The sequence below is a fragment of the Actinacidiphila polyblastidii genome (assembly GCF_036353415.1).
In the GTDB taxonomy this organism is placed as follows: Bacteria; Actinomycetota; Actinomycetes; order Streptomycetales; family Streptomycetaceae; genus Actinacidiphila; species Actinacidiphila polyblastidii.
This window is the reverse complement of sequence record NZ_JAZEWV010000013.1, coordinates 55,111-110,188: the sequence shown is the minus strand read 5'-3', so window position 1 is coordinate 110,188 and position 55,078 is coordinate 55,111. Positions and strand designations below refer to the sequence as shown.

General features: G+C 75.0%; 56 protein-coding genes (2 of these 56 running past the window's edge). 28 read left to right on the top strand and 28 right to left on the bottom strand.

Annotated features, from left to right (window positions below):
* From V2S66_RS18085 to V2S66_RS18065, 5 genes are all read left to right on the top strand, one after another.
* Window positions 1–568 carry the end of an acyl-CoA dehydrogenase family protein gene (locus V2S66_RS18085; protein WP_330796672.1) on the top strand. 611 nt of this gene lie to the left of the window's left edge, so the window shows 568 of its 1,179 coding nt (coding positions 612–1,179); the start codon falls outside the window, past its left edge; the stop codon is at window positions 566–568.
* Between the two features lie 108 nt (window positions 569–676).
* Complete coding sequence (locus V2S66_RS18080) at window positions 677–1,828, top strand: LLM class flavin-dependent oxidoreductase (RefSeq protein WP_330796788.1); 1,152 nt, start codon at window positions 677–679, stop codon at window positions 1,826–1,828.
* Complete coding sequence (locus tag V2S66_RS18075) at window positions 1,825–2,589, top strand: alpha/beta hydrolase (RefSeq protein ID WP_330796671.1); 765 nt, start codon at window positions 1,825–1,827, stop codon at window positions 2,587–2,589. The genes V2S66_RS18080 and V2S66_RS18075 overlap by 4 nt, the downstream gene beginning before the upstream one ends.
* Window positions 2,590–2,782: 193 nt before the next feature.
* A complete protein-coding gene (locus V2S66_RS18070; RefSeq protein WP_330796669.1) occupies window positions 2,783–4,015 on the top strand; it encodes an LLM class flavin-dependent oxidoreductase in 1,233 nt (410 codons plus the stop codon).
* A complete protein-coding gene (locus tag V2S66_RS18065) occupies window positions 4,012–4,563 on the top strand; it encodes a flavin reductase family protein (RefSeq protein ID WP_330796667.1) in 552 nt (183 codons plus the stop codon). Before V2S66_RS18070 ends, V2S66_RS18065 begins: the two co-directional genes overlap by 4 nt.
* A 60-nt stretch (window positions 4,564–4,623) precedes the next feature.
* Here the strand turns inward: V2S66_RS18065 and V2S66_RS18060 are convergent, their stop codons facing one another.
* Entirely contained in the window at window positions 4,624–5,184 is a 561-nt protein-coding gene (locus V2S66_RS18060) for an RICIN domain-containing protein (RefSeq protein WP_330796665.1), read from the bottom strand.
* 251 nt (window positions 5,185–5,435) lie between these two features.
* On the opposite strand from V2S66_RS18060, the gene V2S66_RS18055 reads away from it, so the two are divergent.
* Complete coding sequence (locus V2S66_RS18055; protein WP_330796662.1) at window positions 5,436–5,639, top strand: hypothetical protein; 204 nt, start codon at window positions 5,436–5,438, stop codon at window positions 5,637–5,639.
* 31 nt (window positions 5,640–5,670) lie between these two features.
* Window positions 5,671–6,279, top strand: coding sequence for a flavin reductase family protein (locus tag V2S66_RS18050; RefSeq protein ID WP_330796660.1), 609 nt, complete (start codon window positions 5,671–5,673; stop codon window positions 6,277–6,279).
* Window positions 6,280–6,346: 67 nt separating this feature from the next.
* Here V2S66_RS18050 and V2S66_RS18045 read toward each other — a convergent pair whose 3' ends face one another.
* Together V2S66_RS18045 and V2S66_RS18040 are read right to left on the bottom strand one after the other, a co-directional pair.
* Window positions 6,347–7,129 (bottom strand): TVP38/TMEM64 family protein, encoded by a 783-nt coding sequence (locus V2S66_RS18045; protein WP_330796659.1) that lies wholly within the window; start codon window positions 7,127–7,129, stop codon window positions 6,347–6,349.
* Window positions 7,130–7,235: 106 nt separating this feature from the next.
* The gene (locus V2S66_RS18040) at window positions 7,236–8,456 is read right to left on the bottom strand and encodes an MFS transporter (RefSeq protein ID WP_330796657.1); all 1,221 of its coding nucleotides are present in this window, start codon (window positions 8,454–8,456) and stop codon (window positions 7,236–7,238) included.
* Between the two features lie 270 nt (window positions 8,457–8,726).
* Between V2S66_RS18040 and V2S66_RS18035 the strand changes: the two genes are divergently transcribed.
* Window positions 8,727–9,587: a spermidine synthase gene (locus tag V2S66_RS18035; RefSeq protein ID WP_330796656.1), complete on the top strand. Its 861-nt coding sequence runs from the start codon at window positions 8,727–8,729 to the stop codon at window positions 9,585–9,587.
* Here the strand turns inward: V2S66_RS18035 and V2S66_RS18030 are convergent.
* Entirely contained in the window at window positions 9,527–10,921 is a 1,395-nt protein-coding gene (locus tag V2S66_RS18030; RefSeq protein WP_330796655.1) for an MFS transporter, read from the bottom strand. The two genes, V2S66_RS18035 and V2S66_RS18030, sit on opposite strands and share 61 nt — an antisense overlap.
* A 79-nt stretch (window positions 10,922–11,000) precedes the next feature.
* Complete coding sequence (locus V2S66_RS18025; RefSeq protein ID WP_330796654.1) at window positions 11,001–12,122, bottom strand: hypothetical protein; 1,122 nt, start codon at window positions 12,120–12,122, stop codon at window positions 11,001–11,003.
* Between the two features lie 123 nt (window positions 12,123–12,245).
* Between V2S66_RS18025 and V2S66_RS18020 the strand changes: the two genes are divergently transcribed.
* Window positions 12,246–12,698, top strand: coding sequence for a DUF4442 domain-containing protein (locus V2S66_RS18020; protein WP_330796653.1), 453 nt, complete (start codon window positions 12,246–12,248; stop codon window positions 12,696–12,698).
* Between the two features lie 144 nt (window positions 12,699–12,842).
* Window positions 12,843–13,502, top strand: coding sequence for a DedA family protein (locus V2S66_RS18015; protein WP_330796651.1), 660 nt, complete (start codon window positions 12,843–12,845; stop codon window positions 13,500–13,502).
* Window positions 13,503–13,536: 34 nt separating this feature from the next.
* On the opposite strand, the gene V2S66_RS18010 is transcribed toward V2S66_RS18015, so the two are convergent.
* Window positions 13,537–14,073 (bottom strand): gamma carbonic anhydrase family protein, encoded by a 537-nt coding sequence (locus V2S66_RS18010; RefSeq protein WP_330796787.1) that lies wholly within the window; start codon window positions 14,071–14,073, stop codon window positions 13,537–13,539.
* A 175-nt stretch (window positions 14,074–14,248) separates the two neighbouring features.
* Between V2S66_RS18010 and V2S66_RS18005 the strand changes: the two genes are divergently transcribed.
* Complete coding sequence (locus V2S66_RS18005; RefSeq protein WP_330796648.1) at window positions 14,249–15,019, top strand: acyltransferase; 771 nt, start codon at window positions 14,249–14,251, stop codon at window positions 15,017–15,019.
* Window positions 15,020–15,050: 31 nt separating this feature from the next.
* Entirely contained in the window at window positions 15,051–15,581 is a 531-nt protein-coding gene (locus V2S66_RS18000; protein WP_330796647.1) for a YbaK/EbsC family protein, read from the top strand.
* Window positions 15,582–15,641: 60 nt separating this feature from the next.
* On the opposite strand, the gene V2S66_RS17995 is transcribed toward V2S66_RS18000, so the two are convergent.
* Entirely contained in the window at window positions 15,642–16,049 is a 408-nt protein-coding gene (locus V2S66_RS17995; RefSeq protein ID WP_330796645.1) for a CoA-binding protein, read from the bottom strand.
* Window positions 16,050–16,174: 125 nt separating this feature from the next.
* Here V2S66_RS17995 and V2S66_RS17990 point away from each other — a divergent pair, with 125 nt between their 5' ends.
* The 3 genes from V2S66_RS17990 (at window position 16,175) to V2S66_RS17980 (ending at window position 21,322) form a co-directional block, all read left to right on the top strand.
* Complete coding sequence (locus V2S66_RS17990) at window positions 16,175–16,807, top strand: YigZ family protein (RefSeq protein WP_330796643.1); 633 nt, start codon at window positions 16,175–16,177, stop codon at window positions 16,805–16,807.
* 118 nt (window positions 16,808–16,925) lie between these two features.
* Window positions 16,926–18,092 (top strand): exonuclease SbcCD subunit D, encoded by a 1,167-nt coding sequence (locus V2S66_RS17985; protein ID WP_330796642.1) that lies wholly within the window; start codon window positions 16,926–16,928, stop codon window positions 18,090–18,092.
* Complete coding sequence (locus V2S66_RS17980; protein WP_330796640.1) at window positions 18,089–21,322, top strand: SMC family ATPase; 3,234 nt, start codon at window positions 18,089–18,091, stop codon at window positions 21,320–21,322. Before V2S66_RS17985 ends, V2S66_RS17980 begins: the two co-directional genes overlap by 4 nt.
* A gap of 21 nt (window positions 21,323–21,343) precedes the next feature.
* Here V2S66_RS17980 and V2S66_RS17975 read toward each other — a convergent pair whose 3' ends face one another.
* Window positions 21,344–21,790, bottom strand: coding sequence for an Lrp/AsnC family transcriptional regulator (locus V2S66_RS17975; RefSeq protein ID WP_330796639.1), 447 nt, complete (start codon window positions 21,788–21,790; stop codon window positions 21,344–21,346).
* Between the two features lie 94 nt (window positions 21,791–21,884).
* Here V2S66_RS17975 and V2S66_RS17970 point away from each other — a divergent pair, with 94 nt between their 5' ends.
* Window positions 21,885–22,361 (top strand): rhodanese-like domain-containing protein, encoded by a 477-nt coding sequence (locus V2S66_RS17970; protein ID WP_330796637.1) that lies wholly within the window; start codon window positions 21,885–21,887, stop codon window positions 22,359–22,361.
* 86 nt (window positions 22,362–22,447) lie between these two features.
* Here the strand turns inward: V2S66_RS17970 and V2S66_RS17965 are convergent, their stop codons facing one another.
* From V2S66_RS17965 to V2S66_RS17955, 3 genes are all read right to left on the bottom strand, one after another.
* Window positions 22,448–22,972, bottom strand: a complete 525-nt coding sequence (locus V2S66_RS17965) for a GNAT family N-acetyltransferase (protein WP_330796635.1) — start codon at window positions 22,970–22,972, stop codon at window positions 22,448–22,450.
* A gap of 209 nt (window positions 22,973–23,181) precedes the next feature.
* Complete coding sequence (locus tag V2S66_RS17960) at window positions 23,182–24,870, bottom strand: DUF885 domain-containing protein (protein ID WP_330796633.1); 1,689 nt, start codon at window positions 24,868–24,870, stop codon at window positions 23,182–23,184.
* Between the two features lie 57 nt (window positions 24,871–24,927).
* Window positions 24,928–25,431: an Lrp/AsnC family transcriptional regulator gene (locus V2S66_RS17955; RefSeq protein WP_330796631.1), complete on the bottom strand. Its 504-nt coding sequence runs from the start codon at window positions 25,429–25,431 to the stop codon at window positions 24,928–24,930.
* Window positions 25,432–25,491: 60 nt separating this feature from the next.
* On the opposite strand from V2S66_RS17955, the gene V2S66_RS17950 reads away from it, so the two are divergent.
* Window positions 25,492–26,688, top strand: a complete 1,197-nt coding sequence (locus V2S66_RS17950; RefSeq protein WP_330796630.1) for a trans-sulfuration enzyme family protein — start codon at window positions 25,492–25,494, stop codon at window positions 26,686–26,688.
* 142 nt (window positions 26,689–26,830) lie between these two features.
* Here the strand turns inward: V2S66_RS17950 and V2S66_RS17945 are convergent, their stop codons facing one another.
* On the bottom strand, window positions 26,831–28,315 hold the full coding sequence (locus V2S66_RS17945) for a GNAT family N-acetyltransferase (protein ID WP_413966419.1): 1,485 nt from the start codon (window positions 28,313–28,315) through the stop codon (window positions 26,831–26,833).
* Between the two features lie 241 nt (window positions 28,316–28,556).
* Between V2S66_RS17945 and V2S66_RS17940 the strand changes: the two genes are divergently transcribed.
* Window positions 28,557–29,240 (top strand): helix-turn-helix domain-containing protein, encoded by a 684-nt coding sequence (locus tag V2S66_RS17940; RefSeq protein ID WP_330796626.1) that lies wholly within the window; start codon window positions 28,557–28,559, stop codon window positions 29,238–29,240.
* A gap of 168 nt (window positions 29,241–29,408) precedes the next feature.
* On the top strand, window positions 29,409–29,933 hold the full coding sequence (locus V2S66_RS17935) for an HAD domain-containing protein (RefSeq protein ID WP_330796625.1): 525 nt from the start codon (window positions 29,409–29,411) through the stop codon (window positions 29,931–29,933).
* 74 nt (window positions 29,934–30,007) lie between these two features.
* Here V2S66_RS17935 and pdxR read toward each other — a convergent pair whose 3' ends face one another.
* Window positions 30,008–31,471, bottom strand: a complete 1,464-nt coding sequence (pdxR, locus tag V2S66_RS17930; RefSeq protein WP_330796623.1) for a MocR-like pyridoxine biosynthesis transcription factor PdxR — start codon at window positions 31,469–31,471, stop codon at window positions 30,008–30,010.
* A 47-nt stretch (window positions 31,472–31,518) separates the two neighbouring features.
* Between pdxR and V2S66_RS17925 the strand changes: the two genes are divergently transcribed.
* The 3 genes from V2S66_RS17925 to V2S66_RS17915 all read left to right on the top strand — a co-directional run bounded on the left by V2S66_RS17925 (window position 31,519) and on the right by V2S66_RS17915 (window position 35,717).
* Window positions 31,519–32,565, top strand: coding sequence for a DMT family transporter (locus tag V2S66_RS17925; protein WP_330796621.1), 1,047 nt, complete (start codon window positions 31,519–31,521; stop codon window positions 32,563–32,565).
* A gap of 83 nt (window positions 32,566–32,648) precedes the next feature.
* Window positions 32,649–33,035 carry an effector-associated constant component EACC1 gene (locus V2S66_RS17920; protein ID WP_330796619.1) on the top strand — a complete coding sequence of 129 codons (387 nt, stop codon included), beginning with the start codon at window positions 32,649–32,651 and terminating at the stop codon, window positions 33,033–33,035.
* Window positions 33,036–33,038: 3 nt separating this feature from the next.
* Window positions 33,039–35,717, top strand: a complete 2,679-nt coding sequence (locus tag V2S66_RS17915; RefSeq protein WP_330796618.1) for a caspase, EACC1-associated type — start codon at window positions 33,039–33,041, stop codon at window positions 35,715–35,717.
* Window positions 35,718–36,080: 363 nt separating this feature from the next.
* On the opposite strand, the gene V2S66_RS17910 is transcribed toward V2S66_RS17915, so the two are convergent.
* Together V2S66_RS17910 and V2S66_RS17905 are read right to left on the bottom strand one after the other, a co-directional pair.
* Window positions 36,081–37,541: an NCS2 family permease gene (locus V2S66_RS17910; protein ID WP_330796616.1), complete on the bottom strand. Its 1,461-nt coding sequence runs from the start codon at window positions 37,539–37,541 to the stop codon at window positions 36,081–36,083.
* A gap of 210 nt (window positions 37,542–37,751) precedes the next feature.
* A complete protein-coding gene (locus V2S66_RS17905; protein ID WP_330796614.1) occupies window positions 37,752–38,498 on the bottom strand; it encodes an SDR family oxidoreductase in 747 nt (248 codons plus the stop codon).
* 291 nt (window positions 38,499–38,789) lie between these two features.
* Between V2S66_RS17905 and V2S66_RS17900 the strand changes: the two genes are divergently transcribed.
* Window positions 38,790–39,554, top strand: coding sequence for a GntR family transcriptional regulator (locus tag V2S66_RS17900; RefSeq protein WP_330796612.1), 765 nt, complete (start codon window positions 38,790–38,792; stop codon window positions 39,552–39,554).
* 138 nt (window positions 39,555–39,692) lie between these two features.
* Here the strand turns inward: V2S66_RS17900 and V2S66_RS17895 are convergent, their stop codons facing one another.
* A complete protein-coding gene (locus V2S66_RS17895; protein ID WP_330796610.1) occupies window positions 39,693–40,850 on the bottom strand; it encodes an ROK family protein in 1,158 nt (385 codons plus the stop codon).
* A 162-nt stretch (window positions 40,851–41,012) separates the two neighbouring features.
* Here V2S66_RS17895 and V2S66_RS17890 point away from each other — a divergent pair, with 162 nt between their 5' ends.
* Window positions 41,013–41,459: a hypothetical protein gene (locus V2S66_RS17890; RefSeq protein ID WP_330796608.1), complete on the top strand. Its 447-nt coding sequence runs from the start codon at window positions 41,013–41,015 to the stop codon at window positions 41,457–41,459.
* Here V2S66_RS17890 and V2S66_RS17885 read toward each other — a convergent pair.
* From V2S66_RS17885 to V2S66_RS17860, 6 genes are all read right to left on the bottom strand, one after another.
* Window positions 41,411–41,989, bottom strand: coding sequence for a mismatch-specific DNA-glycosylase (locus tag V2S66_RS17885; protein WP_413966424.1), 579 nt, complete (start codon window positions 41,987–41,989; stop codon window positions 41,411–41,413). The two genes, V2S66_RS17890 and V2S66_RS17885, sit on opposite strands and share 49 nt — an antisense overlap.
* 95 nt (window positions 41,990–42,084) lie before the next feature.
* Window positions 42,085–43,518 carry an adenylosuccinate lyase gene (gene purB, locus V2S66_RS17880; RefSeq protein ID WP_330796607.1) on the bottom strand — a complete coding sequence of 478 codons (1,434 nt, stop codon included), beginning with the start codon at window positions 43,516–43,518 and terminating at the stop codon, window positions 42,085–42,087.
* 11 nt (window positions 43,519–43,529) lie between these two features.
* Window positions 43,530–44,414, bottom strand: a complete 885-nt coding sequence (locus V2S66_RS17875; RefSeq protein WP_330796606.1) for an SGNH/GDSL hydrolase family protein — start codon at window positions 44,412–44,414, stop codon at window positions 43,530–43,532.
* 77 nt (window positions 44,415–44,491) lie between these two features.
* Entirely contained in the window at window positions 44,492–45,532 is a 1,041-nt protein-coding gene (locus V2S66_RS17870; protein ID WP_330796605.1) for a hemolysin family protein, read from the bottom strand.
* Window positions 45,529–46,986 carry a hemolysin family protein gene (locus V2S66_RS17865; RefSeq protein ID WP_330796603.1) on the bottom strand — a complete coding sequence of 486 codons (1,458 nt, stop codon included), beginning with the start codon at window positions 46,984–46,986 and terminating at the stop codon, window positions 45,529–45,531. The genes V2S66_RS17870 and V2S66_RS17865 overlap by 4 nt, the downstream gene beginning before the upstream one ends.
* 160 nt (window positions 46,987–47,146) lie before the next feature.
* The gene (locus V2S66_RS17860; RefSeq protein ID WP_330796601.1) at window positions 47,147–47,581 is read right to left on the bottom strand and encodes a GNAT family N-acetyltransferase; all 435 of its coding nucleotides are present in this window, start codon (window positions 47,579–47,581) and stop codon (window positions 47,147–47,149) included.
* 100 nt (window positions 47,582–47,681) lie between these two features.
* On the opposite strand from V2S66_RS17860, the gene V2S66_RS17855 reads away from it, so the two are divergent.
* Window positions 47,682–47,984, top strand: a complete 303-nt coding sequence (locus tag V2S66_RS17855) for a hypothetical protein (RefSeq protein WP_330796599.1) — start codon at window positions 47,682–47,684, stop codon at window positions 47,982–47,984.
* Window positions 47,981–48,352 (top strand): fic family toxin-antitoxin system, toxin component, encoded by a 372-nt coding sequence (locus tag V2S66_RS17850; RefSeq protein ID WP_330796597.1) that lies wholly within the window; start codon window positions 47,981–47,983, stop codon window positions 48,350–48,352. The genes V2S66_RS17855 and V2S66_RS17850 overlap by 4 nt, the downstream gene beginning before the upstream one ends.
* A gap of 102 nt (window positions 48,353–48,454) precedes the next feature.
* On the opposite strand, the gene bioD is transcribed toward V2S66_RS17850, so the two are convergent.
* The 3 genes from bioD to bioB form a co-directional block, all read right to left on the bottom strand.
* Window positions 48,455–49,174, bottom strand: coding sequence for a dethiobiotin synthase (gene bioD, locus V2S66_RS17845; protein WP_330796595.1), 720 nt, complete (start codon window positions 49,172–49,174; stop codon window positions 48,455–48,457).
* Window positions 49,175–49,292: 118 nt separating this feature from the next.
* Window positions 49,293–50,597, bottom strand: coding sequence for an adenosylmethionine--8-amino-7-oxononanoate transaminase (locus V2S66_RS17840; protein WP_330796593.1), 1,305 nt, complete (start codon window positions 50,595–50,597; stop codon window positions 49,293–49,295).
* Window positions 50,590–51,864, bottom strand: coding sequence for a biotin synthase BioB (gene bioB, locus V2S66_RS17835; protein WP_330796591.1), 1,275 nt, complete (start codon window positions 51,862–51,864; stop codon window positions 50,590–50,592). Before bioB ends, V2S66_RS17840 begins: the two co-directional genes overlap by 8 nt.
* A gap of 159 nt (window positions 51,865–52,023) precedes the next feature.
* Here bioB and V2S66_RS17830 point away from each other — a divergent pair, with 159 nt between their 5' ends.
* The gene (locus V2S66_RS17830) at window positions 52,024–53,211 is read left to right on the top strand and encodes an 8-amino-7-oxononanoate synthase (RefSeq protein WP_330796589.1); all 1,188 of its coding nucleotides are present in this window, start codon (window positions 52,024–52,026) and stop codon (window positions 53,209–53,211) included.
* Window positions 53,212–53,227: 16 nt separating this feature from the next.
* Here the strand turns inward: V2S66_RS17830 and V2S66_RS17825 are convergent, their stop codons facing one another.
* Together V2S66_RS17825 and V2S66_RS17820 are read right to left on the bottom strand one after the other, a co-directional pair.
* On the bottom strand, window positions 53,228–53,467 hold the full coding sequence (locus V2S66_RS17825) for a DUF397 domain-containing protein (protein ID WP_330796587.1): 240 nt from the start codon (window positions 53,465–53,467) through the stop codon (window positions 53,228–53,230).
* A gap of 11 nt (window positions 53,468–53,478) precedes the next feature.
* Entirely contained in the window at window positions 53,479–54,348 is an 870-nt protein-coding gene (locus V2S66_RS17820; RefSeq protein ID WP_330796585.1) for a helix-turn-helix domain-containing protein, read from the bottom strand.
* 295 nt (window positions 54,349–54,643) lie between these two features.
* On the opposite strand from V2S66_RS17820, the gene V2S66_RS17815 reads away from it, so the two are divergent.
* A complete protein-coding gene (locus tag V2S66_RS17815; protein WP_330796584.1) occupies window positions 54,644–55,072 on the top strand; it encodes an ATP-binding protein in 429 nt (142 codons plus the stop codon).
* On the opposite strand, the gene V2S66_RS34535 is transcribed toward V2S66_RS17815, so the two are convergent.
* Window positions 54,970–55,078, bottom strand: partial view of a LysR family transcriptional regulator substrate-binding protein gene (locus tag V2S66_RS34535; RefSeq protein ID WP_413966418.1) — the 3' end only. It continues 440 nt past the right edge of the window; 109 of the gene's 549 nt are visible here — the last part of the coding sequence; the start codon falls outside the window, past its right edge; it ends in the stop codon at window positions 54,970–54,972. The genes V2S66_RS17815 and V2S66_RS34535 overlap by 103 nt on opposite strands.

Sequence of the window (55,078 nt, the reverse complement as noted above, 5' to 3'; positions counted from 1 at the left end):
GCGGGCCAGCCGCAGCGACGACGTGCTGCTGGACGCCGTACGGGTCCCCGCCGACGACGTGATCGGCCTGGCCGAGCCGGGTGCGGGCGGCGGACGGGACACCGCGGGCGGCGCCTGGAACGCGCTCGGCCTCTCCGCGATGTACCTCGGCGTGGCCCGCGCCGCCCAGCACTGGCTGACCGGATTCCTGCACGAGCGCACCCCCACCGCGCTCGGCGCGCCGCTGGCGACGCTGCCGCGCTTCCAGAGCGCCGTCGGCGAGATCGACGTCGCCCTGTCCGGCGCGGAGCGCCTGGTCGCGGCCCTCGCCGAGGCCGCGGACGCCGGCGACCCCACGGGCGCAGAGCAGGCCGGCGGCGCCAAGCTGCTCGCCACCCGCGCCGCGATCGGCGCGGTCGAGCAGGCCGTGGCCCTCGTCGGCAACAACGCCCTGACCCGCGCCAACCCCCTGCAACGGCACCTTCGCGACGTGCTGTGCAGCCGGGTGCACACCCCTCAGGACGACACCGTCCTGCTCACCGCCGGACGGACCGCCCTGGCCCGCCGCACGCTCACGGAAGGCACCTGACCCATGTCCGTCACCCCGCCCGCAGCCGAGCCCACCGCACCGGACGCCGTACTGGACGCCGCCGAGCTGCCCGGCCGGCTCGCGCCCGGCACCGTCGAGTTCATCGGCATGATCGGCACCCGCGACGCCTCGGAGACCCGGCCTGCCACCGGTCCCGTCGTCGACCCCGACTACACCCGGCGCTTCGCCCGCGCCCATGAGGAGGCCGGCTTCGACCGGATCCTGATCGGCTACGGCTCCAGCACACCCGACAGCGCCCAGGTGGCCGCGCACGTCGCCGCCCACACCGAGCGCCTCGGCCTGCTCGTCGCCCACCGTCCCGGCTTCGTCGCCCCCACGCTCGCCGCCCGCACCTTCGCCACGCTGGACCAGTTCTCCGGCGGCCGGGTCGCGGTGCACATCATCACCGGCGGCCACGACGCCGAGCAGCGGCGCGACGGCGACCACCTGCCCAAGGACGAGCGCTACGACCGTACCGACGAGTACCTCGACGTGCTCAAGCGCGCCTGGACCGAGGACCGACCCTTCGGGCTGGACGGCCGCCACTACCGCTTCGAGGACTTCCACGCCGACGTCAAGCCCGCCCAGCAGCCCCGCATCCCGCTCTACTTCGGCGGATCGTCGGCCGCGGCCTACCGGGTCGGCGGCAGGCACGCCGACGTGTTCGCGCTGTGGGGCGAGCCGCTGGCGGAGACCGCCGAGCAGATCGCCGCGGTGCGGGCGGCCGCCGCGGCCGCCGGGCGCACCACCCCGCCCCGGATCAGCGTCTCCTTCCGTCCCGTCCTCGGCGCGACCGAGGACGCGGCCTGGGAGCGCGCCTACGGCATCCTCGACACCATCAAGCAGCGCGGCAACGCCGGTTCGCTGCTCGGCACCCGCCGGGCGATCCTCCCGGTCGGCCCCGACGCCCGCCCGCAGAACGCCGGTTCGCAGCGGCTGCTCGCCGCCGCGGCCAGGGCCGAGCGGCACGACCGCGCGCTGTGGACCGCGCCGGCCGCGGCCACCGGCGCGGCCGGCAACTCGACCGCGCTGGTGGGCACACCCGAGACCGTCGCCCAGGCGCTGCTGGACTACGTCGACATCGGCGTCACCACGCTGCTGATCCGCGGCTACGACCCGCTGGACGACACGGTGGACTACGGCCGGCGCCTGCTCCCTCTGGTCCGCCAGGAGTTGGCCCGCCGCGCCGCCGACCCCGCGCCGAACAACGGCGGTTCCCGCGCGCAGGCCGCGGCGGTCCCCGTCGGCGGCGCCCGATGAGTGCGCCCGCCCAGGCCCGTACGGCCAGTTGGTACCCCGACCCGAGCCTGGTCCGGCGCGGCACCGTGGTCCTGCTGCCCGGCCGCGGCGAACACCCCGGGGTGTACGAGCGGTTCGGCCGCAGACTGGCCGCCGACGCGTACGTGGTGCACGTCCTCGACGTCGCCCCGGACCAGCCCGTCGCGCAGACCGCGGCGCAGGTCGCGCGTACCGCGGAAGGCGCCGCGGGCCCGCTGGTGCTGGCGGGCTCCGACACCGGAGCGCTGCACGCGCTGGCCGTCGCGGCAGGCCAGCAGCAGGTCGACGCGCTGCTCCTGGCGGGGACCGCGCGCACCGACGACGCCTCCGGTTCCGCCGGGTCCCCGGGCGACTGGGCGGCCGAGCTGGCCGCACGCACCGCCTGCCCGGCGCACCGCGGGCGGCTCGACGCCGACCCCGCGTTCGCCCGCGGCAGCCTGGGCGAGCCGGTGCCCGCCGCGCTCGCCGCGGCCGCCGGAGCGGCCGTGCCGCCCGCGGGGTTGCCGGTGCTGGTCGTGCACGGCGCGGCCGACGAGGTCAGCCCGCCTGCCGCGGCCCGGCGGCTGGCCGCCCGGCTGCCCGCCGCCCACCTGGCCACCGTCGCGGAGGGCCGCCACGACGCCCTCAACGACATCGCGCACCGCAGCGTGGCCGCGACGGTGGTGCAGTGGCTGGAACGCCTGCGGGCCGGGGCGCACCTGCCGGTCGTGATCACGGTGGAGGAGGCGCCACCCCGCGAGTGAGCCGGCCCGGAGCGGCCGCCCGGTGAACGGCCCCCGCCGGGGGGCGTCGGGCGCCGGGCGGCCTCGGGAGCGGGCGGCGCGTGAGCCGCCCGCACCCGGACGTTCCCGCCGCACCAGCCCGCGCCCCGGCCCTCGCGACCGCCCGCGCCGGGCCGCCGATGACCTTTCCGCATCTCCAGGAGGAGTACCGCCCATGTCCCTGCAACCGCACTGGTACCTGCCCACCTCCGGTGACGGCCGGGACGTGGTCGGCTGGGCGCACTCGCGGATCGCCACCGCGGCGCCCTGGCCGACCGACCGGGCGCCCACCGTCGACTACCTCGCCGACGTCGCGCGCGCCGCCGAGCGCCTCGGCTTCGCCTCGGTGCTCACTCCCGCGGGCACCTGGTGCGAGGACCCGTGGATCGTCACCGCGGCACTGCTGCGGGAGACCCGGCGGCTGCGCTTCATCGTGGCGCAGCGCCCCGACGCGGTCACCCCCACCCTTGCCGCGCAGATGGCCGCCACCTTCCAACGGGTCTCCGGCGGCCGCCTGATGCTCAACGTCGTCACCGGCTCCGACGACGAGGAGCAGCGACGCTACGGCGACTGGCTCGACCACGACGCGCGGTACGCGCGGACCGCGGAATGGCTCGGCGTGCTGCGCGGCGCCTGGTCGGGCGAGCCCTTCGACCACGACGGGGAGCACTACCGGGTGCGTGGCGCCACCGTCGCCGACGCCCCCGACCCCGTTCCGCCGATCCTGCTCGGCGGGTCCTCCGAGCCCGCCCTGCGCACCGCCGCCGCGCACGCGGACCTGCACCTCAGCTGGGGCGAACCGCCGGCCGGCCTCGCCCCGCGGCTCGCGCGCCTGCGGGAGGCGGCACGCGCCGCAGGCCGACGGCTCGCCTTCGGGGTGCGCCTGCACGTCATCACCCGGGACAGCTCGGAGCAGGCGTGGGCGGAGGCGGCCCGGCTGCTGCGGGGCATGGACCCGCAGGCGATCGCCCTCGCGCAGCGCCGGGCCGCCCGCACCTCCTCCGACGGCCAGCGCCGGATGACGGCGCTGCACGGCGGCCGCACCGACCGCCTGGAGATCGCCCCCAACCTGTGGGCCGGCTTCGGGCTGCTGCGCCGGCACGCCGGCACCGCGCTGGTCGGCAGCCACCACGAGGTCGCCGACCGGCTCGCCGAATACCACGCGCTGGGCGTCGAGCACGTCCTGCTCTCCGGCCAGCCGCATCTGGAGGAAGCGCACTGGTTCGGCGAGGGAGTGCTGCCGCTGCTCCGCGAGCGAGGGCTGCTCGCCGCGCACGACCACCTGCCGGGACGCGAAGAGCCCCTCACCGTGGAGGAGTCGGCCCGCACCACCGCCCACTCGCCCGATCCGGGACCGGACCCGCACGAACCGCACGAGACGCCCGAGCTGCAGAGGACGAGTCGATGACCCTGACGACCACCACCACCCACGCCACCGGCGCCGGCAGCCGGGCCGTCCCCGCCCCCGCTGCCGTGCCCGCCCCCGCGGAGCTGCTCAAGCAGACCCTGCGCCGCCACGCCGCAGGGGTGACCGTGCTGACCGTGCCCGGACCCGCCGGCTTCACCGCGACCTCGTTCACCTCCGTCTCCCTCGAACCCGCCCTGGTCTCCTTCTACCTGTCGGCGACGGCCTCCTCGGCCGAGGCGGTCCGCGCCGCCGCGGTCTTCGCCGTCCACGTCCTCGGCGAGCAGCAGCAGGAGCTGGCCGAGCGGTTCGCCCGCAGCGGCGTCGACCGGTTCGCCGGCACGCACTGGACGCCGGGTCCGCAGGACGTACCGCTGCTGCACGGCGTCCCCGCCTGGCTGACCGCCCGGCCCGTGCTGCGGCAGGAGGTCGGCGACCACCTGCTCGTGGTGGGCGAGGTGACGGGCGCGGGCGGCGACGGACGCCAGGCCCCGCTGCTCCACCATGCCGGCGGCTTCGGCTCCTTCCGCACGCTGCCCGACGCCGGGTAGGCGCGCGCGAGTGTCGTGCCGGGGCCACCGGCTGGACGCGGCCCCGGCACCGATCGGGGGTCAGATGGTGTGGGGCTCCCAGACGGGGAGCCAGACGTCGTTGGGCGCGCCTTGGGCGGTGCAGTCGTACTGGATGAGGTTGTAGCCGACCCCGACGCCGCCGGCGACGTTCAGGCACTTGTCGCTGGACTTCACCACGACCTGGTAGCCGATGCCCTTGGGCACGAACTTCCACAGCTCGTTGTCGGCGCTGCCGCAGGTGTACTGGATGACCTGGGTGCCGTTGGCGCTGCCGCCTCCGCTGACGTTCAGGCACTTGCCGCTGCTGACGGACCTGAGCCGGTAGTAGCCGCCCAGGGCCGAGTCGAACTCCCATCGTTCGTTCCGTGTGCCCGACCAGGGGTACTGGATGATCGGGACGCCGTCGGCCGACGAGGCGCCGCGCACGTTGGCGAGCTGGCCGGGATCGCTCGCGAGCCTGAGGGTGAACTGCTGGGCGACGATGGCCCGGGGCGCCGCCGGTTGTGCGGCCGCCGAGCCGGACGTGCCCGTCAGCGCCGCGGCGCCGACCGCGACCGCCCCGAGGGCCGCCGCCCACCGTTTGCAGATGTTCCTACGCACTTTTCCTCCACTGGTGCTCGACGCCCACTTCCGATGACGACTGTGGGGAGTCGACTGGCTACTAAAAGTAGCCAGATCGTCGGCGCTGTCACAGAGAGCGCGGGAAGCTTCCCTGGTCGTCGGTGCGACCCCGTGCGCTCCCCGAAGGGCGTTTGCCGCGGAGAAGCCGTGCCGCAGGAGGTCTCCGGTGGTGGGCAGGCGGATGGTTTGAGATGTTGTAAGGGTGTTCGTGACACGAGGAGGAGGCGAACATGGCTGACGACGCCATGAGAGAGATGACAGGCCGGATGTCACCCGAGAACCGGAAGTGGGTGGAACAGCTGCCCAGCGACCGCAAGCGCCAGCTCATGCAGAAGTGGCAGAACGAGGGCGGGCGCACCGACCTCGGCAGCGTGGGCACGGAGACCAACGACGCGGACGCGAATGCCGTGGTGGAGGAGTTCCGAAAGGGCTGAGTCCGCCGGCCGCGTGCGGATACTGGTCGGTATGCGCATCGACTTCGACCCTGATCAGTGCCACGTCAACGACTTCTACAAGCTGCTGACCTCGGTCGTCGTGCCCCGGCCGATCGCCTGGATCTCGACGACCGACCGGGACCGCACGTGTGACAACCTCGCCCCGCACAGCTTCTTCACCGTGTCCTGCGTCAGCCCGCCGATCGTGCAGTTCACGTCCGTGGGACGGAAGGACTCGGTGCGCAACGTCGAGGCCACCGGCGAGTTCGTGGTGAACCTGGCCTGCGAGCACCTCTTCGAGCAGGTCAACGCGACGGCCACCGACTTCCCTTACGGGGTCAGCGAGTTCGACGAGGTCGGCATCGCCAGGGAACCGAGCCTGCGGGTCCGGGCGCCGCGGGTCGCCGGGTCTCCGGTGGCGCTGGAGTGCGCACTGCACAGCACCGTGCGGCTGGGGGACTCGACCGTCGTCTTCGGGCGGGTCGTGCACGCCGCGGTCTCCGAGGCGGTGCTGGTCGACGGGCGCCCGGACGTACGCCGGCTGCGTCCGCTGGCGCGGCTGGGCGGGAACGAGTGGTCGACGGTCGGCGAGACCCTGGAGATCCAGCGGATCCCGGTCGAGCGGTGGCGCCACCGCTGACCCGGGCCCCGCCGCTGACCCGCACCCCTGATCGGGGATCGCGCCTGATCCCGATTTCGCCGCTGCCTCAGGACCCGTCGCGGGCCGCGGCGTCGGAGCGGGCCTCGGGCTCGCGCGGGGCCGCGGCCCCGTCGCCGGGGCGGGCGCGCATCCGGCCGCGCGCGACGGCGGCCGCCGCCACCGTCGTCACGCCGAGGAAACCGAGAGCCAGCAGGAACACGGGCGAGGTCGGCGAGGTGGCGTGGCTGCCCGCGACCACGTACGCGGCGGTGTTGGCGGCGCTGCCGACCGCCGTCGCGGTGAGGAAGGGCGTCAGCCGGACCCGGGAGACGGCCGCCGCGTAGTTCGCGGCGGCGAACGGCACTCCGGGGAACAGCCGCAGCGCCAGGGTGCTGCGGAAACCGTGCCGGCTCAACTGCCGGTCGGCGGAGAGCACCAGGCGTCCGCGCAGCAGCGGCCGCAGCGCGTCGCGGCCGAGCGCGCGGCCGAGGAGGAACGCCAGGCCCGCGCCCAGCACGGTGCCGCCTATCGCGGCGGGCAGCCCCGACTGGATGCCGTACAGGGCGCCCGCGGCGGCGTTGAGCAGGGGGCGCGGCACGAAGGCGACGGTGGCGACCCCGTAGGCGACCGCGAAGATCAGCACGGCGGTCGGGCCGGAGGTCTGCGGCGGCCATCCGCGGGTCAGCAGCCGCTGCGGCTCCCACGCCACGGCCAGCGCGATGCCCGCAGCCAGCACGGCCACCAGGACGGCGAACCGCGCCCACGGCGACACCAGCAGCCGGAGCAGCCGCCGCGGGCGGCGTGGCTGCCCGCCCGCGGAACCGTTCGATGAGCCCGTACGCACCAGCATCCAGGGAGCCTAACGGACTTCGGCCCGCGGACCACCGCCCGCGCGGACCGCCCACAGCGCCCGCAGCACCCGCCGCACCGCACCGTCGGTCGCGTCGGGCCTGCCGCTACTCCGCCGCGACCCCGCCGACCGGCTCCGGCCGCAGCGAGGCCCGGCCGGCGACGATCTGCGAGGAGGCGGTCGGTGTGCGCTGGTCCAGGACGCCCGCGGTGATCGCGATGCCGAGTCCCGCGACCGCGAGCACCGCGCCGACGAGCGCGGGCGAGGTCCAGCCCCAGCCGGCCGAGATGGCGACGCCGCCGAGCCACGCCCCGCCCGCGTTCGCCAGGTTGAAGGCGGAGTGGTTGGAGGCCGAGGCGAGGGTGGGCGCGCGGCGGGCCTTGTTCATCACCAGCATCTGCAGCGGCGTGGTGGTCAGGAAGCCGACCGCCCCGAGCATGACCACGGCGAACGGCGCGGCCTCCTTGGAGCGGGCCGCGTAGTGGAAGGCCACCAGCACCAGGGCGAGCGCGGCCAGCGAGCCGTACAGGGTGGGCCGCAGCGCGCGGTCGGTGAGCGGGCCGGCGGCCAGCGCGCCGAGCGTCATGCCGATCCCGAAGAGCGCGAGGAGCAGCGTCACGGAGGAGTCGGCGAACCCCGTGACCTCGGTCATCATCGAGGCGAGGTAGCTGTAGACGGCGAAGACGCCGGCGAAGCCGAAAACCGCGGTGAGCAGCGCGAGCAGGACCTGCGGCTGGCGCAGCGCCCGCAGCTCCTGGGCCACGCCGGTGTGCTCCTCCGCGGGCAGTCGGGGGATGAGCAGGGCGAGCGCGCCCAGCGCCAGCAGGCCGACCGCGGCGACGACCAGGAAGGTCGCCCGCCAGCCCAGGTGCTGGCCGAGCGCGGTGGCGGCGGGGACGCCGACGATGTTCGCCGTGGTCAGGCCGAGGAACATCGCGGCGACGGCGCGCGCCCGGCGCTCCTCCGCGACGAGCCGGGACGCGACCACCGCGCCGACGCCGAAGAACGCGCCGTGCGGCAGCCCGGCCAGGAACCGGCCGGCCAGCAGCGTCCAGTAGCCGGGGGCGACGGCCGAGGCGGCGTTGCCGACGGTGAACAGGCCCATCAGCAGCAGGAGCATCCGCTTGCGCGGGATCCGGGCGCCGAGCCCGGTGAGCAGGGGTGCGCCGACCACGACGCCGAGGGCGTAGGCGGAGACGAGGTAGCCCGCGGTCGGCACGGAGGTGCCGAGGTCGCCGGCGACGTTGGGCAGCAGGCCCATCATGACGAACTCGGTCGTGCCGATCCCGAAGGCGCTGATCGCCAGGGCGAGGATGGCCAGGGGCATGGCGGGGTGTTTCCTCATCTCACGGTCGGCCGCCGACGGTTCGGTCGGGCGGCCGGTGGAACATCGGTCGCGGGGACGACGAGGGAACGTCGGCCGGCAGGACGGCTCGGGAGCGCCCTTTTAAGTTCATCGTCGGAACAAATTCTCGCACGCCCACGATTCCCGGACGTCACCGGCAGGTGAAGCGGCGGCGACGGGAGGCCGTTCGGCGCGCGAACGACGCCCCGGCGCGGCGGGGGACTCCATGGGCGGGCGGGGGACAATGGGCGGATGGAGTCCGAGGCCGAACCGATCCCCGTCACCCGCGACGTCGACCTCGGGACGGCGCGGCTGCTGCCGGACGTCGACCGGGCGCGCGCCTGGCTGCTGACGGTGGACGGCGCACCGCAGTCGTACGTCGACCTCGACGACCCGGAGCACCTGGAGTTCGAGTACGTGCGGCGGCTCGCGTACGCCGTCGAGACCGCCTTCGACGCCCCGGTGGCGGCCGTGCACCTCGGCGGGGGCGCGATGGCGCTGCCGCGCCGCCTCGCCCGTTCGCTGCCCGGCTCACGGCAGGACGTCGTGGAGGTCGACCGGGGGCTTTCGGAGCTGGTCGCGCGGTATCTGCCGCTGGACGACGACACGATCACCGTGCACGCGCAGGACGCCCGCACGTGGCTGGCGGCCGCGCCGGACGCCTCCGCCGACCTCATCGTCGCCGACGTCTTCGGCGGCTCCCGGGTGCCCGCGCACCTGGCCTCGGTGGAGTTCGCCCGGCACGCCGCCCGGGTGCTGCGCCCGGGCGGCCTCTACCTCGCGAACCTCGCCGACGCCGCCCCCTTCGCCTTCCTCGGCGGCCAGCTCGCCACCGTGCGGGAGGCGTTCGGCGGACCCGCGGCCGGCGACCTGTGCCTGCTCGCGGAGCCCGGGGTGCTGCGCGGCCGCCGCTTCGGCAACGCCGTGCTGGCCGCCTCCCGCGGCGCCCTGCCGCTGCCGCTCGACGCCCTCGCCCGGCGATGCGCCGCCGACGCCTTCCCCTGCCGGGTCGTCCACGGCCCCGCGCTCCAGGCGCTGGTCGGCTCTCCGGTCTACGACGCCTCGGCGACGCCGTCCCCGGTGCCGCCGGAGGGCGCCTTCACCGTGGGCTGATCCGCCGCCGGAGCGGCGGAGCCGGCGGGGGCCCGGCCGTCCGGCCGGGCGCGCTCCAGCCGGCGTACGTCCGGCAGCAGCAGCACCGCCGCGGTCAGCGTCACGACCAGCGTGGCCGACCCCCACAGCGACGGCGTCCGGCCGAAGGCCGCCGCCGCGGGACCGGCCAGCGCCAGGCCCAGCGGCATGATCGCGATCGAGCCCAGCCAGTCGTACGCCGACACCCGCGACATCATCTCGTCGGGGATCTCCTGGGCCAGCGCCAGCATCCAGCCGACCGCGAACACCTCGATCGCCACGCCCGACAGCAGCATCGCCAGCACGAGCGCCCACAGCGGCAGGGCGAGCGCCAGCGCGACCAGGGGTATCGCGAGCGGGAAGACGCCGAGGGTGCCGACCAGCAGGATCCGCCGCGGCTTCCAGCGGATCATCAGCACCCCGCCGGCGACCGTGCCGGCACCGGCCGCCGCCATCGCCACGCCCCACGGCCCGGCGCCGCCCAGATGGTCCCGTGCGACGAGCGGCCCGTACACCTGCTCGGCCGCGCCGGTCATCGCGTTGACGACGCCGAACTGCACGACGATGCCCCACAGCCAGGACCGTGAGGCGAACTCCCGCCAGCCCTCCCGCAGGTCGCGCACGATTCCGCCCGCGGCCGCCCCGGCGTCGTCGGGATCGGCCAGCCGGGCCGTCGCGGCGGCGGAAAGGCGGGCCCGCAGTCCGGCGGCGACGAGGAACCCGGCCGCGTCCACCACCAGCACCCAGCCCGCGCCCAGCGCGGCGATCAGCGCGCCGCCCAGCGCCGCGCCGCCGATGCTCGCGCCGTTCGCGCCCAGCCGGTAGACGGAGAACGCCTTTCCCGCGTGGGCGGGTTCGACCGTCGAGAGCACCATGCCCTGCGAGGCGGGGGAGAAGAACGCCTGCGCGGAGCCTCCGACGGCGGTCAGCGCGGCCATCTGCCACAGCTGCGGGTGCCCGGCCAGCACCAGCAGGGCGAACAGGCCCTGGGACACGGCGTTCACGAGGTTCGCGGCGACCATCACGCGCTGCCGCGAGATCCGGTCCGCGACGGCGCCGCCGACCAGCAGGAAGACCACCATGGCCAGCGTCCGTGCGGCGGCGACCACGCCGACGTCGGTCGCGCCGCCACCCGCGCCGATCACCGCGTACGCGGCGGCGATGGTGGCACCGGAGTTGCCCAGCCCGCTGATGAAGGACGCGGAGACCAGCAGCCGGAAGTTCCGGTTCGCCCAGGAGGGCGGGCGGGGGAGGCGGGGCGGCCGCGGCCTCCGGGTCGTGCGGGGGAGCGGAGGTCTCGTCTCGTCGCCGGTCACCCGGGGCACTATCGTCCAGCGCCCGCCCCGCACGCAACGCTGTTTCCGCACGTCGGACGGGGCTCGGGCGCCGGCCCGGCTACTTCTTGATCAGCCGGATGCTGTCCTTGATCCGGTCGACGGTCGCCTGGGCGACCTGGTCGGAGACGCCCTGGTCGGCGTAGAGCACCCAGACCACGAGCCTCTTCGCCGGGTCGCTCTGCGTCGGGTCGAGCCAGGCGACGGTCCACGCCTTGCCGCCCGGACTGCTGCACTTGTCGGCGATCGGGAGACGGCTGGCGGTGGCCTCCGCCTGCCAGCCCGAGATCCCGTGGGCGTTGTGGAACGCCCTGCTGTTCTGCGCCTTGGAGAAGGTGCCCTTGCCGTCGGTGTGGTACGCCCAGTACGCCCAGGACTGCGCCTGCACCTCGGCCGCGTTGCGCACACTCGTCGCGCCGTTGGCGCCCTTGGTGCCGGCCACCGCGCGGTCGGCGGTGCCGTGCGCGGTCTTGCACCAGTCGTGCTTGTAGTAGGCGGGCGCGCTCATCGCGACGGCCGGGTTGCCGTCCTTGTCCTCGAAGCCGATGGTCATGCCCTGGCTGTCGACGGTCCAGTCGGAGGGGACGTCGAAGAGCACGTTGCGCTCGTCGCGCTCGACGACCTTCCAGCCGGGCACCACCGGCTTGATGTCCACCGGGGCGCCGCGCGGCGAGTCGTCGGAGCCGCCGCCGACCCCCGGCGCCGACGTGGTGGCGGTCGCGGTGGGGGCGGCCGTGGGCGGCGTGGCCGACGTCGCGGTGGGCGTCGGCGTCGGGTCGCCGTGGGCGTCGTCCTTCTTGTGGCCGGTCAGGTAGACCGCGCCCACCGCGACGGCGGCGAGCACCGCGACCGACGCGGTGACCGCTATCGCGATCGTGGTGGTGTTGCGCTTCTTCGGCGGCCGCCCGTCCGGGCCGCCGGCCACGGGCGGGCCCCACGCCTGCGGGGTCGGATAGCCGGGCGGCGGCTGCTGCTGGTAGCCGGGCGGACCGTACGGGGACGGAGCGGGTGTGCCGTACGGCTGCGTGGGCGCGGCGTACTGCGGGTACCCGTACCCGGGCTGCGGGGCGGGCGGCTGCTGCGGGTACCCGGGCTGCGGGGCGGGCGGCGCGGGCTGGGTGGGCTGCGCGTACGGGTTCGGCGTGCCGTAGCCGCCGGGCGGTTGCTGTGGGGGGTGGGGCACACCCTGCGGTGGCTGCTGCTCTCCCCCGGACTGCTGTTCTCCTGGCCACATGGCGGGAAACACTAGGGGAGCGCGCCCGGCGGTTGCACGCCGGATGCCGTTACTGACTGGTAACATCCCACCATGTCCGAGACGATGCCCTCGATAGGCGAACTCCTGACGGCCACCGTGCCGATGGTCCGCACCCTGCAGCTGGAGTACCTGGAGACGACCGCGGAGCGCGCCGTGCTGGCGATGCCCGACCGGCCCGAGTACCAGAACCACGTCGCGGGCCCGCACGCCGGCGCGATGTTCACCCTCGCCGAGTCCGCGAGCGGCGCCGTGGTGCTCGGCGCCTTCGGGGACCAGCTGGGACGGGCCGTCCCGCTCCCGGTGCGCTGCGAGGTGGCGTGGACGAAGCTGGCCCGCGGGCCGCTGACGGCCGTCGCCGAGCTGGGCCGGCCGATCGCCGAGGTCGTCGCCGAACTCGACGCGGGACAGCGCCCCGAGTTCCCCGTCGAGGTGTCGGTGCGGCGCGAAGACGGCGCGGAGACCTCGCACATGACCATCGTGTGGACGCTGCGTCCCAACAGCTGACACCATCAGGCCGCTGCGGCCGCAGGCGGCCGACCAGCCCAGACGCGCCGTTGGCCGGAATGTTTCGTCCGGCCGGTCGGTTAGGCTTCCCTGAGTGCGCGCGCGTCGCGCACGACCGAGCGTCGTCGCGGGGAGGGACCGGCTGTGCACGTCCAGGACTGGCTCGACGGCATTCCACCGGTCGCCGTCTACCTGATGGTGGGACTGGTCGTCGGGGTGGAGAGCCTGGGCATCCCGCTGCCCGGCGAGATCGTGCTGATGACCGCCGCGCTGCTGTCCTCCCAGGGGCACTGCAACCCGTGGCTGGTCGCCGCCAGCGCCATCGTCGGCGCCGTCGCGGGCGACTCGGTCGGCTACTCCATCGGCCACAGGGGCGGCAAACCCCTGCTGGAACGGCTCGGCAAGAGATTCCCCAAGCACTTCTCGCCCGGCCATGTCGCCACCGCGGAACGCTCGTTCCAGCGCTGGGGCATGTGGGCGGTCTTCTTCGGCCGCTTCGTCGCGCTGCTGCGGATCTTCGCCGGGCCGCTGGCCGGCGTGCTCAAGATGCCGTACCCGAAGTTCCTGTTCGCCAACGCGCTCGGCGGCATCGTGTGGGCCGGCGGCATCACCGCGATCATCTACTACGTCGGCGTGGTCGCCGAGCCGTGGCTCAAGCGCTTCGGCTACATCGGCCTCGCCATCGCCGTCCTCTTCGGCCTCGGCTCGATGCTCTACGTGCGCCGCCGGGCCGCGAAGCTGCAGGCGGCCGAACCGGAGCCGGCCGCCGAACCCGAAGTGGCGGCCGCCCCCGCCGGGGAGTGACCGGCAGGGCTGCGCGACCGCGTGATGCGCGCGGTCAGGCGCCGTCCGGCCCGCCGGGGCCGGGAAGCGCCTCGCGGTGGACGGCGGCCAGCGCCACGTAGTGCTCCGCGTTCAGCCGCAGCGCGGCCTGCTCGTCCTCGGAGAGCGACCGCAGGACCTTCGCGGGGACGCCCGCGACCAGCGAACCCGCCGGAACCTGCATGCCCTGCGGTACGAGGGCGGCCGCCGCGACGAGCGAACCCGCACCGATCCGGGCGCCGTTGAGGACGGTGGCGCCCATACCGACCAGGACGCCGTCCTCGATCACGCACCCGTGCAGCACCGCGTTGTGGCCGACGGTCACCCCGGCGCCGACCACGGCCGGGAAGCCGGGATCGGCATGCACCGTGCAGTTGTCCTGCACGTTCGAGCCGGCGCCCAGGCTGATCGACTCGCAGTCGCCGCGCAGCACCGCGTGGTACCAGACGCTCGCGTCCGGCCCGAGCGTGACGTCACCGAGGATCACGGAGGTCGGCGCCGCGAAGGCGGCCGGGTCGACCGCCGGCGTCCGGCCCGCGACGCCCGCGATCAGCGCACCCGCCGGTGCGGGCGGTATCGCCCGGGGCGTGCTCCCGCGCTGCTCCACCTGGTCCGTCATGCCCGCCGTCCTCCTCAGTCGCCGTGCCCGCGCCCCCGCCCGCGCCCGTGACCGGCAGAAGGCGCAGGTCGCGCCGCTGCCGTCCCTCCGCACCGTATACGGTGGGCTCGTGCCAGGAAACGAGAACGTGTTCTTCTCCACTGTCGCGCGGGTCACGGCGTGGCGCCGCCGTGCCGTCTCCCGGCTCGTGCACCGCGGCAGGCGCTGGGTACGGGAGGCCGGCGCGGTCACCGCCGCGCGTCCCGGCCCGTTCCGCTTCGAACGGATCGGCGCGGGCAGCCGGCTGGCCTTCCCGCAGGGCACCGTCTTCGGCGAGCCCTGGATCCGGATCGGCCGGGACTGCATGATCGGCGAACAGGTCACCCTCTCCGTCGGCCTGGTCCCCGCGGACCCCGCGGACGTCGACTACGGTCCGGAACCGGTGATCAGGATCGGCGACGGCGCGGTCATCGGCCGCGACAGCCACATCGTCGCGCTGGCGCCCATCGTCATCGGCGACAAGGTCTTCTGCGGCCCCAACGTCTATGTGACCAGTACCAATCACGCCTATCACGACACCGAGCGGGCGATCGGCGAGCAGTGGCCGAGCGCCGCACCCGTCGAGATCGGCTTCGGCTGCTGGCTCGGGGTCAACAGCGTGATCCTCCCCGGCGCCCGGCTCGGCCGGAACGTGGTGGTCGCGGCCGGCGCGGTGGTGCGCGGCGAGGTGCCCGACCACTGCGTCGTCGCGGGCGCGCCGGCCCGGATCGTCCGCCGCTGGGACCCGGTGGCGGGCTGGCAGCCGCCGTTGCGCGATCCGGCGCCGCGCCCGCTGCCCGAGGGCGTCACCGCGGAAGAACTGCTCGACCTGGCCGCGTTGGAGCAGCCGGCGGGAGCCTGACGCGCTGCGGGCGTTTGTTAGGTTGCGCCGTATGCGCGCACCCATCGGCCACTTCGAAGACGTCCGCCCGGCCACGGAGAGCGGCGACCTGCTGCCGCCGCCGGTCGCCGCGGCGGTCACCGCCGAGATGATCCACGTCGACACCGACCCGGCGAAGGCGGACACCGCCGCCTTCGTCGAGACCTACGGCCGCGAGCTGCTGGAGACCTCCGCGAACTGCGTGGTCGTCGCCGGCAAGCGCGGCGGCGAGACGACCTACGCGGCCTGCCTGGTGCTCTCGACCACCCGCGTGGATGTCAACGGCACGGTCCGCCGCCATCTCGGCGTCCGCAAGGCGTCCTTCGCCGCCATGGACACCGCCGTGGGGGAGACCGGCATGGAGTACGGGGGCATCACCCCGGTCGGGCTGCCCGCGCACTGGCCGATCCTCGTCGACCGTGCCGTCGTCGACACGCCGTACCTGGTCATCGGCAGCGGACGGCGCCGCGGCAAGCTCATCGTGCCCGGCCCGGTCCTGGGCGCGCTGCCCGGTGCGGTCGTCCTGGACGGCCTCGGCGTCTGACGCCCCGCCCGCGGGAAAGGTCAGCGCGGCCGGGAAACGATCGGCGCAGCCGGGACATGCTCAGCGCAGTTGCGGGATCTCGATCGCCGGGCAGCGGTCCATCACCATCGCGAGCCCGGCCGCCCGGGTGCGGTCGTACGCGCCCTCGTCGACCACGCCGAGCTGGAACCAGACGGCCTTCGCACCGGCCGCCACCGCCTCGTCGGCGACCGCGCCGGCCAGCTCGGAGTTGACGAAGACGTCCACCACGTCCACCGGGAAGGGGATCTCGGCCAGCGAGGCGTACCCCTGCTCGCCGTGCACCGTCTCCGCCTTCGGGTGCACCGGCACCACCCGCTTGCCGAACCGCTGCAGGACCGCCGCCACGCCGTACGCGGCCCGCGACGTGTTGGTCGACAGGCCGACCACCGCCCAGGTGTCGCCCGACTCCTCCAGGATCCGCCGCACCGTCGCCTTGTCGCCGTACACCTGTCCTCCAGCCGCCCGCCGTCGTCCGCCCGCGGGCTCGTGCGCCGATACGCGCGGGCCCTGCCGTTCCACGTGGTCGAACGCCCGACCGCGCCCCGCCATTCCCCCGCGGTTAGGCTGAACGGATGGTTGACCGCTATGTGACGGTGGCGCGCGCGGGCGTGTACGAGAGCGAGATCAAGCGCTCCCGGTTCCTGTGCGCCCTCGCACCCGCGGACAGCGAGGAGGCCGCCCAGGCGTTCGTCCGTGGCGTGCGCAAGGAGCATGCTGGCGCGTCCCACCACTGCTTCGCGTACGTCATCGGCCCCGACGGACGGCTGCACCGCGCCTCCGACGACGGCGAGCCGGGCGGCACCGCGGGCACGCCGATGCTCCAGGTGCTGCTCGGGCGCGAGGTGCGCGACACGGTGGCGGTCGTGACCCGCTACTACGGCGGCGTGCAGCTCGGCGCGGGCGGACTGGCCCGCGCGTACGGCGGCGCCGTCTCCGCCGCGCTCGACGAGATCGGCACCACACTGCGGCGCCGCCTCGCACTGATCGCGGTCACCGTGGACCACCAGCGCGCCGGCCGGCTGGAGAACGAGCTGCACACCGCGGGCCACACCGTCCGGGAGGTGGCCTACGGCGCCGCCGTCACGCTCCGTCTCGGCGTCCCCGAGGCCGAGGTGGCCGCTTTCCGCGGGTGGCTCGCGGACGCGACGTCGGGTACCGCGAGCTGCGAGGTGCACGGCAGCGCCTTCGTCGACGTCCGGGCCTGAACCGGACGGCGGACCGCGTCCGGCCGCCCGAGGCCGGCGGGGCGGGCGCGCCCCGGACACGGCGGACCTGCGGGTCCCCGCACCCGGCGGCGGAGCGGGACGCTAGTCTTCGGGGATCATGCGCTTCCTGCACACCTCGGACTGGCACCTCGGGCGGTCCTTCCACCGGGTGAGCCTGCTCGACGCTCAGCGGGCCTTCCTCGACCACCTGGTCGCCACCGTGCGCAGCGAACGCGTCGACGCCGTCCTGGTGGCCGGCGACGTCTACGACCGGGCGGTGCCGCCGCTCACCGCCGTGGAGCTGTTCGACGACGCCCTGCACCGCCTCGCCGAGCTGGGCGTGCCCACCGTCATGATCTCCGGCAACCACGACTCGGCGCGGCGGCTCGGCGTCGGCGCCGGCATCATGGGCAGGGCCGGCATCCACCTGCGCACCGACCCGGCGAGCTGCCACCAGCCGGTGCTGCTGGCCGACGCGCACGGCGAGGTGGCCGTCTACGGCCTGCCGTATCTCGAACCCGCCCTGACCCGCGAGGAGTTCGGCGCCGCACGGGCCGACCACACCGCGGTCATCGGTGCGGCCATGGACCGCGTCCGCGCCGATCTCGCGGCACGCCCCGCGGGGACGCGCAGCATCGCCCTGGCCCACGCCTTCGTCACCGGCGCCGCGCCCTGCGACAGCGAACGCGACATCACCGCCGGCGGCGTCGAGGCCGTCCCCGCCGCGCTGTTCGACGGCGTCGACTACGTGGCGCTCGGCCATCTCCACGGCTGCCAGACGCTCGGCGAGCGCGTCCGCTACTCCGGTTCGCCGCTCGCCTACTCCTTCTCCGAGGAGCACCACCGCAAGAGCATGTGGCTGGTCACCCTGGACGCCGCCGGCGGCGTCGAGGCGGAACGCGTCGACACCCCCGTGCCCAGAGCGCTCGCCCGGCTGCGCGGACGCCTCGACGACCTGCTCGGCGACCCGGCGCTCGACCGCCACACCGAGGCGTGGGTGGAGGCGACCCTCACCGACCCGTTCCGGCCGCACGAGCCGATGGCCGCGCTGGCCAAGCGCTTCCCGCACATCCTCAGCCTCGCCTTCGAGCCGGAGACCGGCGACGCGGACACCTCGGCGTCCTACGCGCGGCGGCTGCGCGGCCGCAGCGACCAGCAGATCGCCGAGGACTTCGTCACGCACGTCCGGGGCGCCGCCGCCGATGCGCGCGAACAGGCCGTGCTGCGCGAGGCGTTCGACGCGGTGCGCGCCGACGCGGTCCGCACGGAGGCGATCGGCGGGTGAGGCTGCACCGGCTCGAACTCGCCGCCTTCGGACCCTTCGCAGGCCGGCAGCGCGTCGACTTCGACGAACTGTCCGCGGCCGGGCTCTTCCTGCTGCACGGCCCCACCGGGGCGGGCAAGACCTCCGTGCTGGACGCGGTCTGCTTCGCCCTCTACGGCCAGGTGCCCGGCGCCCGGCCCGCCGCCCGGCTGCGCAGCGACCATGCGGCGCCGGCCACCGTCACCGAAGTGGTGCTCGAACTGACCGTCGGCGAACGCCGGCTGGAGATCACCCGTCGCCCCGAACAGCCCCGCGCGAAGAAACGCGGCACCGGCACCACCCTGGACAAGGCGGTCACCCTGCTGCGCGAGCGGGTCGACGGCGAGTGGCGCGGACTGTCCAGGTCGCACCAGGAGATCGGCGAGGAGATCAAACAGCTCGTCGGGATGAGCTGCGAGCAGTTCTGCCAGGTCGTGCTGCTTCCGCAGGGCGAGTTCGCGACGTTCCTGCGGGCGAGCGCCATCGAGCGGGCGACGCTGCTCGGCCGGCTCTTCGACACCCGCCGCTTCCAGGGGGTCGAGCACTGGCTGCGCGACCGCAAGGCCGACGTGGCGCAGCAACTCGCCCTCGGTGATGAGGAGTTGCGCCGACTGGAGGCGCGGCTGCGGCAGGCCGCGGGGCCCGCCGCGGACGACGGCCCGGACGACGGCCCGGCCCGCAGCGCCGGTGACGGCGCCGGCGAACCGGACACGGCCGCATCGCTGCCCGTGCTCGCGGCCGTCCTGCGCTGCGATGCCCGCGAGTGGCACGCGGTCACCCGCCAGGCGACGACCCACGCCGAGTCCGCGCACGCCGCGGCCACCGAGACGCTCGCGGCCGCCCGTCACCTCGACGCGCTCCAACGCCGCCACGCCGACGCGCTGGCCCGCGCGGCCACCCTGGACGCCCACCGCCCGGCCCGCACCGCCGCCCGCGCCGCGCTCGCGCTGGCCCATCGGGCCGCGCTGGTCGACCCGGCCCTCGCGCTGCGTGACAAGGCCGCCGCCCAGCACGCCTTTTCCGCCACCACGGCCGCCGCCGCGCTCTCGGAACTCGCCGCCGTCGCCGCCCAGGACGCTCCCGTCACCTCCGCCGCCGCCCCCGCCGGCTCCGCGCCGAGCGACCCCGCCGCCCGGCCCGGCGGCGGCATCCTGTCCGCCGTGGGCGACGACGCCGCGCCCCGCGCGGGCGGCGGGGACGTGCCGGCGGCCCGCCGCCCCGCACGTGATGAAGCGGGCGTGCCGGGTCCGCGCTCGGCCGCCTCGGCCGCGGGTGGCGACCCCGACCCGGAGCTCGCCGCGGCGCTCGCCCGGCGGGCGGGGGAGCTGCGGGAGGAGCTGGGCGGGCTGGAGGCCGCGCGGGACGCGGAGCGGCAGCTCGCGGAGATCGCCGGGCGCCGTGCGGCACTGGAGCGCGAGGAGCGGGACGACGAGGACGTCGTACGGGAGTGCGCGGCGTGGCTGACCGAATGGCCGCTTCTGCGGGGGCGGTTGACGGCGCGGGTGGACGCCAGGCTGGAGAACGCCGCGCGGGCCGCCGGGTCGGCGGCCGAACTCGACGCGGCGCGGCGCCGCGCGGAGGCCGCCGCGAGCCGGGACCGGCTCACGGAGGAGTCGGCGGCCGCCGCCGACCGGGTGCGCGACGCACGCGACCGCGCGGCGGCGGCCCGCGAGCGATGGCACGACCTGCGCGAAGCCCGCATCGCCGGAATCGCCGCGGAACTGGCCGGCGCGCTCACCGACGGCGACCCCTGCCGGGTCTGCGGGGCCACCGAGCACCCGGCGCCCGCGCGGCCGTCGGCGCGGCAGGTCGGCCGCACCGACGAGGACAGCGCGTTCGCCGACTTCCAGCGGGAGAGCGCGGCGTACGACAGCGCCCGTGACCGGCTCACCCGGCTGACCGCGGAGCGGGACGCCGCCGCGGCCGACGTCGGCGACACCCCCTACGCCGAACTCGCCACCGCGCACGAGGTGCTGGCGCGCGAACACCAGCAGGTGGCGGCCGCGGCGCAGGACGTCGGCGCGGCCCAGGCGGCGCTCGCCGGCGCCGAGAGCGAGCGCGACCGCCGTACCGCGCAGCGCCACCAGGCACAGGAGCGCACCGCGGGGCGTACCTCGCGCCGCGAGGAACTCGACGACCGTCAGGCGCGGTTGGCGGCCGTACTGGACAGGGCGCTCGTCGGGCACGCAGGCGTGGAGGCGCGCCGCGGGCAGCTGGCGTCCCGCATCGCGCTGCTCGACCGCGCCGCGCACGCCGTGCGGGACCGGGCCGACGGCGGACACCGCCTCGCCGAGGCGGAGGCGGCGCTCGCCGACGCCGCGAGCCGGGCCGGCTTCGGCTCCGTGCGGGAGGCCGCCGCCGCGCTGATGCCGCAGGCCCGGCTGTGGGACGCGCAACGGCAGGCGGACGTCTGGGCGAAGGAGGAGGCCGCGCTGGAGGCCGACCTGACCGCGCCGGAACCCGCGGCCGCCGCCGCGCTGCCGCCCGCCGACCCGGCGACCGCCCAGCACGCCCTCGACGACGCCGGGCGGCGGCTGCGTGCCGCCTCGACGGCCGAGTCCGCCGCCGCGACCCGCTGCCGCGAACTCGACCTGCTCAGCGCGCAGGCCGCCGCCCGGGTCCGGGAGCTCGGCCCGGCCCGCGAGGAGTTCACCCGCATCCGGCGACTCGCCGACCTCGCCTCCGCCAACTCCACCGAGAACCGGTACCGGATGGGGCTGGAGACCTACGTGCTGGCGGCGCGGCTGGAGCAGGTCGCCGCGGCGGCCGGCGTGCGGCTCCAGCGGATGTCCGGCGGCCGCTACACCCTCGTGCACTCCGACGCGCGCAGCGGCGGCAGGGCCAAGTCCGGCCTCGGTCTGCTGGTCGTGGACGCCTGGACCGGCACCGAGCGGGACACCGCCACCCTGTCCGGCGGCGAGACCTTCTTCGCCTCGCTGGCCCTCGCGCTGGGCCTGGCCGACGTGGTGACCGACGAGTCCGGCGGCACCCGCCTCGACACCCTCTTCATCGACGAGGGCTTCGGCAGCCTCGACGACCAGACGCTCGACGAGGTCCTCGACGTCCTGGACGGCCTGCGCGAACGCGACCGCGCGGTCGGCATCGTCAGCCACGTCGCCGATCTGCGCCACCGCATTCCGGCGCAACTGCGCGTCGCCAAGGGCCGGGACGGCTCCACCGTGCGGATGCGCGCCGCCGCCGCGCGTACCTGACCGGGCGCGTCCCTGCGCGCCTCACAGGACGAGCGGCCGCCGCTCCAGCGGCGAGGAGTACACCACGCTCGTCGTCACCGCTCCGAGCCCGGAGATCCGCCCGGCGACCTCCTCCAGATGCCGCATGGAGCGGGCCGCGACCTTCATCACGAAGCAGTCGTCGCCGGTGACGTGGTGCGCCTCCAGCACCTCGGGGGTGCTGTCGAGCAGATCGTGGAAGGGCTTGTAGTTGCCGGTCGGGTAGCGCAGCCGCACCATGGCCAGCACGGGCAGCCCGACGCGCTCGTGGTCGATCACCGCGGAGTACCCGGTGATCACCCCGGCCTCCTCCAGCCGCCGCACCCGTTCGGTGACGGCGCTCGGCGACATCGAGACGGCCCGCGCCAGTTCGGCGTAGCTGGCCCGGCCGTCCTGCTGCAGGGCTTCGAGCAGCCGCCAGTCCGTGGCGTCGAGGGAAAGCGTGGTCATACACCAGGAATAGCAGGGGAATCCCCTGCGGAACAAGGCCGACCCCGTGGATCGCCCCTTCAGGGCGGCGGCCCGCGACCGTAGGTTTTCCGTCATGACCACACCGCACCTGACCAGCACCGGCGCCGCCGCGTACGGGACCCCCGAAGCCGCCGCCGGATACTTCGCCGCGGCCCTCGCCTTCCACACCGACGTCTCGGACGTCGCCGCGGCCCTCGCCGGCGGCGGCGACCCCGGCTTCACCCTGGTCGACTCGCGCAGCACCGAGTCCTGGCACCAGGGCCGCATCCCCGGCGCGGTCCACCTGCCGACCGCGCTGATCCCGCAGCGCGCCGCGCAGCTGCTGGACCCGGACCGGCCCGTCGTCGTGCACTGCTGGGGACCGGGCTGCAACGGCGCCCTGCGCGCCGCCCTGGCCCTGGCGACCCTCGGCTACCAGGTCAAGGAGATGCTCGGCGGCATCGAGTACTGGGTGCGCGAGGGCTTCGCCTACGAGACCGCGCAGGGACCGGCGCGGCGCGAGCCCGACGCCCTGGTCGCGCCCCTCGCCGCCGACGACTGCGGCTGCTAGGGCGGCAGCACGGGCACCGGCCGCACCGGCACCGGCCGCACGGGCACCGGCCGCACGGGCGGTACCGGCCGCACCGGCACCGACCGCTACTCGGGCATCGTCGTCAGCTCGTACGCCCACAGCTCGCCGCGGTCGGCGACCCGCTCGAAACCGATGCGCTCCAGCACCGCCTGCGAGGGCCGGTTGCCGGGTTCCGTCGTGGCCAGCACCACCACGACCTGGGGCTGCGCCAGCGCCCACTGGCACAGCGCCCGTGCGGCGTCCGTCGCCCAGCCCAGGCCGCGGGCCGTCACCGACAGGTCGTAGCCGATCTCGACCGCGCCGCGGTCCGGCGGGCCGTGGAAGCCGACACCGCCGAGCGCCGTGCCGTCCTCGGTCCTCACGATCGCGAACAGTCCCCAACCGGGCTGGTACACACCGGCCTTGGAGGCGGCGACGGTCATCATCGCGGCGCCGACCGTCCCCTCGCCCGGCACCCCGTCGATCCACACCAGGGCGGCCGGCTTGCCGTCGGACAACTGCGCGGCATCCTGCGGCAGCTGCTCCTTGAGGGCCAGCCGGCCCTGGGTCAGCACCAGCCGTCCGCCGTCGTGGGAAGCGTGCAGGGTCATCGGTGCGTACCGCCTTGTCGTCGCAGGAGAACGCCCGGCGCGGGCCGGGGACCAGCAGGGTAACGGCACAGCGCGGCGGTGGGTTCCAGGGGGTCGCGGCAGCCGCACCGCACGGCGGCCGCGGCGGGGAGGGCGTCCCTCCCCGCCGCGCCCGCCGGCCGGTCGCCAGGACCGGGCCGGCGCCGTACGGCCACCGCGTCCCCGCGGGGCTACAGCACCGAGATCTCCGCCACCAGGTCGTCAAGACCGAGCGAGCCCAGCGACAGCGCGGCCATGTGCCACGCCTTCGCGTCGAAGGCGTCGCCGTGCGCCGCCCGCGCCGCCGCGCGGCCGGTCAGCCAGGCGCGCTCACCCAGCTTGTAGCCGATCGCCTGGCCGGGCATGCCCAGGTAGCGGATCAGCTCGCTGTCCACGAAGTCCGGCTGCCGCCCGCTGTGCATGCCGAAGAACTCCCTGGCCAGCTCGGGCGTCCAGCGCTCGCCGGGGTGGAAGGGCGAGTCCGCGGGGATCTCCAGCCGCAGGTGCATGCCGATGTCGACGATGACGCGGTTGGCGCGCATCATCTGCGCGTCCAGGTAGCCCAGCCGCCGCTCGGGGTCGGTGAGGAAGCCGAGTTCGTCCATCAGCCGCTCCGCGTACAGCGCCCAGCCCTCCGCGTTGGCGCTGACCATGCCGACGGTGGCCTGGTAGCGCGAGAGACTGGCGGAGACGTGCGCCCACTGCGCGAGCTGCAGGTGGTGACCGGGCACACCCTCGTGGTACCACGTCGACACCAGGTCGAAGAGCGGGAACCGGGTGCGCCCCATCGTCGGCAGCCAGGTGCGGCCCGGCCTGCTGAAGTCCTCCGACGGCGCGGTGTAGTACGGCGCCGCGGCGCCGCCGGGCGGCGCGATCCGCGACTCCACCTTCTTGACCCGGTCGGCCAGTTCGAAGTGGGTGCCGTCCAGTGCCTCGATGGCCTCGTCCATCAGGGCCTGCAGCCAGTCCCTGACCTCGTCCACGCCCTCGATCGCCTGGCCGTGGTCGTCCAGGTGCCGCAGCACCTCCCAAGGAGTCGCGTCGGGCAGGATCTTGCCGGCCTCGGCCACCATCTCGCCGTGCAGCCGGTGGAATTCGGACCAGCCGTAGGCGTACGCCTCGTCCAGGTCCAGCTCGGTGCCGTTCCACAGCTTGGCCCACAGCGCGTACCGTTCGCGGCCCACCGTGTCCGACGTGCCGGCGACCGCCGGGGCGTAGGTGTCGCGCAGCCAGTCGCGCAGCTCGGCGTACGCGGCGGTGGCCTCGGCCGCTGCGGCGTCCAGCTCCTCCCGCAGCCCCTGCGGCCCCTCCGCCACCAGCAGCGCGAACCAGCTGCCGGAGCCGTCCTCCCCGGTCCACTCGGTGAACTGGCCGACGACCGTCTCCACCTGCTTCGGACCCGCGGGCAGGTCCCGCTCCAGGCCCCGGGCGAGCGACGCCCGGTAGCCGTCCAGGGCCGCGGGCACCGCGCGCAGCCGGGCGGCGAGGTCCGCGTAGTCCTCCGGGGTGTCGGACGGCATCAGCGTGAACGCCTCGCGGATCGCGTGCGCGGGCGAGTTGAGGTTGCTGACCGCCCTCAGGTGCTCGTCCGCGGCGTGCACGGCCAGCTCCGCGCCGAGCCGTTCGCGCAGCAGCCGGGCGCAGCGCCGCTCCGCGTCGTCGTCGCCACCGGGCCGCGCCTCGGCCTCCGTCAGCAGGTCCAGCGTGGCACGGGCGAGCGCGGCGCGGGCGTCCGCGCCGCCAGGCGAGAAGTCCGGCAGCCGCCGGGAGCTGCCCGGGACGCCGAGGTACGTGCCGAGCAGGGGGTCGAGTGCGACGAGGTCGTCGACGTAGGCGTCGGCGACCTGGCGGGGCAGCGTGCTGCCGGAGGTAGTGGACATGCGGCCATCCTGATACGAGCGGGGGCCCCGCGTCACCACCATAGCCACGGCGGCGCCTTACGCGTCGCGCGTAACCGCCGCGGAAGGGCGCTGCGGCGGCAGCAGCGGGCCGCACTCCCACTGCTGGAAGATCAGCCGGGTCTCCACCCGGGCCACCTCGCGTCGCGAGGTGAACTCGTCGAGCACCAGCCGCTGCAGGTCCGCGGTGTCGGTGACGGCCACATGCACCAGGTAGTCGTCCGGGCCGGTCAGGTGGAACAGCGCCCGCGACTCCGGCAGGCCCCTGATCCGGTCGACGAACGGGTCGATCAGCTCCCTGCGGTGCGGCCGCACCTGCACCAGCAGCAGCGCTTGCAGCCCGCGGCCGAGCCGGGCGGCGTCCAGCCGCAGTTCGTGGCCGAGGATCACGCCGCTGCGGCGCAGCCGGGCCACCCGGTCCAGGCAGGTGGAGGGCGCGACGCCGACCGCCGCGGCGAGGTCCCGGTAGGTGGTCCGGGCATCGTTCTGCAGCAGCCGGAGAATCTCCAGGTCCACCGGATCGAGGAGCACGGAATCGGTCATCGGCCGAACGTAGCACGGTGGATCCCCCACACCGCCCGCCCGGCGTTCAGTCTGGGCGCCATGGAGACACGAGCCGCAGTGACCCCGCCGCGCCCCGACCGGGCGCTCGCCACCGAGGCGGTGCACGCAGGTCGCGAGGACCTCGCCGGGCTGGGCGTGCACGCCGTACCGCTGGACCTTTCCACCACCTATCCGTCCTCCGACAGCCGCGGCGAGGCGGCGCGCCTCGACGCCTTCGCCACGACCGGCGCCCGCCTCGACGGGCCGCCGGTCTACGGGCGGCTGGACAACCCGACCACCGCCCGCTTCGAGACCGCCCTCGCCCGGCTGGAGGGCACCGAGGCCGCCGTCGCCTTCGCCAGCGGCATGGCCGCGCTGACCGCCTGCCTGCTGGCAAGGTCCGCCGACGGACTGCGGCACGTGGTGGCGGTGCGCCCGCTGTACGGGTGCAGCGACCACCTGCTGACCGCCGGCCTGCTCGGCACCGAGGTCACCTGGACCGACCCGGCAGGCATCGAGGACGCGATGCGCCCCGACACCGGACTGGTGGTGGTGGAGACGCCCGCCAACCCCACCCTCGCCGAGGTCGACCTGCGGGCGATCGCCCACTCCTGCGGCACCGTCCCGCTGCTGGCCGACAACACCTTCGCCACCCCCGTGCTGCAGCGGCCCGCCGAGTCCGGCGCGCGCGTCGTGCTGCACAGCGCCACCAAGTACCTCGGCGGCCACGGTGACGTGCTCGGCGGTGTGGTGGCCTGCGACGAGGAGTTCGCCCGCAGGCTGCGGCACGTGCGGTTCGCCACCGGCGGCGTCCTGCACCCGCTGGCCGGATACCTGCTGCTGCGCGGCCTGTCCACGCTGCCGGTCCGGGTGCGGGCCGCCTCGGCGACGGCCGCGGTGCTCGCCGCCCGGCTCGCCGACGACCCGCGCGTCACCGCCGTGCACTACCCGCGGATCGGCGGCGCGATGATCGCCTTCGATGTGGCAGGCGACCCGCACGCCGTGATCGGCGGCGTACGCCTCATCACGCCGGCGGTCAGCCTCGGCAGCGTCGACTCGCTCATCCAGCACCCGGCGTCGATCAGCCACCGCATCGTCGGCGCGGACGACCGGCGGCGCGGCGGCGTGGGCGACCGGCTGCTGCGGCTCTCGGTGGGGCTCGAGGACGTCGAGGACCTGTGGCAGGACCTGGACGGAGCGCTGGCGGCGTCGGTGGCGCCGGAGCTGCCCGCGCGGGCCGCGGCGCCCGCCGGGTAGCCCGGCCGGTTCGGCGCGGTTCCGGTCGGCGCGGTTCCGGTCGGCGCGGGGCGGTTCCGGACGCGGCGGCGGTGGCGCGGTCCGGAACCGGCGGGACGCCGGGGCGTACGGGTTCGGCGCGTGCGGGTCAGTGCGTACGGGTTCAGCGCGGGCGGCCGGCGATCCAGGGCAGGTCGTCGAGCGGCCGCCGGCGGCCGGCGGCCTCCGGGGAGCCCGCGGACCCCTCCTGCGGCACCGGCAGGGCGGCGGTGATCACCAGCGTGCCGTCCTCCACCTGGTAGTCCAGCGGGAGGCCGAGTTCGCGCATGGCGGCGACCATGCCGGTGTTGGCCGATCGCGTGACGGCGTAGACGCTCCCGCGGCCGGCCTCCACCGCCATCTCGACGAGCTTGCGCAGCAGCGCCCCGCCGATCCCGCGGCGCTGCCACCCGTCCTCGACGATCAGCGCGATCTCGTTCTCGTCACCGTCCCAGAGCAGGTGGCCGAGGGCGACGAGCCGGCCGGACGCGGTCTCGACCGCCAGCGAGCGGCCGAACCGCGGGCTGAGCAGGTGCGCCAGATAGCGGTCGGCGTCGGCGACCGGGCCGTGGTAGCGCATCGCGAGGGTGTCGGGGGAGCAGCGCTCGTGCATCGCGGCCGCCGCCGGCAGGTCCTCGGGAGCGGCCCGGCGGATGGTGATCTCGTTGCCCTCGGGCAGGGTCAGGACGTCCCTGCGGGCCGGCATGCGCACGCCGAGCCGCGCGTCCAGCTCGACCAGGGCGCGGGCCCGGGCGAACTCGGTGGGGGTGAACGGCAGATGGTCGCGCTGCACGGTGATCGTCCCGCCGGAGGGGTCGCGCAGCCGCATCACGGTCGGTTCCAGGACGTCCTCCACGGGTGCGGCGCCCTGCACCGGCCCCTGCCCCGGCGTGCCGCTCCGGTCTGCCGGCGTCGACCTGATGGTGCACCGCCCGAACAACTCCCGCAGGGCGAGGGGGAGTTCGGCGGGGTCCAGCGCGGTGCGGGTGGCCAGGGTGAGCATCCGGGTCGGGGTGTCCACCAGGTCGTGGGCGTCGGCGCGCTCCAGCCAGGTGTCCGCGCCGCCCGCGTCGGCGACGGTCAGCACCAGCGCGGCGGCCGGCAGCGCCGCGGGCGCGCGCAGCAAGAACTCGTCGACGGTGCCGCCCTCGGGCAGCGGGTGCGTCTGGAGGGTGACGATGTCGACCCTGCTGCACGCCAGCGCGGTGCAGATCCGGCCCAGGGTGCCGGGTGTGTCGGCGACGGTCGTGCGCATCCGCCACAGCGAGGACTCGGCCTCGTGCTCGGCGGGCTCGGTCGCGGGCAGTGAGGAGGTCCGCGTACCGTGCTGCGGACCGTGCGCCGCTCGCGGGGACGTCGGGGACTGCGGGGAGAGCGCGGACGGGGGCGCGTGGCTGTGCCGGCGGGCCCACCAGGTGTGGAAGGCGGCGGCGGCCAGCAGCGCCACGGACGAGGTGACCAGCAGCACCCGGCCGTCCGGGCCGTGGCCCACCAGGTCGGCCACGAAGTCGGCGGCGGCCATCGCTGTGAAGAGCGCGGCCACCTCCGCCAGGTCGTGGCCCCAGCGGTGGCGCCGGGCCGGGCTCTGTGCTGAGGACAAGTGAGGCATACCCCTACGATGCACAACCGTTGTTGCCTGACCGCGAACGGACCATGACCAGAGGGTAAAGCGCCCTTCTCCCCGGTTAACTTATACTTTCAACCTTTTTGGACGCCCGCAGACGCCGCCCGGAATCCCCGGACTCCGGGCCGAGCCGGCGCCGGGATTCCCCCGCGTGGCGGAGGCCGCCCGGTTGCGCGACGCTGGAAGGGCGGACTCGCGCCGTCGCCGCGCGGAGGGAGGACCTGGCATGAACCAGCCAGTCGTACCGGATGCCGTACAGGAGGTACGCACGCCGGACCCGCGCGTGCTCGCCCACCGCATCGCCGATCGCCGTCTCCAGCTCGGACTGAGCGAGAGCGCTCTCGCCACCCAGGCCGGGATGGCGCCGCGCTACCTCCAGCACCTGCTGGCCGCCGGAGTCGACTTCGACCCCGCCGGCCTGCGCAGGATCGCCTGGGTCCTGCAGCTGACCTACGACGAGCTGCTCGGCGGCCGCACCGACCTGCCGCCCGGGCAGAGCGGGCCGTCCGAGCACCCCGCGCTGTTCCGGCTCACCACGCCCGAGTGCTGGGACCGGATCGGCATCCGGGGGGTCGGCAGGGTCGCGGTCGCGGCGGACCCGGCGCCGACCGTCTTCCCGGTCAACTACGCGGTGGACCACCACTCGATCGTCTACCGCACCGCGCCGGGCGAGGCGACCGCGCCGGACAGCGGCTCGCCGGTGTCCTTCGAGATCGACCACCTGGACGACCGGGCCGGCCGGGGATGGAGCGTGCTCGTCACCGGCACCGCGGAGCGGATCGACGACCCGGTCAGCGTGCGGCGGCTCCACGAGCGGCACAGCGCGGAGCCGTGGGCCGGCGGCGACCGCGACCTGTGGATCCGCATCCTGCCCGAGATGGTCGGGGGCCGCCGCATCGGGAGCCTGTGAGCGGGCGGTGGCCCGCCCGTCCGGGGGACGCCGACGTCCCGGGCACGTCGACGCCGGTCCGTCGACGTCCGCCCCTCGACGTCGGGTGCGGCGGGCTCCGGTGACGCGACCTCCGGCGCCCTGCCGCCGGCACAGACCTGTACCGGCCGGGCGCGCTATGGTGCCGTCGTGATCGGCGCACCGCGGCTCACGCTGCTGTTCCTCGACGTCGACGGACCGCTCATCCCGTTCGGCGCGACACCGCGGCAGCTCCCCGGCGGCTACCGCGTGCACCAGGCCGCGTACGGGCGGCCGCAGGCGACGGCGAACCCGCTGCTCAGCCGGATCGACCCGGCGTACGGGCCCCGGCTGCGGGCGCTCGGCTGCGAGCTGGTGTGGGCCACGACCTGGATGTCCGAGGCGAACGAGGCGATCGCGCCGTGGCTCGGCCTGCCGCGGCTCCCCGTGGTCGACTGGCCCGACCCCGCCGAGGACGGACCAGGGCAGCTCGGACTGCACTGGAAGACCCGCCCGCTGGTGGAGTGGGCGGACGGCCGCGACTTCGTCTGGATCGACGACGAGATCACCGCGGTGGACCGCGCCTGGGTGGCGGCCCGGCACCCGGGACGCGCCCTGCTGCACCGGGTGGACGCCCGGCTCGGCCTCACGGACGAGGACTTCACCGCCGTCGGCGCGTGGCTGCGCGCGGCGTAGGCGTCGCTACGGGAGCGCGTCCGCCCGTCCGCCCGGTCAGCTGCCCGGTGGGCGCGCACGGGCGACGCACCTGCTCACGCGGCGTCGCGGGCGGCGGCGGCCAGCAGGCGCACCGCGGCGGTGAGCGCCTCCGGGGTCAGGTGGGCGTACCCGACGACCAGCGAGACGGCTCCTGCGTCCTTCGGCGCCCGGTCCGAAGCGGCGAAGCGGTAGTCGCTCAGCGGGCGCAGCCTGAGGCCGGCCGCGGCCGCCGCGGCGAGCAGCCGCGCGGGCGGGCCGTAGCGCTCGGGAAGCGTCACGATGGCGTGCAGTCCGGCCGCGATGCCCTCGACCCGCGCGCCCGGGAGGTGCGCCGCGAAGGCGGCGACCAGTGCGTCGCGGCGCTGCCGGTACAGGCGCTGGCAGCGGCGCAGTTGACGGTCGTAGTGGCCGCCGGCCACGAACTCCGCGAGCACCGCCTGCTCGGTCACCGGATTGCCCAGGTCCATGGTCCGCTTGCGGACCGCCGCCGCGGCGAGGATCTCCGCGGGCGCGACCAGCCAGCCCAACCGCAGCCCCGGCGCCAGGGACTTGCTGACGGACCCGGTGTACGCCACCTGTCCGGGCTCCAGTCCCTGCAGCGCCCCGACCGGCGCGCGGTCGTACCGGAAGTCCCCGTCGTAGTCGTCCTCGACGACCAGCGCGTCCGTCTCCCGTGCCCACGCCACGAGTTCGGCCCGCCGCCGGGCCGAGTACGCCACGCCGGCCGGGAACTGGTGGCTCGGCGTGACGATCGCGGCGCGCACCCGTGCGGCGGCCAGCGCCGCCACGTCGAGCCCTTCACCGTCCACCGGCACCGGGACCGCGGTGAGGCCGGTCGCCGCGAGCAGTCCGCGGTGCTCGGGGCTGCCCGGGTCCTCGATCGCCACGGCGCGCTCCCCCCGGTCGTGCAGCACCAGCCCGAGCAGCGTGTGGGCCTGCGCCACACCGGAGGTGACCATCAGCAGATCGGGGTCGGCGGCCACCCCCCGCCGCCGGGACAGGAGTTCGGCGAGCGCCGCGCGCAGCACGGGCAGCCCGCGCGGGTCGGGATAGCCGAAGGCGCGGTGCGGCAGCCGTGCCACCACCCGGCGGTGCGCGGCCGACCAGGCGGCGCGCGGGAAGAGCGACAGGTCGGGCAGGCCGGGGCGCAGGTCGAGCGGCCCGCCCCTGTCGTCCTCGGAGAAGAGCGTCGTCGCGGCGCCGGCCGCGGCGGGGGCGCCCTGCGCCACCCATGTCCCCGCCCCCTGACGTCCCGTCAGATATCCCTCGGCGACGAGCTGTTCGTAGGCGCCGGTGACCACACCTCTCGACACCCCGAGATCCGCGGCCAGTTCACGGCTGGAGGGCAGCGCAGTGCCCGCGGCCAGCCGGCCCGACCGCACGGCCTCGCGCAGTGCCGTCTGCAGCGCCCGCCCGCGCCCGCGCACCGGCATCCGTGCCGGAAGCAGCAGCTCCCACGCCGCCGGCCAGCCGGCCGTCGTGCCGCGCGCGGGCGAAGTGGTCCCGTTGTCCGTCATGGAAATGGACCTTAAACCGGACCGGTCAGGTCCGTAGCGTCGACGCCGTGAACTCCTCCCAGCGCACCGGAGCGCTGCTCGCCGCGCTCGCCTGCGTCCTCGTCGGCGCGTCCTTCACCGCGGGCGGCGCTCTCGTGGACTACCCGCACGCCGGCGGCCAGACGCTGCGGTACGGCGCGGCGTGCCTGCTGCTCCTGGGGCCTGCCAGGCGGGGCGCCGGGACCCGGCTTCGGGCGCTGACCGCACGGCAGTGGGGACTGGTCGCGGGGACCGCGGCGGTCGGGATGGTCGGCTTCAACCTGTCGGTGCTGGCCGCGGAGCGCACCGCCGAGCCGGCCGTGCCGGGCGTCCTCGTCGGCTGCGCGCCGATCGTGGTGGCGGTCCTGGTGCCGCTCGCCTCGCACCGCCGCCCGTCGGCGGCGGTGAGCGCGGGCGCCGTGCTCGTCGCGGCCGGCGCCTTCGCCGTGCAGGGCTGGGGCGGCACCGATCGCGCCGGGCTGTGCTGGTCGGTGCTCGCGCTGGTGGGGGAGGTGGGCTTCGCCCTGCTGGCCGCGCCGCTGGTACGCCCGCTGGGGCCGCCGCTGCTGTCCGCGTGCGTGAGCGGGTTCGCCGCCGCGGAGGCCACCGTCCTCGCCCTGGCGTCCGACGGGTTCCGCACGCCCGGCGGCGCCGAGACGCTCGCGCTCGGCTGGCAGGCGGTCGTGGCGACCGTCGTCGGCTTCGTCTGCTGGTACGGCGGGGTGCAGCGGCTCGGCGCCGAGCGCGCCGCCCTCTTCTCCGGCCTGATCCCGGTCTCGGCCGCGCTCACCGCGCCGCTGGTCGCCGTCGGCACCTTCGGCGCGGGACGGCTCGGCGGCAGCGGGCTCGTCGCCGCGGGAGTGGCCCTCGGCTCGGGCGCGCTGCGCGCGCCGCGCACCCCCGGGACGGTGCGCGCCGCGCCCCCTGCCGCCGCGGAGGCGGCGCCCGTCGGGACGCCGGCGGCTCCCGGCGTGCGGCAGCGCAACTCGTCCCTGCCGTCCTCCCCGGCACCGGACGGGATCCTGATCTCCGACGGGTCGTGGCGAGACACGGCCAGAGGTCATGGATGTGGCTGAACCGGCACGTTTCGCGGCGCACTGTGGCAGCATCCGCTCCAGGCGCCGTGGATTCCGCGCGCGTCGTACGGAGAGGCGTGCCGATGCGGTTGGAGATCCGGGCGGCGGACAGTGAGGACGGCGCCGCGCTGCGGGACTTCTACCGCTGGCTGCGCCAGGACGACGACGGCCCCGAGCAGGTCGGACTCGCACCCGATGCCGCGGGTCCCACCGGGGCGATGGGTGCGATGGAGGTCGTCGAGGTCGTCCTCACCCAGTCCTTCGCCCTGGCCACCCTGACCATGCAGTACGCCGGCTGGCGCCGGAGCACCGCTGCCCGGCCGCCGACCGCCGGCTTCACTTTCACGCGCGCCTCCGACGGCCTGTCGGTCACGGTGGCGGGCGGCTCCGACGACGAGGTGCGCCGCGTCATGGCGCTGCTGGCCGACGCTCCGCCGCCGCCCGACAGCGGCGGCCCGAACCCCCTGTAGGACATGGAACTCGCCGATCCACAACGCTCATTCGCCGTCCTCATAGGGGCGGCGCGCTACGCCGCGCCCGCGCTGGAGGACCTGCCCGCGGTGGCCAACAACCTCACCGGACTACGAGACCTGCTCCAGGACCCCCAGGTCTGGGGTCTGCCGGAGAGCCACTGCACGCTGATCCCCGAGCCGGCTTCACCCGCCGACGTGCTGGACGGCGTGCACGCCGCGGCCCAGCAGGCGCAGGACACCCTCCTCGTCTACTACGCGGGGCACGGTCTCGCCCACCCGGACGTCAACGGGCTGTTGCTCAGCCTGCCCGGCACCGACCCCGAACGCCCCTACACCGCGCTGGACTTCGATGCGGTGCGACGTGAGGTCCTGGGCGCGGGGCGCGGCGTCAACCGCGTGGTGGTCCTCGACTGCTGCTACGGCGGCCGGGCCTTCGAGGGCGGCATGAGCGGCGCGGTGGGGGCGGTGCAGGTCGCCGAGCAGACCCGGATCGCCGGCTCGTACCTGCTGACGGCGAGCGCTGCCACCCGGCAGGCGCAGGCGCCGCCGGGGGAGGAGTACACGGCGTTCACCGGCGAGCTGATCCACTTGCTGGAAGGCGGTCTGCCGGGCGGCGAGTCGGTGATCGAGGTCAGCCGGATCTACGAGCACTTGCACGCCGAACTTCGCTCCAAGGGAAGGCCGTTGCCGCAGCAACGGCTCAGCAACACCGGCCGCACCATGGCATTCGTCCGCAACCGGTACGGCGCGGGCGGCGGCCGCCCGGCCCCGGCGGACCCGGTGGCCACGGTCCCGAACGAGCTGCGGCAGATCCTGCGTCGTCGGCCCCGGGACATCGTGGAGGCGGTGCGGGCGCTGCGGGACGGCGGGTCCGCAGCGGGGACCGAACTGCTCGCGTACGCGGGGGCGCTGCGGCCCGTGCAAGAGGTCGCGACCATGCTGTGGCTGCTGCCCGGCGAGGAGAACCTGGCTGATCGGGACGTCCTGTGCGCGACGGTTGCCAGGCGTGATCCCCATGAGATCGGAGCCTGCTTGGAGGCTCTGCACGCCCTGGAGGGGGTGGACGGGGCCGAGCGGCGCCTGCTGGAGGAGGTGGCACGCAGGCCCACGCAGAGCATCGCCGCCACTGTGCAGGAGCTGCGGGCCTGGGGCTTCCACGAGGAGCGCGGGATGCTGCTCGACTTCGTGCGGGCCGGGTTGCGGACCACGGACGATGTCCTGGACCTGCTGGGCGCCATGTGGTCGGCGGGCCTGGACGGGGACGCGGAAGGGCTGTTGCGGACGGCCGTGGTGGGTTCGCCCGAGGAGGCGGTGGTGCTGGCCGACGCGCTGCTCACCATCGACCGGCCCGACGAGGCCTTCGCGTTGTACCTGGCCCACGCGCCGGTGGTGGCAGGGCGGCCCGTCACGGAGACGACACGGGTGCTGCAGGTGATGACCGAGGCCGGCCGTGACGACGCGGCGCGGCAACTGCTGGAGGCAGCCGTCGCGACGAACCCGCCGGGCATCGTCGCGGAGCTGTGCGAGTCGCTGTCGTCGGTGGGTCTGGACCCTCTGGCGGCGATGACCGCGAGGGCCGCGGCCTCCGCGGACACCCGTGCGGTCAGAGCGCTGGCCGACGAGTTGCGTGATCGTGGCCGCGACGCGAACGTCCTCCACCTGGTGCAGGCCGCGATCGGGCGTTGCCCGCTCCTGGAGGTGCCGCAACTCGTCGACACCCTGCGGGAGATGGGACGGCCGGTGGATGCCAACCGGCTGATCGCCACGGCCGCCGCCGAGCGCGCGCCCGAGGAGGTGGTGCTGCTGTGGCGCTGGTTCGCCGGGCGGCGACGGGCCCGCGACGGGGACCTGCTCATCGCCGGTTGCGACACGCGGTCGGCCGGCGATCGCCTCGCCATGCTGGCCATGCTCTGCGCTGAGCGCCGGGAGGCGTCCGTGGCCCGCGGAGTGAAGGGCCCTCCTCCCGCTCCCGTAGCGGACGAACCGCTGCTGGCGTCGGTGCTGGAGTCGCTCGTCCTGGTCGGCGACGACGACCTGCTGGCCACACTGAAGGTGCTGCGGGAGACCGACCAGCCGCTGGTGCTGCACGCGTTTCTCGCAGCCCTGGTCCGGCAGGATCCCGAGACGGCGGTGGAGGACATGGAGCGGCTGCACCGGTTGCGGTACGCGCCGGAGTCAGCCGTCCTGCGCGCGCTGCTCGCGGACGCCGGGACAGGCGGCGTGCGCGACCTCGACCCCGGGGACGTGCGCACGGCGCTGGGTCGGGTGAGCACTCGCCCCGAGGAGTGCGTGTACGCGATGGCGGCGCTGTGCGCCGCGGGCCGCGAGGCCGCGGTCATCAGCTCGCTCCTCGGCGTCACGCACGCCGCGCGCGCCCGGGTGACAGGACAGCTGCTGCTGCTCATGCGCCGCCAGGGGCTGGAAGGCTGCGCGCGGGCCCTGATCCGCGAGCAGGCCGCGTACTTCGCGGTGCAGTACCCGGGCGGTTGGGGGCTGCTGCTGCAGCAGCTGGCGGACGACGACCTCGACGAGTATCTGGTCTTCGCGCGTTCCCTGGGCTCCGAGAGCACTGCCCGACCTGAGGGCGGCGGAGGTTCCGACAACAGTCCCGCGACCGCGGAGCACCCGCGGGCCGAGGGTCGCCGGCGCTGGTTCCGCGGCCGCGGCGAGCCGACCTGAGGCATGCAGCCCGGCACCCCGGGTGCCCCGCCTTCCGATCGTGCCCCGCATCGCCCGCGGCGTGCGACGTCGCCCGCCCGCCTGCCTGCCCACTCGGGCAGGCAGGCGCTGGCACAGGCCGCGGCAATGCCGCGGCGCGGTCGCGCAGATATCCGCCGATATTCCCCCGGGAGGGGCGGGAACTCCACCGGCTTGCACGGAGTTGTGACAGTACGGGCCGGTGCGGTGCGCCGGTCCGGCCAACTGCCCCGACCGGGCGCCCCCGTCCCGGTCGGGGCGCCCGGACCGCTCGGCGGACCGCGGGTCCCCCTCCTCCCGCGGTCGCCGGGCGGCGCGGTGGAGGCGGACGCGACGGCCCGCCGGTCAGTTCGCCCCGAGCAGCTGCTGGAGCGGATCGATCGCGAAGTACGCCAGGAAGCACACCGACACGCCCCACACCAGCGGGTGCACCTCACGCCACTTGCCGAGCACCAGCTTGATCGCCACGAAGGACAGGAAGCCCGCGCCGATGCCGTTGGTGATGCTGTAGGTGAAGGGCATCACGGCGATGGTGAGGAAGGCCGGGATGCCGATGTCGTACTGCGTCCAGTCGATGTTGCGGACCTGGGCCATCAGCAGGAAGCCCACCGCGACCAGGGCGGGCGCGGCGGCCTGCGAGGGCACCACGCCGGCCAGCGGCGACAGGAACAGGGCGACCGCGAAGAGCGCGCCGGTGACGACGCTCGCCAGGCCGGTCCGCGCGCCCTCGCCGACGCCCGCCGCCGACTCGACGTAGGCGGTGTTCGAGGAGACGGACGCCGCGCCGCCGGCGACGGCCGCAGCGCCGTCGATGAAGAGCACCCGCCCGATGTTCGGCACCCGGCCCTTGTCGTCCAGCAGCCCGGCCTCGTTGGAGATGCCGACGATGGTGCCCATGGCGTCGAAGAAGTCCGACAGCACCAGGGTGAAGACGAAGAGGGAGGCGGTGACGCCGCCGGCCGCGGAGAAGCCGCCGAAGAGGCTGAAGTGCCCGAGCAGGCCGAAGTCCGGGCTGGCGACCACGTCGTGCGGCATCTTCGGGACGGTCAGGCCCCACGCCGCGTCCGGCACGTCGGCCACGGAGTTGATGACGATCGCGACCACGGTCATCGCCACGATGCTGATCAGGATGGCGCCCCTGACCCGCCGGGCGACCAGCGCGACGGTCAGCAGCACGCCCAGGCAGAACACCAGCACCGGCCAGCCGGCCAGCGTGCCCGAGCCGCCCAGCTGCACCGGCACGGTGGTGTGTGCGGCGTCGGGTATGCGGCTGGCGAAGCCCGCGTCGACGAAGCCGATGAAGGCGATGAACAGGCCGATGCCGACGCTGATCGCCTGCTTGATGGCCTGCGGGATGGCGTTCATGATCGCCTCGCGCAGGCCCGTCACCACCAGGACGCAGATCAGCAGGCCCTCGAGGACGACCAGGCCCATCGCGTCCGGCCAGCTCATCCTGGGTGCGAGCTGGAAGGCGACCACCGCGTTGAGGCCGAGTCCGGCGGCGATCGCGAGCGGCAGGTTGCCGCCGACGCCCATGATCACCGTCATCACCGCGGCCACCAGCGCGGTGGCGGTCAGCAGTTGGGGCGTCGAGAGGTGGTGGCCGTACTTGTCGGTGGCGCTGCCCAGGATGATCGGGTTGAGCACCAGGATGTAGGCCATCGTGAAGAACGTGGCCACACCGCCCCTGACCTCCCGCCCGGGGGACGAGCCGCGCTCAGTGATGCGGAACCAGCGGTCGATCGGATTGCCCTGGGGCGGCGGTGCGGACGTCTGGCGTTCGGCGTCCACAACGGACTCTGGCATGGTGCTCCCTCTTCGCGAGCCTGCGCGCAGGCTGCTGCGTACGGTGATTGCGGGCAGGGAATCGGATTGTGCCCGCGCGCGAAGGCTCGCGGGTTTCCACCGGGTTACCCCGTATCACCGTCGGGTTTCGGCCATGCTCAGGTCAACACCCGCGTCGCGGGGGATCCATGGCGAGGCGCCGCCGCCCGGCCCCCGGTCACCGTGTCGCGGTCACAGGCCGCCGGTCACCCGGAGCACCGCGCCCGTGGTGTACGACGCCTCGGGGGAGAGCAGCCACGCCACCGCGCCCGCCACCTCGTCGGGCTCACCCGGCCGGCGCATCGGAATCCGGTCGGGGTTGCGCCAGGGCCGCTCCGGGTCGCCCATCGCCGCGTGGATGCCGGTGACGATCATGCCGGGCTGCACCGAGTTGACCCGGATGCCCTCCTGCGCCAGCTCCTTGGCCAGGCCCACCGTCATCGCGTCGACCGCGGCCTTGCTCGCCGCGTAGTGCACGTACTCCCCGGGGCTGCCGAGGGTCGCGCCGCCCGAGGAGATGTTGACCACGGCGCCACCCGCGCCCCCGTACCGGGTGGACATGGCGAGCACCGCGCGGCGGGCGCAGATCATCGCGCCCATCACGTTGACGTCCACGACGCGGCGCATCACCTCGACGGGCGTCTCGCCGAAGCGGCCGAGCGGGCCGGTGATGCCCGCGTTGTTCACCAGGCCCGTCACCTGGCCGAGTTCGGCCCCGGCGGCCTCGAAGAAGGCGTCCACCTGGGCCTCGTCGGTGGTGTCGACCCGGTGGGTGAGCGCGGCGCCGCCGGCCGCGCGGATCTCGCGGGCCACGGACTCCGCGGCGTCCTCGGCCCGTTCGTAGCCGATGGCGACCCGGTGGCCGGCCGCGGCCAGCCGCACCGCCACCGCCGCCCCGATCCCCCTGCTGCCGCCCGTGACGACCGTGACCTGCACCACCGGACCGCTCCCTCACTGTTCGACGCGCCTTCCCGGCTGCGGTGGCCGAAACCCCACAGAGATCACGAACGCTACCTCAGCACTCCGTCAACATCGTATGAACGTCGCATGTATCCGGTTCCGGCAGGCATGGGTGGGATTCGAGGATTGGTCTTGACCAAGTTCGACGGCCCGCTCTATCGTCCCTAGTAGTGCAAGGACCTTTAATAAACAGAGGTTCCTAAATAAGGCTTAACAAGCCGCGGGACGGCCGGACGAGACCCGCGCGGCCACGGTGATTGCGAGGACAGGGTGGGGACCACGCAGCTCGAAGCGGTGCAGGAGCCGAAGTACTGGCACCTGAAGACCGTGCTGAACGACGCCCTCGACTCGGAGTTCGAGGTCGGCGAGATCCTGCCGAACGAGCGCGACCTCGCCGCCCGCTTCGGTGTGGCGCGCGCCACCCTCCGGCAGGCTCTCGAACAGCTGGAACTCGAGGGACGGCTGCAGCGCAGGCGCGGCGTCGGCACCACGGTGGCGCCCCCGCGGATGGGCGTGGCCGTCGGACCCTCCTCCGACGTCTGGCCGGGAGCCGGCCGCGACGCCTGGCGCACCATCGGCTGCGTCGAGGCCGTCGCACCGGGCTCGGTCGCCGCACTGCTCGGCACCGGACCCGACGAGACCGTGCACACGATCCGCCGCGAGCGGGTCATGCAGGGCCAGCCGGTGGCGACCGAGCTGCTGTACGTGCCGCCGGTCTCGGTCCCGGGCCTGTCCGCGATGCTCAGCCCCGCCGCGCACGCGCCCGCGGTGCTGCGCGAGCTGCACCTGCTGGAGCTGGAGGGCGAGGACCGCGCGGTGGAGCTGGGCTCGGCCCGCGCCGAGGATGCCAAGCAGCTGGACCGGCTGCCCGGCGCCCCGGTCCTGGTCGTCACCACCCGCTACTTCGCGCAGGGCCGGGTGGCCGCCGCCGCCGTGGCGACCTACCGCGCCGACACCTGCCGGCTCACCTTCGGCCACTCCGGTGCGATCGAGGTCACCCACCACCAGCCGGACAGCGACCGCCAGGCATCCTGACCGCCCGGCGTCCCGCCCGGCGGGGTCCGCCGGCACCGGCCTCGCTCCCCGGCCGTACGGGAACGGGCCCCGCCTCACACCGGGGCGGGGCCGTTCCGGTACGTCCAGGGTCCCCGGGACCGGGTCCGGCGCGTGCGCTCAGTGGCGGGCGAGCGCGGTCTGCTCCACCGCGAACAACTGCTCCTCGACATGGTCGAGGGCCAGCCGCAGCGCGCCCGTCGCGATGGCCTCCTGGCCCAGCGCGGACAGCACCACCTTCGGCGGCCGCAGGCAGTAGCGGGCCAGCTCGGAGCGCAGCGGGTCGAGCACGCCGTCCAGGCCGGCCGCCCAGCCGCCGATCACCACCAGCTCGGGATCGATCGCCAGCACCAGCGCCGCCACATCGTGCACCAGCCGCCGCAGGAACCGCTCCACCGCGTCCTTGGCCTGCACGTCGCCCTGCCTGGCGAGCGCGAACACCCGCTCCACGGCGGGCTCGTCCAGCGGGTGCAGCGGCTCGCCGGTGGTCGACAGCAGATGCTCAGGGGTCACCTCGCGGCCCAGCAGGTGCAGCGCGCCGATCTCGCCCGCCGCGCCGCCGAATCCCCGGTGCAGCCGCCCGCCGATCAGCGAGCCCGCCCCCGGGCTCAACCCCGCGAGCACGAACACCACGTCGTCGGTGCCGACCGCGACGCCCTTCCAGTGCTCGGCGACCGCGGCCACGTTCGCGTCGTTCTCCACCAGGACCGGACATCGGAACGACCGCTGGAGGCGCTCGCCCAACGGCAGCCCCGTCCAGCCGGGCAGCGCCGTGCTCAGCCGCACCTCGCCGTGCGCCTCGACGATGCCGGGACTGCCCACGCCGACCGCCCACAGCGTGCTGCGGGCCACCCCGGCCTTGCGCAGCAGCTCCGCGACGGTGCCGCGGACCCGCTCCAGGCGGTCCTCCGCGGCCGCCGCCTCGTCCACGTCCCTGCCGTGCGAGCCCAGCACCCGCCCGCTGAGGTCGGAGAGCACCGCGCGCACCTGGTGGTTGCCGATCTCGATGCCGAGCAGATGGCCCGCCTCCGCGTGGAAGCGGAACCTGCGGGCCGGGCGGCCCTGCTTGCGGGCGTCGCCGGGCTCCGGGGCGACCTCGACCACCAGGTCCGACTCCGTGAGGCCCTCGATGACGCCCTCGACGGTGGGCCGGGACAGGCCGGTGTCGTGCACCAGCTCGGTCAGCGTCGGGGTCTGCGCCCCGCGCAGCGCGTGGAGGACGACCGCGGAATTGATCCGCCGGAGCAGGGAGGGATCCCCGCCGGTGAGTCGCCCCAAGGTGTGTCCTCCCAGCCTGTGCCTGTGTGTGGCGGATCGTACCCGGCGGACGGCCACGCGGCGAGCACGGGCGGATACCGTTTGCGTGAAGGGGAACGGCCGCTGACGGCCCCGCGTGCTGACGCGCCGCCAATTGTCATAGGGCCGCTGTTTACTTGACACATGGATCTTGCCGCTCAGATCGCCGAGGTGGACCGGCTGCGCGCCCTCGACTTCCCCGCGCAGCGCGTCCGCACGCCCGCCGTCCACAGCGGCCCCGGTTTCCACCTGGCCGAACTCGCCGTGAGCGAGGACCCCCACGGGGACGGCGGCAGCCGCCGCGAGGAGGTGGCGGACGACTTCGAGGCCGCCTGCCAGGCCCTGATCGAGCGGCTCGCCGACCGATGGGGCGAGCCGGAGCCGCTCGACCTGTATCCGTTCCTGCTGCGCCAGGAGGAGGGCGCCCCGGTGCCGCCGCCGATCGACGTCCTGTGCGGACATGTCTCGGAGGTGTACGGCTGGCGGGTCGGCGCGCGCTGGATAGCCCTCGGCGTCGGCCAGGGCGACCGGGAGCTGCCGTATCAGCTGGTGCTGGCGATAGGCGAGGGCGACGTACCGGCGGCGCTCTGAGTGTGCGGTGCGACGGGCTCCGCACCGTAGGCGGCCGACCGCAGCCGGGCGAACTCCTCGGCCAGCGCGGCCGGCGACCAGTGCGCGTTGAGCCCGCTGGGGCTCGGCAGCACCCAGATCCGGGTCGCTCCCCGCCCGCCGGGTCCGTCCGCCACGCCGTCCTGCGCCGTGCCTTCGCGCGCGGTGCCTTCCTGCGCCGTGCCGATCGTCCGTGACTGCGGTCCCACCTGCGCGGCGCGGTCGTCGAAGGCCACCCGATAGGCCGTCACGCCCAGCACCGCCAGCCACGCGGGGCGGTGGGCGGCGACCTTCGCGCGCAGCAGGCGGCCGCCCTCGACCAGCTCCTGCGCGGTCAGTTCGTCGGCTCTGGCGGTCGCGCGCGCCGCCACGTTGGTGATGCCGAAGCCCAGCTCCAGCACCCCGGCCTGCTCGGCCGGTGCGAACCGCCGCGGCGTGAAGCCCGAGGCGTGCAGCGCGGGCCAGAAGCGGTTGCCCGGCCGGGCGAAGTGGTGCCCGGTCCACGCCGACATCAGCCCCGGGTTGATCCCGCAGAACAGCACCCGCAGCCCACCGCCGACGAGGTCGTCGAGGGTGCGGCCGCGGGCATCGGCGAGCTGCTCCGGCGTCAGAGGATCGCCCCCGGCCGGTACGCCGCGGCCTGCGGGTGCGCCTTGACGACCTCCTCGATCCGGCGGACCACCTCGGCGACCTGTCCGGCCGCCGCGCCGGTGAAGGAGAGCCGGTCGCCCATCAGGGCGTCGAGCTGGGTGCGGTCCAGCGGCAGCCGCTCGTCCGCGGCCAGCCGGTCGAGCAGCTGGTTGCGCTCGGTGCCCTGCTCGCGCATGGCCAGCGCCGACGCGACCGCGTTCTCCTTGATCGCCTCGTGGGCGATCTCCCGGCCCACCCCGGCCCGCACCGCGCCCATCAGCACCTTGGTGGTGGCCAGGAACGGCAGGTAGCGGTCCAGCTCGCGGGCGACCACGGCGGGGAAGGCGCCGAACTCGTCGAGCACCGTCAGGAAGGTCTCCAGCAGGCCGTCGAAGGCGAAGAACGCGTCCGGCAGTGCGACCCGGCGCACCACCGAGCAGGACACGTCGCCTTCGTTCCACTGGTCACCGGCCAGCTCCCCGGTCATGGAGGCGTAGCCGCGCAGGATCACCATCAGGCCGTTGACCCGCTCGCAGGACCGGGTGTTCATCTTGTGCGGCATCGCCGAGGAGCCGACCTGGCCCGGCTTGAAGCCCTCGGTGACCAGTTCGAGCCCGGCCATCAGCCGGATCGTCTTGGCCAGCGACGAGGGCGCCGCCGCGAGCTGCACCAGGGCGGTCACCGCGTCGTAGTCGAGCGAGCGCGGGTAGACCTGGCCGACGGAGGTGAACGCCCGGGAGAAGCCGAGGTGTTCGGCGATCCGGTGCTCCAGCTCGGCGAGCCTCGCGGCGTCGCCGCCGAGCAGGTCCAGCATGTCCTGCGCGGTGCCGACCGGGCCCTTGATGCCGCGCAGCGGATAGCGTCCGAGCAGGTCCTCGACCCGCTCGAAGGCGACCAGCAGCTCGTCAGCGGTGGTGGCGAAGCGCTTGCCGAGCGTGGTGGCCTGCGCCGCCACGTTGTGCGAGCGGCCGGCCATCACCAGCTCCGCGTACTGCGCGGACAGCTGGCCCAGCCGTGCGAGCACCGCGACCGTGCGGTCCCTGACGTGCTCCAGCGACAGCCGGATCTGCAGCTGCTCGACGTTCTCCGTCAGGTCGCGGGAGGTCATGCCCTTGTGGACCTGCTCATGGCCGGCGAGCGCGTTGAACTCCTCGATCCGCGCCTTCACGTCGTGCCGGGTGACCTTCTCGCGCGCGGCGATCGACTCCAGGTCGACCTGCTCGACGACCCGCTCGTAGTCGGCGATCGCCTGCTCGGGCACCTCGATCCCCAGGTCCTTCTGGGCCCGCAGCACGGCGAGCCACAGGCGGCGCTCCAGCACCACCTTCTGCTCGGGGGACCAGAGGGTCGCCAGCTCCGCGGAGGCGTAGCGGCCGGCGAGGACGTTCGGGATACGCGGCTTGGCAGTCACGTGTGCAGATTCTACTGGTCGCGGCCGGTCCGCCGGTCCGCGGCGCTGCCGCCGGCCGGCTCGGCGACGCCGGCGGTGCCGGGACCGGGGGCGGTGGTGGGGGTGGTGCTGGGGACGGTGATCGGCGCGGCGACGTACGGCAGCAGTTCGGCGCGCTTGGGCGGGCGGCCGTCCCCCGAGGAGCGGCCGGTCAGCCGGCGGCCGATCCACGGCAGCAGGTGCTGCCGGGTGAACCGCAGGTCCGCGGTGCGCCGGGTCGCCCATCCGGCCGGGACCGCGGGCGGCAGCGTGAGCCTCCAGTCGGCCTGCGCGGGCAGGCCGAGCGCCTGCCACACCGCCTCCGCGACCCGGAGGTGGCCCTCGCCGGTCAGGTGCAGCCGGTCGTCGCTCCACATCCGCCGGTCGCTGAGCACCTCGGCGCCGTAGAGGTCCACCACCACCGCGCCGTGCCGCTCGGCGAGGTCCTCGACGAAGCGGAAGAGCTGCTCCATGCGGGGCAGGAAGCGGGTGGCGACCGGTCCGCTCCTGACCGGGCTGCGCATCAGCACCAGCTGCCGGCAGGTCGGCGCGAGCCGCTCGACCGCGCTCTCCAGCAGCTCGCACACCACGTCGACGTCGCACTTCGGGCGCAGCACGTCGTTGAGCCCGCCGACCAGGGTGACCAGGTCCGCGCCCATCGCGGCCGCGGTGTCCACCTGGTCGTCGGCTATCTGCCGGATCAGCTTCCCGCGCACGGCGAGGTTGGCGTAGTGGAAGTCGGGCCGCAGCGCGGCGAGCCGGGCCGCGAGCAGGTCCGCCCAGCCCCGGTAGGTGCCGTCGGGCAGCAGGTCGGACATCCCCTCGGTGAAGGAGTCCCCGACCGCGACGAAGCTGGAGTACGTGACAGGCGTCTGCATGGCGCGGCGATCCTATGCGACCGCTCGGTCGGCACCGACCCCGGGCCCGCCCTCCCACCCGCCCTCACCACCCGCCCTCACCACCCGGTCTCGGCGGCTCCCCGGGGTCGGCCGCGGCCGACCAGCTCCTTGAGCACGTCCTCCATGGTGACCAGGCCGAGCCCCCGGCCCTCGTCGTCCACCACCGCGGCCAGGTGCGCGCGGCCCGCCCGCATCGCGGTGAGCACGTCGTCGAGCGGGGCGGCGGCGCCGACCCGGGTGATCGGGCGCAGCGCCGTACGGGGGAAGGGCGTGCTCCGCGGCTCGGCGTCGAGCGCGTCCTTGACGTGCAGGTAGCCCAGCACCCGGCCGTCGTCGTCGGCGACCGGGAAACGCGACAGGCCGGTGCGCGCGCCCAGCTCCTCCAGACCCGCCGGCGTGATCCCGAGCGGCGCGCGCACCACCCGCTCGGCCGGCAGCACGATCTCGCCGACCGGCCGGCGGCCCAGCTCCAGCGCGTCCCGCAGCCGCTGCGCCGCCCGCTCGTCGAGCAGCCCGGCCGCGCCCGCGTCGACCACCATCCGCGACAGCTCGTCGTCCGAGAACACCGACGCCACCTCCGACCTCGGCTCCACCCGCAGCAGCCGCAGCCCCGCGTTGGCGAGCGCGTTCACCCCGAAGATCACCGGCCGCAGCGCCCGGGTGAACGCCACCAGCGGCGGCCCGAGCGCCAGCGCCGTGCGCACCGGTTCCGCCAGCGCGACGTTCTTCGGCACCATCTCGCCGCAGAGCATGTGCACGTATGTGGCCACCGCCAGCGAGATGACGAAGGAGACCGGGTGCACCGCGCCGTGCGGCACGTGCACGACGTGGAAGAGCGGCTCCAGCAGGTCGGCGACGGCCGGTTCGGCGACGATGCCGAGCACCAGGGTGCAGGCGGTGATGCCCAGCTGGGCGGCGGCCAGCAGCGGCGCGATGTGCTCCAGCCCCCACAGCACGCTGCGCGCCCTGCGGTCGCCGCTCTCGGCCTGCGGCTCGACCTGCCCGCGGCGCACCGAGATCATCGCGAACTCCGCGCCGACGAAGACCGCGTTCACCACCACGGTCAGCGCGCCGATCAGCAGCTGGACGACGGTCACCCGGCGCCTCCACCGGTTCCGGTGGTCCCGGCCCCCCGGCGGCCGCGGCGCCGGGGCCCGCCCGCGCGCGGTCCGTTCCCGCCACCGCCATCGCCATCGCCACCGCCGCCGCCCCCGCGGCCGTCGTCCGCATCGGGCTGCGTGCCGCGCGCCGGCGAGGTCAGCCGCGCCCTCGCCGCCCGGCGGCCGGCCGCCTCGGTGACCTCGATCCGCCAGCCGTCCAGCACGACCGCGTCGCCGCGCTCCGGGATGCGCCCCAGCCGCTGCGCCACCAGCCCGGCGAGCGTCTCGTACGGGCCGTCGGGCACGCGCAGCCCGATCCGCTCCAGCTGGTCCTCGGTACGGGTCGCGCCGTCCGCGTCGTAGATCCGGCGGCCCTGCGGGTCCTCGCGCAGGAACAGCAGGTCGGGCAGCTCCGCCGGGTCGTGCTCGTCGCGGACCTCGCCGACCACCTCCTCGACGATGTCCTCCAGCGTCGCCACCCCGGCGGTGCCGCCGTACTCGTCGATCACCACGGCCATGGTCTGCCGCCCCGACAGCCGGTCGAGCAGCCGGTCCACGGTGAGCGACTCGGGCACCAGCAGCGGGTCCCGCAGCAGTTCGGTGACCGGCAGCCGGGCCCGGCGTCCGGCCGGCACCGCCAGCACGTCCTTGATGTGCACGGTGCCGATGACCGCGTCGAGGCTCTCCCGGTAGACCGGGAAGCGGGACAGCCCGGTAGCGCGCGTCGCGTTGGCCACGTCCTCCGCGGTCGCGCGCGCCTCCAGCGCGGTGACCTGCACCCGGGGGGTCATCACGTTCTCCGCGGTCAGGTCGCCCAGGCCGAGGGTGCGGACGAACAGCTCGGCGGTGTCCGCCTCCAGCGCGCCCTGCTTGGCCGAATGCCGCGCCAGCGCGGCCAGCTCCTGCGGGCCGCGCGCGGTGGCCAGCTCCTCCGCGGGTTCGAGGCCGAGCCGGCGCAGCACCCGGTTGGCGGTGCGGTTCAGATGGCGGATCAGCGGCCCGAAGGAGGCGGTGAACGCCCGCTGCGCCGGGGCGACCGCCTTGACCACCTGCAGCGGCCGGGAGATCGCCCAGTTCTTCGGCACCAGCTCGCCCACCACCATCAGCGCCACCGTGGACACCGCCGTGCCGAGCAACAGCGCGAGCGAGGCCGCGGCGGAGCCCGTCACCCCGGCCGAGCGGATCGGGCCGCGCAGCAGCCCGGCGATCGAGGACCTGGCGAGCATGCCGATGATCAGCCCGGTCACGGTGATGCCCAGCTGCGCGCCGGACAGCTGCACGGCCAGCGACCGCACGGCGCTCAGCGCGGCGGCGGCGCCCCGCTCGCCGCGGGCCTCGGCCCGTTCGAGCGCGCTGCGCTCGACGGTGGTCAGCGAGAACTCCGCCGCGACGAACACCCCGCAGGCGAAGGTGAGCAGCACGGCCGGCACCAGCAGAAGCGCTTCGGTCATCGGGACACCTCGCTCCCATGATCGGCCACGCCGGCCCGGACCGCACGGCCCGTACTCCGGACAGGCCCCCCGTGGCGCCGTCGCGCGGCCGTCCCGCCACCGCGGCGCGGTCGCTGAGCGGCGGGAGGGCGCGGATCGGACCCCGCGCGGCGGTACGGGCTCAGGACGCCGATCCGCCGAGCGGTTTCGTCCAGCGCCGCCAGTGGTCCTCGCGCGCGTAGCCGACCGCCCGCCAGGCGTGCCGGGCGGTCTCGTTGCGCTCCAGCACCATGGCGTCACCGCGGCGGCCGCCGAGCGCGAGGAACCGTTCCTCCGCGGCGGCCAGCAGGGCGGTGGCCACGCCCTGCCGGCGTGCGGCGGGGTGGACGGCGAGCCGGTAGAGGTGGCAGCGCCAGCCGTCGAAGCCGGCCACGACCGTGCCGAGCAGCGTGCCGTCGCGCTCGGCCAGCAGCAGGGCCTCGGGGTCCCGCGCGACCAGCCGGGACACGCCGTCCTCGTCGTCGCTGATGCTGACGCCCTCCGCGGCGGCCCGCCAGAAGGCCAGCACGGCGGAGGCGTCCCGGGTCGCGGCGGGCCGTATCCGAAGATCACTCATATGCCGCATCCCATCAGCCGGCCGCCGGGGCGGCAGCGGATTCCGCGATGCGAGACGCCCGCCCTTGCCGCTACTAGCACCACGGCGCTAGCGTGTGTGCATGGCGAAGACCCAGTTGAACGTGCGGGTGGACGAAGCCACCGCGGAGACGGCGCGGGAACGCGCCTCGCAGCGCGGCATCAGCGTGAACCGGTACATCGAGGAACTCGTCAAGCGCGACGAGGGCGAGAACGGCCGGGCGTTCGTCCAGGCCGCCGCGGACTTCATGGAGCGGTACGAAGCGGTCTTCGCCGAGGAGTTCGACGGCCGCGACAGCCGGGACACCGCCGACCCCGAGAGCGCCCACCGGCTCCTGGGGTCCCCGCAGATCCACGACGTCCCCGCCGAGGGACCCGCCCGTTGACGCTGCGGATCGACCTCGCCTGGCTCCTCATGGTCGCCGAGCACAACACCCCGGGGGACCCGCAGGTCAGCGACTGGGGAGCGCTGGTCGCCGCGGTCAGCAGGCACCGCGCGGAGATCTTCGGCCGTCCGGTCTACGAGGACGTCCACACCAGGGCCGCCGCGATGATGCAGCTGCTGCTGCACGTGCCCGCCCTGGAGCGGTCGAACGCGCTGTTCGCCACCGCGGTGGCCTACGCCTACCTGGTGGCCTGCGGACTCAAGGTCACCACCAGCCCGGACCAGGTCAGGGACCTTGCCCGGCTGGTCAAGGACGGCTCCGCCGGGCTGGAGCGGATCGCCGAGGAACTGCGGCTCTGGACGAACTGACGCGGGCCGCCCGCGCCGCGGTCCGCCCGGCAGCTCGGCCCGCCCGGCAGCTCGGCCCGCCCGGCACCTCGGCCCGCCCGCGGGCTCGGCACGGTCGCGCGCTCAGTGGTCGCCGTAGAAGGCGCTGAACCCCTCCGCGTCCCAGGTGCCGCCGAGCTGCGGTGCCAGCCAGGCCGGCGCCTCGGTCCTGAACGTCTCGGGGGACTTGGCCGCCGCGTTCTGCGGAAGCGCGCCCAGCAGCGGCGCGCCCGCCGCCTGCGGCAGGTCGCCGACGTTGCACCGCTCGGCCAGGCCTGGCTCGGCGGGCCAGCTCCCGATGACGACGCCGAGGCAGGCCAGCTTGCGGGAGGCTAGCGCCTCGGCGGTGAGCGCTGTGGTGTTGAGCGTGCCGAGGCCGGGGTGCGCCACCAGCAGCACTCCGGCGCGCAGCAGCGACGCGACCTCGGCGAGCGTCGAGCCCTCCTCGTCGTAGCGGACCAGGAGCCCGCCGGCGCCCTCCACCAGCACCACGTCGTGCACCGCGGCGAGTTTCGCCGCGGCCTCCGCGACGTCGCCCGGCGTGACCGGCGGCAGGCCGGACCGCCTGGCGGCGGTCGCGGGCGCCAGCGGATCGGGATAGCGGGCGAGTTCGGCCGCGGTGACCGGCCCGGCAAGCCGCGCCACCTCGGCCGCGTCGCCCGGCTCGCCCTCGGCCACGCCGGTCTGCGCGGGCTTGAGCACCGCCACGCTGAGCCCCTGGGCCAGGGACGCCGCGGCGACCGCCGCGGTCACCACCGTCTTCCCGACCTCGGTGCCCGTCCCACTGACAACCACGATGGCCATCAGGCGCTCCTTTCCTCACGTCCGACATCCGCCGCGCCGAACTCCACTGCTTCGAACTCCGCTGCTCGGAACCCCACCGCTCCGCACTCCGCCGCACCTCGCACCGGCGGTGCGCGGTTCACCCCGCGGCGGCCGCAGCGCACACCGCGGCGCAGATCCGGGCCAGGTCCTCGTCCCCGGTCACGTACGGCGGCATCGTATAGACCAGGTCGCGGAAGGGCCGGAGCCAGACCCCCGCGGCGACCGCGGCCCGGGTGGCCGCGGCCATGTCGACCTCGTGGTCGAGCTGGACGACGCCGATCGCGCCGAGCACCCGCACGTCGCGCACGCCCGGGAGGCCGGCCGCCGCGGCCAGCCCGGCCCGCAGGCCCGACTCGATCCGCTTGACCTCCTGCGCCCAGTCCTGGTCCAGCAGCAGGTCCACCGAGGCGCAGGCGACGGCGGCCGCCAGCGGGTTGCCCATGAAGGTCGGGCCGTGGGCGAGCACCGGCACCTCGCCGCGGGAGATGCCCTCGGCCACCCGGGAGGTGCACAGCGCCGCCGCCATCGTGAGATAGCCGCCGGTCAGCGCCTTGCCGACGCACATCACGTCGGGCGCCACCCCCGCGTGCCCGGCCGCGAAGAGCCGGCCGGTGCGGCCGAACCCGGTGGCGATCTCGTCGAAGACCAGCAGCACGTCGTGCTCGTCGCACGCCTCGCGCAGCACCCGCAGGTACCCGGGGGAGTGGAACGCCATGCCGCCGGCCCCCTGCACCACCGGCTCCACGACGACCGCCGCCAGCTCGTGCGCGTGACGGCCGATCAGCTCCCGCAGGTGGTCGGCGTAGCGGGCGTCGGGCGCGGCGTCGAAGCCGGCCGGCGGGGCGTCGGCGAAGACCTGTTCGGGCAGCACGCCGGACCACAGGTGGTGCATGCCGCCGTCCGGGTCGCACACCGCCATCGGCTGCCAGGTGTCGCCATGGTAGCCGCCGCGCCAGGTCAGCAGCCGGTGCTTGCCGGGGCGGCCGAGCGAACGCCAGTACTGGAGGCACATCTTGAGCGCGACCTCCACCGACACCGAGCCGGAGTCGGCGAGGAAGACGTGCCGGAGCGGCTCCGGGGTGATCTCCACCAGCCGGGCGGCGAGCCGCACCGCCGGCTCGTGGGTCAGGCCGCCGAACATCACGTGGCTCATCCGGGACAGCTGGGAGCGCGCCGCCTCGTCGAGCACCGGGTGCCGGTAGCCGTGGATCGCCGACCACCAGGAGGACATGCCGTCCACCAGTTCGCGGTGTCCCTGCGCGGGAGTCGCCAGCCGCAGCCGCACGCCCGAGGCGGACTCCACCACCAGCGGTTCCTGACGGCCGGGCATCGGGCCGTACGGGTGCCAGACGTGCTGCCGGTCCAGGCCCAGCAGCACGTCCGGCGCGAGCGGCTCACGCATTGGGCGGCAGGTCCGTCCCCGCGCCCCTGCGGCGTACGGCCACCAGGTCGGTACGGGCGCTGTCGGCCCGCCCCGGTGCCGCCGCGGCAGCCTCGGCGAGCACCGGCGCGGCCGCGGGCGTGGCGGCGGGGCTGTGCGCGGACCCGGCGGAGTGCTCGGCCGGCGGCGCGTGTTCGGCGCTGTGGCCGCCGCACGGACCGCAGTCGGCGCCCTCGTGCGAGCCGCACCCGCCGTCCTCGTGCGAGCCGCAGGCGCCCGCCGCGGCGCGGTGCCGGGGGAGCGTGGTGGTGGCCGCGCCCTCCACCTCGAAGCCGGCGTCGGCGATCATGTCCAGGTCGGCCTGCCCTGCCTGGCCCTCGCTGGTCAGATAGTCGCCCAGGAAGATCGAGTTGACCAGGTGCAGCGCGAGCGGCTGCATGGTCCGCAGGTGCACCTCGCGGCCGCCCGCCAGCCGCACCTCGACGTCGGGGCAGACGAAGCGGACCATCGCCAGGATGCGCAGGCAGCGCTGCGGGGTGAGGTTCCACTCCTCGGCCAGCGGCGTTCCCTCGAACGGGATCAGGAAGTTCACCGGCACCGAGTCCGGGTCGAGCGCGCGCAGCGAGAAGACGACGTCGACGAGGTCCTCGTCGGTCTCGCCCATGCCCGCGATCAGCCCGGAGCACGCGGACAGCCCGGCGGCCTGCGCCTGCTGCACGGTGTCCACGCGGTCGGCGTAGGTGTGCGTGGTGGTGATCGCGCCGTAGGTTCCCTCGGACGTGTTCAGGTTGTGGTTGTACGCGTCCGCGCCCGCCGCCCGCAGGCGTTCGGCCTGGCCGCCCGAGAGCAGGCCGAGGCACGCGCAGACCTCGACGTCCTCGTTCTGGTCCTTGATCGCCGCGATGGTCTGCGAGACCCGGTCGACGTCCCGGTCGGTCGGGCCGCGCCCGCTCGCCACCAGGCACACCCGCTTGGCGCCGCCGGCCACCCCGGCCTTCGCGGCCGCGGCGGCCTGGTCCGGCTTGAGCCAGGTGTACTTGAGGATGTCGGCCTTGGAGCCGAGCCGCTGCGAGCAGTACGAGCAGTCCTCGGGGCACAGCCCGGACTTGAGGTTCACCAGGTAGTTGAGCTTGACCCGGCGCCCGAACCACTGGCGGCGCACGGCTCCCGCCGCGGACACCACGTCGAGCAGGTCGTCGTCGGAGGTCGCCAGGACGGCAAGCGCCTCGTCCCGGGTGGGCAGCTCGCGTCGCAGCCCCTTGTCCACGAGAGTGGTCAGCAGATCCATAGGGGCGATCCTCGCCTACCGGGGCAGCCCCGGCCAATGGCGGACCGCACAAGACGCATGGCGTGCGGTGTGTGCATCACCACACCCTGTGCATGTGTGCGGCCCAGTACGTTGCTGAGGGCAGCCCGGCAGAGCGCCGGCGGAACCGAGGGGACACCCGTGACCAGTGCGCAGCAGGACCCAGCACCGCCGCCCGCCGCGCACGGCGGCCCCTTCGGCTGGCTGACCGAGCAGGACGCGGTGCGCCGCGCCGCCGGACTGCGCCGCGAACTGCGGCCGCGCGCCGCCGACTCGCCGCTGGTCGATCTCGCCGGCAACGACTACCTCGGCCTGACCCGGCACCCCGAGGTGACCCGCGCGGGCGCCGACGCCTGCCTGCGCTGGGGCGCCGGCTCCACCGGCTCCCGCCTGGTCACCGGCAGCACCGCACTGCACGCCGAACTCGAAGCGGAGCTGGCGGACTTCACCGGCTTCGAAGCGGCCCTCGTCCTGGCCTCAGGGTACGCGGCGAACCTCGCCGCCGTCACCGCGCTGACCGGGCCCGGCACCCTGCTGGTCTCCGACGCCGCCAACCACGCCTCGCTGATCGACGGCTGCCGGCTCTCCCGGGCCACCACCGAAGTGGTGCGGCACGCCGACCCGGAGGCCGTCCGCAAGGCGCTCGACGGGCACGACGGGCCGGCCGTCGTGGTCAGCGACTCCGTCTTCTCCGTCGACGGCGACGCGGCGCCGCTGACCGGGCTGGCCGGCGCCTGCCGCGAACACGGCGCGGCGCTGCTGGTCGACGACGCGCACGGGCTCGGCGTCCTCGGCGACGGCGGCCGGGGCGCGCCGCAGGCCGCGGGGCTCGCCGGCGACCCGGACGTGGTGTGCACCGCCACGCTGTCGAAGGCGCTCGGCGCGCAGGGCGGCGTCGTGCTCGGACCGGCCGCGGTGATCGAGCACCTGGTGAACGCCGCCCGCACCTTCATCTTCGACACCGGCCTGGCCCCCGCCGCGGCCGGCGCCGCGCTCGCCGCGCTGCGGCTGCTGCGCCGCGAGCCGGAACGCGCCGCGCGGGCCCGCTCGGTGGCCCAGGACTTCCACCGGCGGCTGACGCAGGCGGGCCTGGACGCGACCGCGCCCGACGCCTGCGTGGTGTCGGTCCGCGCGCCCTCGCCCGACGCCGCGGTCGGCTGGGCGGCGGCCTGCCGTGACCGGGGCCTCGTGGTCGGCTGCTTCCGGCCGCCGTCGGTGCCCGACGGCATCTCCCGGCTGCGGCTCACCGCGCGCTGCGACCTGACCGACGCCCAGATCGCGGCGGCGGTCGGCACCGTCGTCGAGACGGCGCCGACCGCGGCGCGATGAGGGGCCGGTCCCGCGGTCAGGACACGCCGTCCCCGGACACCGCCCTCACGAAGGCCGTCCAGGCGTCCGCGGAGAACAGCAGCGCGGGCCCTGACGGGTCCTTCGAGTCGCGCACCGCCAGCCGCCCGGATCCGAGCAGTGCGGTCTCCACGCAGTTGTTCGCCGCCGTGCTGTAACTGCTGCGCCGCCATGTCGCTCCGGAAAGCGACGTGCCGGAAATTGCCGCGGCGGAAAGCGGGCCGGGCGTGCTCGCCATGCTGTCTCCTCCTATGTGCGCCGCCCGGCGGGCAACTGCAGGCGGATCTCCGCGATCTTCGCGGCCGATTCCTCCCGCGGAAGGGCACGGGTACGCGATCTGGTGAACGCGGCGGTGTACGCCGCGACGTCCTCTTTCCGGTCGACGTAGAGACTACTCGTCAAATGGTCGACAACGACAACATCCAGATCGGCAATGCGCGGAAATGAGAAGATGACGAAAGAATTCGTCACTCCCATGTGCCCGCCGGCGGAGAACGGCAGCACCTGCACGTGGACGTGCGGCAGTTCCGCTGCCTCCTGGAGCCGTCGCAGCTGATCGTCCATCACCTCGGAGCCGCCGACACCGCGCCGCAGCACCGCCTCGTCGAGCACCGCCCACAGCTCCAGCGGCGGGTCCTGGCGCAGCACCGCCTGCCGCGCGGTCCGTACGTCGACGAGCGCGGCCACCGCCGGCTCGTCCAGCTGCGGCATCACGTCCCGGGTCAGCGCCCTGGCGTACTGCGGGGTCTGCAGCAGGCCGGGGACCACGCTGTTCTCCAGCGACCTGGCGCGGGTCGCGCCGGTCTCCAGGCTGATGAAGTCCCGGTACTCCACCGGCAGCACGTCCCGGAAGTCGTGCCACCAGCCGCGGCTGCTGCCGCGTCCCGCCAGGGTGGCCAGAAGGTCGCGCAGTGCCCGGTCGCGCACCCCGTACAGGTCGAGAAGCAGGGTCACGTCCTGCGCGGTGACCGTGCTGCGGCCGGTCTCGATCCGGCTGACTTTCGACTGGTGCCAGCCGGCGTGCCCGGCGGCCTCACCACTGGTGAGACCCGCCAGATCACGCAGCCGGCGCAACTCCTCGCCGAGTCTGCGCCGGCGTACGGCGGGGACTCCGTCCATGCTTCCTCGCCCCTCCTGCAGTTCTGCGGTCGGTCCGCCCACCGGCCACGATCCCCCCGTCCGGGACCGCCGCGTGCTCTTGCGGGGGCGGTACGCCATTGTGCCGACCAAATCCGTATCCACGTGGCAGAGTTCACCGTTTTGAGCGACAGATATATGCATTGCGGTGTGGATACCGCGCAATGGCGGCACGATGGGTGGCACTCTGGCGCGAATCAGCCGCTCGCGGGCCCGCCCCGCACCTTGCGTGCTCGCACCGGAGTCCGGTCACGGCGGGAAAGGGAACAGCGTCGCCATGGCAGATCTCCAGGAAGCCTCCATCACGCTGCCGAGCGAACCCGCGTCGGTCACCGCCGCCCGCCGGCACGTGTGCGCGGTGCTTGTCGACTGGGGCCTGCGGCCCGACTCGCCGGCCGTGGACTCGGTACGCCTCATCGTGTCGGAACTGGCCACCAACGCCGTGCTGCACACCTCGGGGCTCTCCCCGAACTTCACCGTCGAGGTCCGGCTCGAACGCTCGGAGGAACTGCGCGTCGGCGTCACCGACAGCCATCCCCGGCGCCCGCAGCCACTGCCCCCGACAACCCGCCAGGACAACGGACGGGGCATGGTGATCGTCCGTCACCTCACCTGCGAGTCCGGCGGCCGGGTGGAGGTCACGCCCACCGCGGACGGCGGCAAGACCGTGTGGATCATGATTCCCTGGGCGGTTCCGGTGCCGTGACCGCAG

Excerpts from the sequence above, each read along its gene's own strand:
- V2S66_RS18035 (WP_330796656.1), top strand. The coding sequence starts at position 8,727 with ATGGAGTCCGAGGCCGAACCGATCCCCGTCACCCGCGACGTCGACCTC.
- V2S66_RS17985 (WP_330796642.1), top strand. The coding sequence starts at position 16,926 with ATGCGCTTCCTGCACACCTCGGACTGGCACCTCGGGCGGTCCTTCCAC.
- V2S66_RS17865 (WP_330796603.1), bottom strand. The coding sequence starts at position 46,986 with ATGACCGAAGCGCTTCTGCTGGTGCCGGCCGTGCTGCTCACCTTCGCC.
- V2S66_RS17825 (WP_330796587.1), bottom strand. The coding sequence starts at position 53,467 with ATGGCGAGCACGCCCGGCCCGCTTTCCGCCGCGGCAATTTCCGGCACG.
- V2S66_RS17955 (WP_330796631.1), bottom strand. The coding sequence starts at position 25,431 with ATGACCGATTCCGTGCTCCTCGATCCGGTGGACCTGGAGATTCTCCGG.
- V2S66_RS18045 (WP_330796659.1), bottom strand. The coding sequence starts at position 7,129 with ATGCTGGTGCGTACGGGCTCATCGAACGGTTCCGCGGGCGGGCAGCCA.
- V2S66_RS17965 (WP_330796635.1), bottom strand. The coding sequence starts at position 22,972 with ATGACCCTGCACGCTTCCCACGACGGCGGACGGCTGGTGCTGACCCAG.
- V2S66_RS17885 (WP_413966424.1), bottom strand. The coding sequence starts at position 41,989 with ATGTCGGCGTGGACCGGGCACCACTTCGCCCGGCCGGGCAACCGCTTC.
- V2S66_RS18075 (WP_330796671.1), top strand. The coding sequence starts at position 1,825 with ATGAGTGCGCCCGCCCAGGCCCGTACGGCCAGTTGGTACCCCGACCCG.
- V2S66_RS17875 (WP_330796606.1), bottom strand. The coding sequence starts at position 44,414 with ATGCAGACGCCTGTCACGTACTCCAGCTTCGTCGCGGTCGGGGACTCC.
- V2S66_RS17855 (WP_330796599.1), top strand. The coding sequence starts at position 47,682 with ATGGCGAAGACCCAGTTGAACGTGCGGGTGGACGAAGCCACCGCGGAG.
- V2S66_RS18000 (WP_330796647.1), top strand. The coding sequence starts at position 15,051 with ATGCGCGCACCCATCGGCCACTTCGAAGACGTCCGCCCGGCCACGGAG.
- pdxR (WP_330796623.1), bottom strand. The coding sequence starts at position 31,471 with ATGACGGACAACGGGACCACTTCGCCCGCGCGCGGCACGACGGCCGGC.
- V2S66_RS17990 (WP_330796643.1), top strand. The coding sequence starts at position 16,175 with ATGGTTGACCGCTATGTGACGGTGGCGCGCGCGGGCGTGTACGAGAGC.
- bioD (WP_330796595.1), bottom strand. The coding sequence starts at position 49,174 with ATGGCCATCGTGGTTGTCAGTGGGACGGGCACCGAGGTCGGGAAGACG.
- V2S66_RS18020 (WP_330796653.1), top strand. The coding sequence starts at position 12,246 with ATGTCCGAGACGATGCCCTCGATAGGCGAACTCCTGACGGCCACCGTG.
- V2S66_RS18050 (WP_330796660.1), top strand. The coding sequence starts at position 5,671 with ATGCGCATCGACTTCGACCCTGATCAGTGCCACGTCAACGACTTCTAC.
- V2S66_RS17890 (WP_330796608.1), top strand. The coding sequence starts at position 41,013 with ATGGATCTTGCCGCTCAGATCGCCGAGGTGGACCGGCTGCGCGCCCTC.
- V2S66_RS18080 (WP_330796788.1), top strand. The coding sequence starts at position 677 with ATGATCGGCACCCGCGACGCCTCGGAGACCCGGCCTGCCACCGGTCCC.
- V2S66_RS17945 (WP_413966419.1), bottom strand. The coding sequence starts at position 28,315 with ATGCCTCACTTGTCCTCAGCACAGAGCCCGGCCCGGCGCCACCGCTGG.
- V2S66_RS17860 (WP_330796601.1), bottom strand. The coding sequence starts at position 47,581 with ATGAGTGATCTTCGGATACGGCCCGCCGCGACCCGGGACGCCTCCGCC.
- V2S66_RS17840 (WP_330796593.1), bottom strand. The coding sequence starts at position 50,597 with ATGCGTGAGCCGCTCGCGCCGGACGTGCTGCTGGGCCTGGACCGGCAG.
- V2S66_RS18040 (WP_330796657.1), bottom strand. The coding sequence starts at position 8,456 with ATGCCCCTGGCCATCCTCGCCCTGGCGATCAGCGCCTTCGGGATCGGC.
- V2S66_RS17920 (WP_330796619.1), top strand. The coding sequence starts at position 32,649 with ATGCGGTTGGAGATCCGGGCGGCGGACAGTGAGGACGGCGCCGCGCTG.
- V2S66_RS18070 (WP_330796669.1), top strand. The coding sequence starts at position 2,783 with ATGTCCCTGCAACCGCACTGGTACCTGCCCACCTCCGGTGACGGCCGG.
- V2S66_RS17940 (WP_330796626.1), top strand. The coding sequence starts at position 28,557 with ATGAACCAGCCAGTCGTACCGGATGCCGTACAGGAGGTACGCACGCCG.
- V2S66_RS18065 (WP_330796667.1), top strand. The coding sequence starts at position 4,012 with ATGACCCTGACGACCACCACCACCCACGCCACCGGCGCCGGCAGCCGG.
- bioB (WP_330796591.1), bottom strand. The coding sequence starts at position 51,864 with ATGGATCTGCTGACCACTCTCGTGGACAAGGGGCTGCGACGCGAGCTG.
- V2S66_RS17915 (WP_330796618.1), top strand. The coding sequence starts at position 33,039 with ATGGAACTCGCCGATCCACAACGCTCATTCGCCGTCCTCATAGGGGCG.
- V2S66_RS17970 (WP_330796637.1), top strand. The coding sequence starts at position 21,885 with ATGACCACACCGCACCTGACCAGCACCGGCGCCGCCGCGTACGGGACC.
- V2S66_RS17975 (WP_330796639.1), bottom strand. The coding sequence starts at position 21,790 with ATGACCACGCTTTCCCTCGACGCCACGGACTGGCGGCTGCTCGAAGCC.
- V2S66_RS18055 (WP_330796662.1), top strand. The coding sequence starts at position 5,436 with ATGGCTGACGACGCCATGAGAGAGATGACAGGCCGGATGTCACCCGAG.
- V2S66_RS17815 (WP_330796584.1), top strand. The coding sequence starts at position 54,644 with ATGGCAGATCTCCAGGAAGCCTCCATCACGCTGCCGAGCGAACCCGCG.
- V2S66_RS17820 (WP_330796585.1), bottom strand. The coding sequence starts at position 54,348 with ATGGACGGAGTCCCCGCCGTACGCCGGCGCAGACTCGGCGAGGAGTTG.
- V2S66_RS17950 (WP_330796630.1), top strand. The coding sequence starts at position 25,492 with ATGGAGACACGAGCCGCAGTGACCCCGCCGCGCCCCGACCGGGCGCTC.
- V2S66_RS17910 (WP_330796616.1), bottom strand. The coding sequence starts at position 37,541 with ATGCCAGAGTCCGTTGTGGACGCCGAACGCCAGACGTCCGCACCGCCG.
- V2S66_RS17960 (WP_330796633.1), bottom strand. The coding sequence starts at position 24,870 with ATGTCCACTACCTCCGGCAGCACGCTGCCCCGCCAGGTCGCCGACGCC.